This is a genomic window from Pseudomonas sp. SJZ080 (assembly GCF_007828295.1).
Classification (GTDB): Bacteria; Pseudomonadota; Gammaproteobacteria; order Pseudomonadales; family Pseudomonadaceae; genus Aquipseudomonas; species Aquipseudomonas migulae_A.
On sequence record NZ_VIUK01000001.1, the window covers coordinates 285,977 to 343,647 of the forward strand.

Genomic DNA, 57,671 nt, shown 5'->3' on the forward strand with positions numbered 1-57,671 from the left:
AACGTGCCGGCGGCGGTGTGGAGGGTGTAGCGGATCAGGTAATGCGGGCACCTGGTGAGTTGCTGCTGGATGGCGTCATGCAGCTGGTAGCGCGCTTCGGGCTCCATCAGGCTGGCGTAGGGCGAGCCGACCAGGGCGCAGAGCTCCACCGCCGGCAAGCCGAACTGTCGCTCGCAATTGGGATCGAGAAACAGCAGCGCCCAGCTTGGTTCGTTCAGCCGTTCGAAACGCAGCATGCCGAGCCGCGAGGGCACAGGCAACTGTGTCACTACCTCGGCCACCATACGGCTGGCGGCATCGGGTTGGCTCTTCATATGGAGGGAAACTCGCTTCGAATGTGCTGATCGCGCCGGGCTCTCGCCCTCTTTACTGTTGCCTGCGGCAAGGTTGCATCATTGCGACACTGACTGACAAGAGACATGAAGGCCAAGTGCTATAAGAATATGTCGGCAGACGGAAACATTTCTTCAGTTATGACTGAAAACTAACGTGCCTGGCTGGAAAAAGTATTGCGGCTGATCGCCAGCAAGCCGGCTCCTACAGGGGCGTGGCAATTCTCGGTTTACGGAACGACACCGAACCTGTAGGAGCCTGGTTTGCGGGCGATGGCGGCCTGAAGAGCAGCGCAGGATTTGGTGATCAACGCAGCGTAATATTCGTTGCCTGCAAAAATTTGCCTTCCCGGTCGTGATAACTGATGCGAATCCGCTCTGGCTCTACGATCAGATGGGCAAAGTTGTCCTGGCTGATCACCTCGCTGGTCAGTTCATGCCGGTAATCTCCCGCCGCTGTACGGGCGAGCGGTTGATCGAGGACGAAGGTGGAGGCCTTGGCGTAGGGCAGCAGTTTGCTGTTGCACAGCGGCGAGGAGACGATGGTGTGAACCTCGAAATCCGGGTCTTCGCTGTGTGTCAGCCGGCTGGTGAGGGAGCCGTGCACATCGCCAGACACGAAGAAGACGTTCTTGATGCGGTGTGTGCGAACAGTCTCCAGCAACCGCAGGCGTTGTTCCGGAAAGGCTTTCCAGGCGTCATCGCCCAAGCGTTTGCGGTCGGGATAAAACATCACACTGGTGACTACGAATTTGACCCGGGCCGGGCTGTGGATCAGCCAGCTGCACAAGGCTGCTTCCTGCGCTTCGTCGAGGATGCGCCGGTCACCGGCCGACAGATTGCGCCGGGTCCGGCTATCAGTGACAAACCACTCGATATCGCCGTGGGTGAATTGATACCAATAACGTGCCAGGTGCCGATCGATGTTCCCATCTTCAAGCAACTCACAGGCCGGGCTATGACTGGCTTGATATAACTCATAGGCGGCGATGGCATTGTTATAGAGATGGTCGTCGTTTTTATTTTTATTGGCGGGCCAGTTGTCTTCGATTTCATGGTCGTCGAGGATCATGTAAGTCGGTATTCCGGACATTAACTTTGAAATATGAGGCTGGGAAAAAGCGGTGCGGTACTTACTGAGTATTTCTTTGTATTCCCGATCGGGGGCGATGATATTCAAGTCATCGATATAAACCTGGTCGCCGGTCATCAACATAGCGTTGATGGGCGTTTCGGTGCGTTGCGCCAGGTGCGTGATGGCGGCAAAGATCCTGTCGCCCATATGCGGGAGCGAAGGCGCGCCGACCGTCATCCGCAGGTAACGGCATGACCCGACGATGTAAGCCCTTGGCGTCGCGGGATTGCTGGGCTGGGTGCTGAAACAGTAGACGTCCCGGGGCCACTGCAGCGGCAGTTCCTGAATCGTCTCCACGGTGTGCACCGGGCTCATGGGGCTGAACCAGCCCGCCTGGTATTCATACTCGGTATCGGCGGCGAGGTCGTTGAGGGCAAGGACATCGCACATGTCATGCGCGCTTGTCAGTCGTGTGAAAGTGCCTTTGGACCAGGGCGTGTCACCGCTGCGTCGATAACGTATTCCACCAAATACCAAAGCATCTTTCTGTAATTCACCACGCAAAAAAATGCGGGCGTGATGAGGTGTAGTGTGGCCAATGATCGGGCCGACTGTAGGTTTAAACATATTCGAATCCATTCGAAGTTGTACTAACTAAGCAAGTAGGCTGACTAAACTTTACGTCAGTTGTATGTGTCACTAAGCCTAGCGGCGTTCCGGCAAGAAAAATGGTGCCGAAGTGGATTCGAATTGTGGGTGAACTCATCCGCGAACGTAGGAAAGAGACTTTCTTCAAGGCAAAAAAAGCCCCGCCAAATTGGCGGGGTTGAGGTACGAGCGTGGCGCTCGGAAAACGTGGAACGCGACGGGCCCTCCGGTGAAGGAGGGCCGGCCGGTGTTACAGCAGGATAGTGCGGATGTCCGCCAGCAGGCTGCTCAGGCGCTGGGTGAAGCGTGCAGCAGCGGCGCCGTTGATCACACGGTGATCGTAGGACAGCGACAGTGGCAGCATCAGTTTCGGCTGGAAGGCTTTGCCGTCCCAGACTGGCTGAATGGTTGCCTTGGAAACACCGAGGATCGCCACTTCCGGCGCGTTGACGATCGGCGTGAAGCCGGTGCCGCCAATGTGGCCGAGGCTGGAAATGGTGAAGCAGGCGCCTTGCATGTCGTCAGCGGTGAGCTTCTTGTCGCGGGCCTTGGCGGCCAGCGCAGCGGCTTCGGCTGCCAGTTGCAGCAGGCTCTTCTGATCGACGTTTTTGATGACCGGTACCAGCAGGCCTTCAGGGGTGTCGACGGCGAAGCCGATGTTCACGTATTTCTTGCGGATGATCGCCTTGCCGCTTGGTGCCAGCGAACTGTTGAAGTCCGGCAGTTCCTTGAGCAGGTGCGCGCAGGACTTGAGCAGCAGCGGCAGGATGGTCAGCTTGACGCCGGCCTTCTCTGCAACGGCTTTCTGAGCGATACGGAACGCTTCCAGCTCGGTGATATCAGCCGAATCGAACTGAGTCACGTGCGGGATGTTCAGCCAGCTGCGGTGCAGGCTCGACGCACCGATCTGCATCAGGCGCGTCATCGGCACTTCTTCGGTTTCACCGAAGCGGCTGAAGTCCACGACCGGAATCGGCGGGATGCCCGCGCCGCCGGTTGCGCCTGCAGCCGCGGCCGGTGCTTCCTTGGCCTTCTGCATCATGGCTTTGACGTAAACCTGCACGTCTTCTTTCAGGATGCGACCGTGCGGACCGCTGGCGCCAACGGCGCTCAGCTCGACGCCGAACTCGCGAGCCAGTTGGCGTACCGCCGGGCCTGCGTGAACCTTGGCGCCTGGCTTGGCCGGTGCAGCAGCCGGTGCGGCCGGTGCCGGAGCAGCGGGCGCAGCGGCGGCCGGGGCAGGAGCGCTCGGTGCAGCAGCTGCAGGAGCCGGGGCAGCCGCAGGGGCAGCGCCTTTGACTTTCAGTTTCAGGATCAGGTCGCCAGTACCGACTTCGTCATCCAGCTTGATGGAAACGCTTTCCACCACGCCAGCGGCAGGCGATGGAATTTCCATGCTCGCCTTGTCGGACTCCAGAGTGATCAGTGACTGGTCGGCGGTGACGGTGTCGCCTGCCTTGACCAGCACTTCGATGATCTTGGCCTTGCCCGACGAGCCGATGTCCGGGACGTGAATGTCCTGAACGCTGTCGGCAACCGGTGCAGCCGGGGCTGCAGCGGCAGGCGCCGGAGCAGCGGCCGCAGGTGCAGCAGCCTGTGCTGGCGCGGCAGCAGGGGCCGCAGCACCCGCTACTTCCAGATCCAGGATCAGGTCGCCGGTACCGACTTCGTCGTTGAGCTTGACGCTTATGCTCTTGACCACGCCAGCGACAGGCGATGGGATTTCCATGCTGGCCTTGTCCGATTCCAGGGTGATCAGTGACTGATCAGCAGCGACGGTGTCGCCAACCTTGACCTGGATTTCGATGATCTGGGCCTTGCCCGCCGAACCGATGTCCGGCACGTGCACTTGCTGAACCGAAGCGGCAGCAGGCGCAGCAGCTGGAGCAGGAGCGGCGGCAGGTGCAGCGGCCGGTTTCGCTTCAGCCTTGGCGGCAGGCGCAGCGGCAGGGGCCGCAGCAGCCGCACCTTCGACTTCCAGCTCCAGCAGTTCGTCGCCTTCTTTCAGGCGATCGCCCAGCTTCACTTTCAGGCTCTTGATGATACCGGCCTTCGGCGCAGGCACTTCCATGCTCGCCTTGTCCGATTCCAGCGTCAGGATGCTCTGGTCGGCTTCGATACGGTCGCCGACCTTCACAAACAGTTCAATTACTTCACCTTCACCGCTGCCGATGTCAGGTACGCGAATGAGTTCGCTCACAGAATCTCTCCTCAGCAGTCCAGTGGGTTGCGTTTTTCCGGGTTGATACCGAACTTGACGATGGCTTCAGCCACCACCTTGGGTTCGATATCGCCACGGTCAGCCAGTGCTTCCAGGGCTGCCAACACCACGAAATGACGATCGACTTCGAAGAAGTGACGCAGCTTCTTGCGGCTGTCACTGCGGCCGAAACCGTCGGTGCCCAGGACTTTGAATTCCTTGGACGGGACCCACTGACGAATTTGCTCGGCGAACAGCTTCATGTAGTCGGTAGAGGCGATGACCGGACCTTTACGGCCGTTCAGGCACTCTTCGACGTAGCTCAGCTTAGGCTTCTGGCCCGGGTGCAGACGGTTGGTGCGCTCGACGGCCAGGCCATCGCGACGCAGTTCGTTGAAGCTGGTAACGCTCCACACGTCGGCGCCCACGTTGAACTGCTCGCGCAGGATCTTCGCCGCTTCACGGACTTCACGCAGGATGGTGCCGGAGCCCATCAGCTGAACGTGGTGCGCCGCTTCGCGGACGTCTTCCTCGAGCAAGTACATGCCCTTGATGATGCCTTCTTCCACACCGGCCGGCATGGCTGGCTGCTGGTAGGATTCGTTCATCACGGTGATGTAGTAGAAAACGTCCTGCTGCTCTTCGGTCATCTTCTTCATGCCGTCCTGAATGATCACCGCCAGCTCGTAGCCGTAGGTTGGATCAAAGGTGCGGCAGTTCGGGATGGTGGCAGCCAGGATGTGGCTGTGACCGTCTTCGTGTTGCAGGCCTTCGCCGTTCAGCGTCGTCCGGCCGGCGGTGCCGCCGATCAGGAAACCACGGGTACGGCTGTCGCCGGCAGCCCAGGCCAGGTCGCCGATACGCTGGAAGCCGAACATCGAGTAGAAGATGTAGAACGGCAGCATTGGCTGGTTGTGGCTGGAGTACGAAGTACCGGCAGCGATGAAGGAGCTCATGGCGCCCGCTTCGTTGATGCCTTCTTCGAGGATCTGGCCCTTCTTGTCTTCCTTGTAGAACATCACCTGGTCTTTATCGACTGGCTCGTAGAGCTGGCCGACGGAGGAGTAGATGCCCAACTGACGGAACATGCCTTCCATACCGAAGGTACGGGCTTCGTCCGGGATGATCGGAACGATGCGCGGGCCGATTTCCTTGTCCTTGACCAGCTGCGCGAGGATCCGCACGAACGCCATGGTGGTGGAAATTTCACGGTCGCCCGAACCGTCGAGAATCGCCTTGAGCGTATCCAGCGATGGCGTCGGTACGCTGAAGCTCTGCGCGCGGCGCTGTGGCACGAAGCCGCCCAGTGCAGTGCGGCGCTCGCTCAGGTAGCGAGCTTCGGCGCTGTTTGGCTCTGGCTTGAAGAACGGCAGGTTTTCCAGCTCGTCGTCTTTGACCGGGATGTCGAAACGATCACGGAACAACTTCAGGCTGTCGACGTCGACTTTCTTGGTGTTGTGCGCAGTGTTTTTCGCTTCGCCGGCACCGGTGCCATAACCTTTGATGGTCTTGGCCAGGATGACGGTTGGTTGTTCTTTGTGGTTGACCGCTTCGTGGTACGCCGCGTAGACCTTGTATGGGTCGTGGCCGCCACGGTTGAGTTTCCAGATCTCGTCGTCGGACAGATCGGCAACCATCGCCTTGAGTTCTGGCGAGTTGAAGAAGTGTTCACGCACGAACGCGCCGTCTTTGGCTTTGTAGTTCTGGTACTCGCCGTCGATGACTTCGTCCATGCGGCGTTGCAGGATGCCGTCGACGTCCTTGGCCAGCAGTGGGTCCCAGAAACGGCCCCAGATGACTTTGGTCACGTTCCACTGAGCACCGCGGAATACGCCTTCGAGTTCCTGGATGATCTTGCCGTTGCCGCGAACCGGGCCGTCGAGGCGCTGCAGGTTGCAGTTGATGACGAAGATCAGGTTGTCGAGCTTCTCGCGGCCAGCCAGCGAGATCGCGCCCAGGGATTCCGGCTCGTCGCACTCGCCGTCGCCCAGGAAGCACCAGACTTTCTGCTTGCCTTCCGGAATGAAACCACGGGCTTCCAGGTACTTCATGAAGCGTGCCTGGTAGATCGCCTGGATTGGGCCCAGACCCATGGATACGGTCGGGAACTGCCAGAAATCAGGCATCAGCCAAGGGTGCGGGTAGGACGACAGGCCCTGACCGTCCACTTCCTGGCGGAAGTTGTTCATCTGGTCTTCGGTGATGCGGCCTTCCATGAACGCGCGGGCGTAAACGCCTGGTGAAGTGTGACCCTGGAAGTAGATCAGGTCGCCGCCGTGTTCGTCGGTCGGGGCCTGGAAGAAATAGTTGAAGCCGATGTCGTACAGGGTTGCGCTGGAGGCGAAGCTGGAGATGTGACCGCCCAGGTCAGAATCTTTCAGGTTCGTACGCATCACCATGGCCATCGCGTTCCAGCGTACCAGCGAGCGAATGCGGCGTTCCATGAACAGGTCGCCAGGCATGCGTGCTTCGTGGGTAACGGGAATGGTGTTGCGGTATGGCGTGGTGATGGCGTAAGGCAATTGCGAACCGCTGCGGGTTGCGAGTTCGCCCATACGGGTCATCAGATAGTGAGCACGGTCTTCGCCTTCTTTGTCGAGAACCGATTCCAGGGCGTCCAGCCATTCCTGGGTTTCGACGGGATCGAGGTCTTGCATGGCTTGCTCCAGGGCGGAAAGGCTTCCAGAATCGGTTGCCTGAGTTTGCGACTGGCCTTGTGGGCAGACGATATAAATTCTTGGATTGCCGAGAGGTAGGTTCCGGCGGCGTGTAGTTTTACTACAAATCATCGGGCATTTCAGCTATCCGAATGTATATACGAGTAGTAAAACTACAGATGAGCGGCTTGTGGCCTCCAGCTGCGTTGTGAGAATAATCGTTAAGGTTGGTCTTTTGCCAACCGAAAAAGGTGAAAGCTTGATGCTGTCTGCCAAAAATAAAGAAAATTCAGCTATTTCTAACCTTTGTTCGACAGTCGATCACGTAGTGCGATTTGAAAATTCACTACATGCAGCCCTCTACACGCCGATCAAGGATAGACCATGAGCCTCCCTTCGCTTGCCGAACTGCCCGGCATTCTGTTGCCGTTTGTCACCCGTGCCGAACAGTCGTTCCGTGCGGCCGTCGAGGCGCTCGATGATGATCATGGCCTGTCCGGCTGGACGCCTGAACGCTGGGCGCAATTCGCCCGCGTCACCGCCGCCAGCGACTTCGTGATTGAACAGAGCGTTCGTGACCCGTTGATGTTGCTGGCGCTGGTGCAGTCCGGCGAACTGGATCGCGGTTTTGCCCCCGGCGAGTTGTGCGCGCAGATTGCGGCGGCGGTGAATGCCGCGGAGACCGAAGACGAACTCGGTCGCGCCCTGCGTCGCCAGCGCGCCCGCCATCAAGTGCGGATCATCTGGCGTGACCTGACTCGTCAGGCCGACCTCATCCAGACCTGCCGCGACCTCTCGGACATGGCCGATGCCAGCATCGATCAGGCTTATCAGTGGTTGTACTCACGCCATTGCCAGCAGTTCGGCGTGCCGACCGGTCGGCGCAGCGGCGAGCCGCAGCAGATGGTCATCCTCGGCATGGGCAAGCTCGGCGCGGTCGAGCTCAATCTGTCGTCGGACATCGACCTGATCTTCGCCTACCCCGAGGGCGGCGAAACCGTCGGGGTGAAACGCTCGCTGGATAATCAGGAATTCTTCATCCGTCTCGGCCAGCGCCTGATCAAGGCACTGGACCCGATGACCGTCGACGGTTTTGTGTTCCGCGTCGACATGCGCCTGCGACCTTACGGTTCGGCCGGTGCGTTGGTGCTGAGCTTCAACGCGCTGGAGCAGTATTACCAGGATCAGGGCCGTGACTGGGAGCGCTACGCGATGATCAAGTCGCGGGTGGTGGCCGGCGATCAGGTGGCGGGCGCGCAACTGCAAGAGATGCTGCGCCCGTTCGTCTACCGGCGTTACCTGGACTTTTCCGCCATCGAAGCGCTGCGCACGATGAAGCAGTTGATCCAGCAGGAAGTCCGGCGCAAGGGCATGGCCGACAACATCAAGCTCGGCTCCGGCGGCATCCGCGAAGTCGAGTTCATCGCCCAGGCGTTTCAGTTGATCCACGGCGGCCGCGACCTGAGCCTGCAACAACGTCCACTATTAAAAGTACTGAGCACGCTGGAAGGTCAGGGTTACCTGCCGCCGGCGGTGATCAGCGAACTGCGCGAAGGCTACGAATTCCTGCGTTACACGGAGCACGCCATTCAGGCGATTGCCGACCGCCAGACCCAGATGTTGCCGGACGGTGCGCAGGATCAGGCGCGTATTGCCTATATGTTGGGCTTCGCCGATTGGGACGCCTTTCATGAGCAGCTGATGTATTGGCGCGGTCGCGTTGCGTGGCACTTCGGTCAGGTGATCGCCGATCCCGACGAAGAGGACGGGGCTGAAAGCGAAGTGGTGGTCGGCGGTGAATGGCTGCCACTGTGGGAAGAAGCGCAGGACGAAGAGGCCGCTTGTCGGCAGTTGGAGGAGGGCGGTTTCGTCGATGCCACCAAAGCCCTGAAAGCCTTGGCCAGCCTGCGCAGCAGCCCGCAATTGCGCGCGATGCAGCGTTTGGGGCGCGAACGCCTCGATGCCTTTATTCCACGGTTGCTGGCGCAGGCGGTCGAGCACGCCAACCCGGATCTGGTGCTGGAGCGCGTACTGCCGCTGGTTGAAGCGGTGGCCCGGAGGTCCGCGTACCTGGTGCTGCTGACCGAAAACCCCGGTGCGCTGCGACGTTTGCTGACCTTGTGCGCCGCGAGCCCGTGGATAGCCGAACAGATCACCCGCTTCCCGCTGTTGCTCGACGAATTGCTCAACGAGGGCCGGCTGTTCAAGCCGCCCCTGGCGCCGGAACTGGCGGCGGAGTTGCGCGAGCGCCTGACGCGGATTCCCGAAGACGACCTCGAACAGCAAATGGAAGCCCTGCGCCATTTCAAACTGGCGCACCGCCTGCGCGTCGCCGCGTCGGAAATCGCCGGCAGCCTGCCGCTGATGAAAGTCAGCGATTACCTGACCTGGCTCGCCGAAGCGATCCTCGAACAAGTGCTGGCCCTGGCCTGGCGCCAGACCGTGGCCAAATACGGTACGCCGCAACGCACCGACGGCACCTTGTGCGATCCTGGCTTCATCATTGTCGGTTACGGAAAAGTCGGCGGTCTGGAACTGGGGCATGGTTCGGACCTGGACCTGGTGTTCATTCACGATGGCGATCCGCAGGCGGAAACCGACGGGCTGAAGCCTATCGACGGTGCGCAATTTTTCACCCGGCTCGGGCAGCGGATCATTCACTTGCTTACGGCTCAGACCAACTCCGGTCAGCTGTATGAAGTGGACATGCGCCTGCGGCCATCCGGTGCTTCCGGCCTGTTGGTGAGTTCGCTCGGGGCGTTTGCGCGGTATCAGGAAAACGAAGCCTGGACCTGGGAGCATCAGGCGCTGGTACGGGCGCGGGTGCTGGTGGGCAGTCCGGACGTCGGCCAGGCGTTCGAGAAGGTTCGCGCAGCGATTTTGGGCAAGCCCCGTGATTTGCCGACCTTGCGTCAGGAGGTCAGCGAGATGCGCGCCAAGATGCGCGACAACCTCGGCAGCAAGAGCACCGCAGCCGGCACCGGGGCGAATGCCTTCGAGGCCACGGCGCCGTTCGATCTCAAGCAGGACGCCGGAGGTATCGTCGATATTGAATTTATGGTGCAATACGCGGCCTTGGCGTGGTCCGAAACACACCCGCCATTGCTGCGCTGGACCGACAATATCCGGATTCTGGAAGAGCTGGAACACGAAGGGCTGATGCCCGCCGAAGACGCCAGCCTGTTGCGCGAGGCCTATAAAGCCTACCGCTCCGCCGCGCACCGGCAGGCCTTGCAGAAGGACGCCGGGGTGATACCGGGCGACCAGTTCGTGGATGAACGACTGCAGGTGTTGCGGATCTGGAAAGAGTTGGGGCTGAGCTGAAACCCGGTAGTCGAAGCGACAAGATTCAAATGTGGGAGCGGGCTTGCTCGCGAAGGCGGAGTGTCAGTCGACGTTAATGTTGGATGTGACTGCCCCTTCGCGAGCAAGCCCGCTCCCACAGTAGATCTGCATAGTTTCGCAGATCGATGTACACCAAATCCCAATGTAGGAGCGGGCTTGCCCGCGATAGCGGAGTGACAGTCGACAGTCATGTTGGATGTGATGATCCCATCGCGAGCAAACAGGCTCCCGCAGTGATTCTCGAGGCGGGGAGGCGTATGCCTCCCCGGTTCGTTTTTGGAAACCACATGAAAATTCTGATCGTTGGGCCCAGTTGGGTCGGTGACATGGTGATGGCGCAGACACTGTTTCAGTGTCTCAAGCAACGCCACCCGCAGTGCGAAATCGACGTGCTGGCCCCCGAGTGGAGCCGGCCGATTCTTGAGCGCATGCCCGAAGTTCGCCAGGCCTTGAGCTTTCCGCTTGGCCACGGTGCCCTGGAGTTGGCAACGCGTCGGCGCATCGGCAAATCCCTGGCCGGCCAGTACGACCAGGCGATCCTGCTGCCCAATTCCCTGAAGTCGGCGTTGGTTCCGTTCTTCGCCGGCATCCCGAAGCGCACCGGCTGGCGTGGCGAATTCCGCTACGGTCTGCTCAATGACGTGCGCACGCTGGACAAAGAGCGTTACCCGCTGATGATCGAGCGTTTCATGGCCCTGGCTTACGAGCCTGGCGTCGAACTGCCGAAACCGTATCCGCGGCCGACCTTGCAGATCGATCCGGTGTCTCGCGAAGCGGCGCTGGCCAAATTCGGTCTGGCCCTCGACCGTCCGGTGTTGGCGCTGTGCCCCGGTGCCGAGTTTGGCGAGTCCAAGCGCTGGCCGTCCGAGCATTACGCCAAGGTCGCCGAAGCGAAGATTCGCGAAGGCTGGCAAGTCTGGCTGTTTGGTTCGAAGAACGATCACGCCGTGGGCGAAGATATCCGCGCGCGGTTGATTCCCGGCCTGCGCGAAGAGTCGGTGAACCTCAGTGGCGGCACGTCCCTGGCCGAGGCTATCGACCTGATGTCCTGCGCGGATTCGGTGGTGTCCAACGATTCCGGCCTGATGCACGTCGCCGCGGCGCTGAATCGCCCGTTGGTGGCAGTGTACGGCTCGACGTCGCCGGGCTTCACGCCGCCGCTGGCCGAGCACGTCGAGATCGTGCGCCTGGGCATCGAATGCAGCCCGTGCTTCGATCGCACGTGCCGCTTCGGTCATTACAACTGCCTGCGCCAGCTGATGCCGCAAGCAGTGAACGAAGCCTTGCAGCGGTTGCAGGGCACTGTGGTCGAGGTCAAATAGTTTGCGGGTTCTGCTGATCAAGACTTCTTCGCTGGGCGACGTGATTCATGCGTTGCCGGCGTTGACCGACGCGGCCCGGGCGATTCCCGGCATCACGTTCGACTGGGTGGTGGAAGAGGGTTTCGCCGAGATCCCGACCTGGCACCCGGCCGTGGGCAAAGTGATCCCGGTGGCGATCCGTCGCTGGCGCAAGAACATCTGGCAGACCATCAAGAGTGGCGAGTGGAAGCGCTTCAAGCAAAGCCTTCGCGCCACGAAATATGATCTGGTGATTGACGCACAGGGCCTGTTGAAAAGCGCCTTGCTGACCCGCTACGTCAAGGCGCCGGTGGCGGGCCTCGATAAAGGTTCGGCACGGGAGCCGATCGCCGCGCGTTTCTACGATCGACGGCTGGCGGTTGCCCGTGGCCAGCACGCGGTCGAGCGAGTGCGCCAGTTGTTCGCCATCGCGTTGGGCTACGACTTGCCCAAAGGCCTGGGCGACTACGGCCTGAACATCGAGCGCCTGGTGGAGCTGCCGCGCAAGAACCCTTACGTGCTGTTCCTGCACGGCACTACGTGGGACACCAAACACTGGCCCGAAGCCTACTGGCGCGAGCTGGCCGAGCGTGTCGGCTATCTGGGCGTCGGCGTGAAACTGGCGTGGGGCAATCCGGCGGAGAAAGCCCGTGCCGAGCGCATCGCCAAGGACATGCGGCACGTCGAAGTGCTGCCCAAACTGAATCTGGCGGGCATCGGCAAAGTGCTGGCCGGCGCGCAGGCGTGCGTGGCGGTGGACACCGGTCTTGGTCACCTTGCCGCAGCACTCGACGTGCCGACGCTGTCGCTGTTCGGCCCGACCAACCCGGGCCTGACTGGCGCCTACGGTAAGGCGCAGATCCACATGGCCAGCGATTTCCCCTGTGCACCGTGCCTGCAGAAGAAATGCACCTATCAACCAACGGCCGAAGATGCCCGTCGGTTCGACCTGAAACGCGAGTGGCCGCTGTGCTTCACGCGTCTGAATCCCGAGCGTGTCGCGACCCGACTGAGCACGTTGTTACTGGCTGAGGAGCTGCGCTGATGCAATTGGCATTCGTCTTGTACAAGTACTTTCCATTCGGGGGCTTGCAGCGCGATTTCATGCGCATCGCCCTGGAATGTCAGCGGCGCGGCCATCAGATTCGCGTCTACACGCTGATCTGGGAGGGCGATATTCCGCCGGGTTTCGAAGTGTTGGTGGCGCCGGTCAAGGCGTTCTTCAATCATCGCCGCAACGAGAAGCTCAGCGAGTGGATGGAAGCCGATCTGGCCAAGCGCCCGGTGGATCGTCTGATCGGCTTCAACAAGATGCCGGGTCTGGACGTCTACTACGCTGCTGACGGCTGTTTCGAAGACAAGGCGCAAAACCTGCGCAACTCGCTGTACCGCCGCTGGGGCCGCTACCGCCACTTCGCCGAGTACGAGCGCGCGGTGTTCGCCAGGGACGCCAAGACTGAAGTGTTGATGATCTCCGAAGTCCAGCAGCCGCTGTTCATCAAGCATTACGACACGCCGCTGGAGCGCTTCCATTTGCTGCCTCCGGGCATCTCTCAGGACCGTCGCGCGCCGGCCAATGCCGCCGAGATTCGTGCCGAATTCCGACGTGAGTTCAACCTGAAAGACGATGACCTGTTGCTGGTACAGATCGGCTCCGGGTTCAAGACCAAGGGTGTGGATCGCAGTCTCAAGGCGCTGGCCGCGTTGCCCGCCGATCTGAAGAAACGCACCCGGCTGTTTGTAATTGGCCAGGATGACCCCAAATTGTTCCAGATGCAGAGCGCCACGCTGGGGCTCGGCGATAACGTGACGTTCCTCAAGGGGCGTAGCGATATCCCGCGTTTTCTGCTCGGGGCCGATCTGTTGATCCACCCGGCGTACAACGAAAACACCGGGACCGTGTTGCTCGAAGCGCTGGTGGCCGGGTTGCCGGTGCTGGTGAGCGCGGTCTGCGGTTATGCCCATTACATCGCTGAGGCCGACGCTGGCCTGGTGCTGGATGAACCCTTCGATCAGGCGCAACTGACGCAATACCTGACCGGTATGTTGAACGACGCTCAAGCACGGGCGGCCTGGAGCCGCAACGGTCTGGCCTTCGCCGAGACGGCCGACCTCTACAGCATGCCGCAACACGCGGCCGATGTGATTCTGGCGGAGCACGCTTAATGAAGTTGATGCTGGCTGAACCGTTCAAGAGCCTTTGGGCCGGACGCGATCCATTCGCCGAGGTCGAAGGGCTTCAAGGCGAGGTGTACCGCGAGCTGGAAGCTCGTCGCACGTTGCGCACCGAGGTGAACGGCAACGGGTTTTTCGTGAAGATCCACCGTGGCATTGGCTGGGGCGAGATCTTCAAGAACCTGCTGACCGCCAAGCTGCCGGTGCTTGGCGCGGGTCAGGAATGGAAAGCCATTCAACGCCTGCAGGAAGTCGGCGTGCCGACCATGACGGCGGTGGCCTACGGCGAGAAGGGCAGCAACCCGGCGGACCAGCATTCGTTCATCGTCACCGAAGAACTGGCGCCGACCGTCAGCCTCGAAGACTTCAGCATCGACTGGGTCAAGAGCCCGCCCGAGCCAAAACTCAAGCGCGCGCTGATCGCCGAAGTCGCGCGCATGACCGGCATGATGCACCGCGCCGGGGTCAACCACCGCGACTGCTACATCTGCCACTTCCTGCTGCACACCGACAAGCCGGTGACGGCTGATGACTTCAAGCTCTCGGTGATCGACCTGCACCGCGCCCAGACCCGCCCGGTGATCACCCGTCGCTGGCGCAACAAGGATCTGGCGGCGCTGTACTTTTCGGCGCTGGACATCGGCCTGACCCGACGCGACAAGCTGCGTTTCCTCAAGGGTTATTTCCAGCAACCCCTGCGCCAGATCCTCGGCGAAGAAGCCGGGTTGCTCGCCTGGCTCGAGGGCAAGGCCAACAAACTCTACGACCGTAAACAGCGATACGGGGATGCGCTCTGATGTCGGGCTGGAAACTGGAACCTGCTTACAGCGACCTGGCCGACGATTTCGGCAGCCTTGAAGCAGTGTTTTCCCTCGAGGGCGAGCAGTTGACCCGCGACCCGTTGTCCGAGGTCGTCCGCGTCCAGCGCAATGGCGTCAACTACTACGTCAAGCGCTACGTGGGTGCTGGCAAGGGCTTGCGCCGCTACCTGGGCAAGCCGCGGGTGAAGATGGAATGGCAGAACCTCAAGCGCTTTGCCAAGTGGGGCATTCCCACGGCGCAAGTGGTGGCCTGGGGTCTTGAGCGGCGCGGTGCAGCCTACGCTCGCGGGGCGATGATCACCCGTGAACTGCCCAATACCGAAGACCTCAATGCCCTGGCCGAGCGGCGCGACCCGAAATTGAAGGACCGCGCCTGGGTCGATCACATCAGTCGACAGCTGGCCGGTTACACCCGGACCATGCACGACAATCGCTTCACCCATAATGATTTGAAGTGGCGCAACCTGCTGGTCGACGATCAGGCGCGACTGTTCCTGATCGACTGCCCCAACGGTGATTTCTGGAGCGGCTTCTGGCTCAAGTACCGCATCACCAAGGATCTGGCATGTCTGGACAAGGTCGCCAAGTATCACCTGTCGGCCACCCAGCGCCTGCGCTTTTACCTGCAATACCGCCAACGGACACGGCTCAATGCGACCGATAAAAAACGGATCCGGCACGTGGTGAGATTTTTCGAGGGGCGCGAATGACTGATTTTCTGGCCGCTGAAGACCGTGCGCTTTTAGAGCGTCACGGCCTCGGCACCTTCGATGCACTGTGGGCCCGGCAGCTTGAGGCTGTGGATGAGCCCAACACCGCGCGCGGTGGCTGGAGCAGCGTGTTTCGGCTGGATCTTGAAGGTCACGGCTTCTACCTCAAGCGCCAAAGCAACTACCAGATGCGCACCCTGCACGCGCCCTTTGGCGAGCCGAGTTTTGCCCGCGAGTTTCGCAACATTAGCCGTTATGAAAAGCTCGGCATTCCGGCGTTGAAAGCGGCGTTCTTCGGTGAGCGCAAGGTCGACGGCGAAGTCCGGGCGGTTTTGCTGACCCGCGCGCTGGACGGCTGGGATGACCTGGATTCGCTGTTGCAGCGCTGGTCGGATCTGAGCCCGGCGCAGCACTCGGCGATTTTGCAGGCGTGCGGGCAACTGGCTCGGCGCCTGCACGGCGCGCGTCAGGTTCACGGCTGCTTCTACCCCAAGCACATTTTTCTCCAGGCCACCGGCGACGGTTACATGGCCCAGCTGATCGACCTGGAAAAGACCCGGCCCCTGCTGTTCGGTCAGCGTGATCGAATCAAGGATCTGGAGCCGTTGACGCGGCGTTCGCCCCAGTGGAACGACGCGCAATTGCGCGAGTTGTTGGCCACCTACCTGGATCAACCGCAGGACAGTTCGCTGATCGACAGCTGGCTGACGCGATTGACCGCGCGGCGCAGCTACAAGAGGTCGACCTGATGCGTTTGTCCGAACTGAAAGAGGCGGGTCGCCAACCGCGCCTGCCACTGAGCATCTCGCTGGCCGATGCCGCCGGGCCAGCCGAGTTGCAATTGTTGAGCCTGTTGCGAGTGTTGCCAGGACAGCGCTATGTCGGCGCCGGTGTCTGGCGTGGCCGGCCGGTGTTGGCCAAGTTGTTGGTCGGCAGCAAAGCGGCGCGGCATTTTCAGCGTGAACTGGACGGCGTGCGTTTGCTCGCCGCCCAGGGGCTGACCACACCGCAGCTGTTGGCTGATGGCCTGAAGGACGGCGAGGGTGGCTGGCTGCTGTTCGATTTCCTTGAGGGTGCCGAAAGCCTGGGGGATACCTGGAAACAGGTCGAGCATTTGCCGGTGCTCGCGGATGGGCAAGGGGCTGTGTTGGCCGAGGCGCTGGGCGCGATCGGCCAGATGCACCGCAAAGGGCTGTGGCAGGAAGACCTGCACCTGGACAACCTGCTGCGCCAGGGCGGTCGACTGTATTTGATCGACGGCGCTGGAATCTGCTCTGAAACCCCTGGCCAACCGCTGTCGCGACAGAAAGTCCTGGAAAACCTCGGGGTGTTTTTCGCCCAGTTGCCCAAGTCACTGGAGCCCTTCATCGAAGAGTTGCTGGTGTATTACCTTCTGAGCAATGGCGAACATGCCTTGCCGATGGAAGCATTGCAGAAGCAGATCGACAAGGTGCGCAGTTGGCGCCTCAAGGACTTCCTGATCAAGGTCGGTCGTGAATGCACACTGTTCAGCGTGCAGCGCGGGGCGTTCGGTTTGCGGGCGATTCGCCGCGAGGAAGAAGCGGCGATGCTGCCGGTGCTGGAGCAGGCCGATGCCTTGCTCGATCAGGGCCATCTGTACAAGACCGGCGGCGCGGCGAGTGTCGGCAAAGTCGAGGTGGCGGGTCGTACGCTGGTGATCAAGCGCTACAACATCAAAGGGTTCGCCCACTGGCTCAAACGCTTCTGGCGCCCGAGCCGTGCCTGGCATTCCTGGCGCGAAGGCAATCGATTGGCGTTCCTGGGTATCGCCACGCCGAAACCGTTGGCAGTACTGGAAAAACGTTTCCTCTGGTTGCGCAGCAGGGCTTATCTGGTGACCGAGCATTTGCCGGGGCCGGACATCATCGAACGGTTCGCGCCGTACGTTGACAACGGTGAAGCGCCCGAAGCCGAGCTGGTGGCGCTGGATCATCTGTTTGCGGAGCTGATTCGCGAGCGGATCAGTCACGGCGATTTCAAGGGCCACAACCTGTTCTGGCAAGAGGATCGCTGGGCGCTGATCGATCTGGATGCGATGTGCCAGCACCGCTCGCTCGGCAGCTTTGCCCCGGCGTATGCGCGGGATCGGGCGCGGTTCATGCGTAACTGGCCTGAGAGCAGTGCTTTGTATCAGGTTATTGATCAGCGTTTGCCCAAAGATATCTCTGGCGCTGCCTGAATCGGGTCTTCGACCCTATCGCGAGCAAGCCCGCTCCCACACTGATCCGGGGTGTACGCAGATGATGCGCAAAGCCCGGAAACTGTGGGAGCGGGCTTGCTCGCGAAGAGGCCAAAACAGCCTCCCGAGATTAAGGGACAAGTTCTTATGAAATGTCCTACATGATCTCCAGACCCCATGAACTGTGCCCTGAGTAGTCACGATGCTAGTTTGCCTGACGACCTCGGAGGGCAGATTTTGACTATAAAAGCAGCAGTCATGCTGGGCGTGTGCTCATTGGCACTCTCCGGCTGCGGAACCGTTCATACGGTCCTGCAAAATGACGAAGACGCGGCGCGCAGCCTGCGAAAGCAGAAAACCTACTGCCAATCCATTCCACGCATCTACAGTGGCCTGGCCTACGATTTCTGTGTATTGAATGCCCCGCCGGATCCTACGGGCTTTCTCGTACCGCTGGTCCTGCTGGATCTGGCGCTGTCGGGTATTGCCGACACGATGTCCTTGCCGTACACGATTTACCGTCAGGCCAGCGACGGCAATCTCGCTATTTACTGGCGAGTAGGCCGCGGGTAGCAATTTGCCGTCTCAACAGTTCTTTCTTTTTGAAAACGAAAGTGAATCCGAGGCCGGCATTGGTGCGAAAAAACGGTTACCTCCGACCGGGAAGTTCAGTGACTTCGTCATTTACGTTGACCAGAGCGGCGATCATGGGATGCAAACACTAGATCCAAACTATCCAGTGTTTGTGCTCGCGTTTTGTGTTTTTCAGAAAAGACACTACTGCGAGAAGGTTATTCCTGCCCTTCAGAAATTTAAATTCAACCATATGGGACACGATCTGATCGGTCTGCATGAGCTGGAGATTCGAAAAGAGAAAGGAGCGTTATCAAGCCTGTTCACCTCCCGGCAGCACAAGAATGCCTTTCTCGATGAGTTGACGGGCATCATTGAAGCGAGCAATTTCGTGCTGATCAGTTGTGTGATCGACAAAGCCTCTCTTCGCGAAAAACAAGGTCCTGTTCACAATCCTTGTCATGTTGCCCTGGGCTTCTGTCTGGAAACGCTTTATGAATTTTTACAGGAAAAGAATCAGCAAAGTGCGTTGACTCATGTGATTTTCGAGCGTCGAGGGAAACGGGAGGATAACGAGCTTGAATTGGAGTTTCGTCGCATGTGCGATGGCGCGAACAAACTGGGCATTCAGCTGCCGTTCGACATCGTCTTTGCTACCAAACAAGTGAATTCCACGGGGTTACAGCTAGCGGATCTTGTTGCAAGACCCATTGGTATGAGCGTTTTGAGGGCCGGGCAAGAGAATCGTGCCTTTGATGTACTCAAGCGTAAATTCTATTGCAGTGGTGGTCGCTGCCATGTGGGGGAGGGATTCGAAAACTGGGGTTTAAAAATTTTCCCGCCTTCAGAAAGCGAAAAGCCCCGGTGAAACTCACCGAGGCTGCAACGCCGACCGGGATCCCCCAGTCCATTTGCGCAGGAGTCTATGTCGAGAGATCTTCTACTGTCAACGCGCGAGCCGGCTGTATCCGCTAGAGGTTTGCAGCTGCTTTTAAGCTATAATCCCGCCCTTTAGCTGTCTCTCGCCCACTTGCGAGGGCACATTCATTTTGAGGCGCCTTGCGCCTGCATGCAGACTAAAGAGGCTAGACCCCTGTGGCATTGACGATTCTTGGCCTGTCCGGCGCCCTTAGCCATGATCCTTCCGCAGCCTTGTACATCGACGGCAAGCTGGTCGCGGCGGCTGAAGAAGAGCGCTTCGTGCGCGACAAACATGCAAAGAACCGCATGCCTTACGAATCGGCGAAGTTCTGCCTCGAGCAGGCGGGCATCAAGCCGTCCGACGTTGACGTGGTCGCCATTCCGTTCGCGCCGATCAGCCTGTTCGGCAAGGCGCGCTGGCACTACGCCAAGCGTTACTGGTACGCCCCGGACCGCGCACTTGACGCGATCCTGATGGGCAACCGCCGCTACAAGCGCTACCGCAACAAGATCGTCTGGTGCCTCGAGCAACTGGGCTTCGATCCGAAAAAGATCAAGATCGAGCCAGTCGAGCACCATTTGGCTCACGCCTCCAGCGCTTACCACTGCTCCGGTTTCAAAGAGAAAACCGCGATCCTCGGGATCGACGGCAAGGGTGAGTACGCCACGACGTTCTTCGGCTACGGCGAAAACGGCAAGATCCACAAGATCAAGGAATTCTTCGATCCTGACTCCCTCGGCGGCCTGTACGGCGCGATCACCGAGTTCCTCGGTTTCGAGATGCTCGACGGCGAGTTCAAGGTCATGGGCATGGCGCCGTATGGCGATGCCAGCAAGTACGATTTCTCCCGTCTGGCCTCGTTCGAGAACGGCGAGTTGGTGATCAACACCGACTACGCCAACGTCATCGGCCTGCGTCGCTATAAAGAGAAGGGCAAAGGTTTCTACTTCTCGCCGAAGCTGATCGAGTGGCTGGGTCCGAAGCGCGAAGGTGACATCGCCGACGAGCCTTACATCCATTACGCCGCGAGCATGCAAGCGCTGTTCGAGAAGTTGGCGCTTCAGATGATCGACCATTACCTGGGCGACGTGCTCAAGGAAACCGGCAAGCTGGCCTTCGCCGGCGGCTGCGCGTTGAACGTCAAGCTGAACCAGAAAATCATCGCCCGCGACGACGTCAAGGAACTGTTCGTGCAACCTGCGTCCGGCGATGCCGGCACCGCGGTCGGCGCGGCGGCGTATGTGTCTCACGCCCGTGGCGTGCCGGTCGAGAAGATGGAACACGTCTACCTCGGCCCGTCGTACAGCAACGAAGACGTGCTCGCCGCGTGCGCCCGTCACCCGAGCAAACCGGTGTGGCGCAAGCTCGAGAACATGCCGGAAAACATCGCTAAAATAATGGTCGACGGCAACCCGGTGGCCTGGTTCCAGGGCCGCATGGAGTTCGGTCCTCGTGCCTTGGGCGGTCGTTCGATCATCGGTTGCCCGAGCGCGACCGGCGTGGCTGACCGCATCAATCACCAGATCAAGTTCCGCGAGCGCTGGAGGCCTTTCTGCCCGTCGATGCTCGACACCGTCGCACCGCAGATGATCAAGATCGATCACCCTGCGCCGTTCATGACCTTCACTTTCGAAGTGGCAGAAGAGTGGAAGACCCGCGTGCCGGAAGTCGTTCATGAAGACGGTACGTCCCGAGCCCAGGTGCTCAAGCGCGAATACAACCCGCGCTACTACGACATGATGAAGGCGCTGGAAGTACTGACAGGCAACGGTGTATCGCTGAACACCTCGCTCAACCGTCGCGGCGAACCGATGATCTGCTCGCCGACGGATGCCCTGAACATGTTCTTCGGTTCCGACCTACAGTATCTGATCATGGAAGATATCCTGGTGGTCAAAGAGGGCGCGGACGCATATGACACGCTCGGCTGAACGCCATGTGCTGCAGTTCTGTCACGGCTATGACGGTCCGTTTCTGGACTGCGCCCGGCAGTACGCCAGTCTGTTCGCGGGGACCGGTTATCGAGTGACCACGGTGTTTCTGACCGGGGTTGCCGATGCCCGAGTCGCCGAGGCCTGTGCCTCCGATGAAGTGCTGTTCATGGAATACAGCTCCAAGGCTATTCGTGGCCTGAAGCTGGGTGCCATCGGCGATCTGCGCAAGATCGCCGCTTCGCGCAATTTCAGTTTTTGCATCGCTCACCGTTTCAAGCCGATCTACATCGCCTTGCTTGGCACGTCGTTACCGGTGATCGGTGTGCATCACGCGTTTGACGACTACAAACGCGGTACTCGCAAACTCTTTGCGAACTTTTTCCGCAAGCGTTTGAGTCTGCTCGGGGTCTCCGATGCCGTGCGCGACGATATGCGCAGCTGCCTGCCGAAATGGCCGGCTGACCGGATTCAGACGCTCTATAACCGCATCAATGTGCAGGCCTTGCAAGACAGTCACGTGTCGGTTCGCGAAGCTCGGGAAACCCTGGGTTTGTCCATGGATGCGTGGATCATCGGCAACGTCGGCAGGCTGCATCCGGACAAGGACCAGACTACATTGCTGCACGGATTTGCCGCGGCGTTACCGGGTTTGCCGGAGAACAGCCAGTTGGTGATCCTCGGTATTGGTCGGCTGGAGCACGATCTCAAGGCCATGGCCCGTGAGCTGGGAATCGGCGACCGCGTGCTGTTCCTCGGCCAGGTACCCGAAGCCCGTCGTTATTTCCGTGCCTTCGATGTGTTTGCCTTGAGCTCCGATCACGAACCGTTCGGCATGGTGCTGCTGGAGGCCATGGCCGCCGGCGTGCCATTGCTCGCAACGGCATGCGGCGGTGCGAAGGAAGTGGTCGAGGGCGTGGGCATTCTGTTCCCGCTGGGGGACGCCGAGCGCTTGGCTCAAGGGTTGCAACATCTGGCCGCGATGGATGATCAGCAACGCCGTCAGTGCGCCGAACTGATGCTCGACCGCTTGCGTGAGCGCTTCTCCGACCGCGCGGTGCGCGATGCTTTCTGGCATTTGTCCACCGTCACCGAACTGGCGGCGAGGGGTTGATGCTCAACCGATTTCAAGGATGGCGCGAGCGTGGCTGGTCGGTGATCGACGCCTCGACGTACACCGAGGCCTGGCACCGTTATGGTGGCAGCGTTGCCACTCATCCAATGGTGGTCGAGCGCCTGGCGCAGTTGGCCGATATTCCGGTGCGTTACCTGGCCTGGGCGCCGAATGGCGAAGTCCAGGCTGCGATTGCGACCTGGGGGCGCGACCTTGCCTTGTCCAAGGACGTGCTCAAGCGTAACGGTAAAAAGGGCCTGTTCGACCTCGGCAATGCTGAGTTCATCCTGCCTGCCGCCGCTGATACGCAAGCCCCCCTGCGCCATCGTGCACGTTACTTGTCCGCGCTGAATGAAGGCCGCTTCAGCGGCATCAGGCTGCAGGCAGAACAACTGGCCATGGCGCGCACGCCCGAAGAACTGTCGAAGAAGTTTCGCTATAACCAGCGTCGCGAATTGCGTTTGCTGGAAGAGGCGGGCGGCGTGGTGCGTCCGGTCAGCGAGTTTTCCAGCGGCGAGCTGGCGGCGATCTACTGCGACTTGTTCCAGCGTCGCTGGGGTTTCCCCGCGACCGGTGCCGAGCGCATGGCCGAGGTGATCGAGTTGTTGCGTGACTTGCTGATCGGCTCGGTGATTTTCCTGAACGATGCGCCGATTGCGATTCAACTGGTGTACCGCGTCGAAGCGCCGCAATGGATCAGCGTCGAGTACATCAACGGTGGCGTCGATCCCGAAACCCGTGAATTCAGCCCCGGAAGCGTCTTGAGCTTTCTCAATACTCAAAGCGCCTGGGAGCATGCACGTGCGCTGGACAAGCCGCTGCGCTTTTCCTTCGGTCGCGCCGACCGTGAATACAAGGACCGCTGGTGTAATCCTGTGCCGGTCTTCACCGTATGAGCGAACCCATGAGTCGTAAACAGCAACTGCTCAAGCGCCACCGGCGCAACAAACGCATCGGCCTGCTGATTGCCTTGGTGCTGTTGATTGTCATCGGCGTACTGGTGGCCTGGTGGCTGCCGCTGGTGCTGGCGGTGCTGGGCTGGATCGCTCATGAAGCCTGGTTCGCCGACCATTTGTTTTATTCGCCCAAGGACGATTACGCGTACAGCTTCCCGCCTTATACCCCGCAACCCAAGATTCACCTGGACGGTGAGCGTTTACGCCTGGATGACGGCGTCATGCTGGTGGATGACGCTACGCTGATACTGGCCCTGCGGGTCAAAAGCACCTGGCTGGGACGCTTTATCGACCCGGCTGTCGAGTTGTCCGGTGGTGATAATCCCGATCGGCAAACCTTCGAGCGTGGCGTCAACGGGCTGCGCTACCTCAACCTCAGTGGTCAGGCGCAAGTGCTGTCGCGAGGCGAGTTGCGTCTGCGCGGACGTTTTTGCCGAGTGCTGGGCGAACCCGTGCTCTGGGCGTTCGAACAACCGGATTACCGCCGTCAGCGGGTGATGGTCATCGCCCCTCATGCCGACGACGCCGAACTGGCGGCATACAGTCTGTACAGTCAGGCCGACGAAGCCTGGATCGTCACCCTCACTGCGGGCGAAATCGAAGCAGAACATTATCAGCAGATCGGCTTGAACAAGGTCGAAGCAGCGCGCCTGAAGGGGCGGCTGCGGGCCTGGGACAGCATCGCCGTGCCGCGCTGGGCCGGGGTGCCCGAAGCCCATTGCGTGCAGCTGGGCTATTTCTGCCTGCAGCTCGCGGCGATGCAGGCAACACCGTCCCGGCCAGTGGGTTCGCGGGAAGCGGAGATGGACGACACCCGTTTGTTCCGCCAGTTGAACCCCTTTGCACTGCCGGGTGACGCCGATGGTGCACCGACCTGGAACAACCTGTTGGCCGACCTGCGCGAACTGCTGCTGCGGGCCCGCCCTGAAGTCATTGTGTTGCCGCACCCAACGCTCGATCCGCACCCGGATCACCTATGCGCCCAACAAGCGGTCCTTGAAGCACTGCGGGGCCTGGAGTGGCAGCCGACCACGTTGCTTGGTTATGCCAATCATTTGCATGACAACGATCGCTGGCCCATGGGGGATGCCGGCCATGGCATCGCGCTGCCGCCCGCCTTCGATGCGTCGGTGCCGATGCAGCCTTGCTGCCTTCCGGTTTCCCCGGAACTTCAGCGTGATAAAGCCATGGCGCTGGGGATGATGCATGACCTGCAGCCCCGCATGCCATTCAAACGGCGACTGCGTCGGTTGATACAGTGGCTCTTGGCCAGTAGAGTGCCGCCCCTCTATGGCGAGAATGAATTCTTTCGCAAGGCGGTCAGACGCCAGGAACTGTTCTGGCTTCTGAAGCATGGCGAAACACCTGCGAAGCAGAACTGAAGTACAACCCTGCCTAGCATGGCAGCGCTCCCAGCATTGACAGCGAGTAATCCGTGATTAATCCATGCCCGCGTATTTTGTTTCTGATGCCTTATTTCGGCAGCTGGCCTTTCTGGATGCCGTTTTTTCTGGAGAGCTGCCGTCGCAATCCCGACATCGACTGGTTGTTCTTCACGGACTGCGGGGTTCCCGAGAATCTGCCGCCCAACGTGACCATCGAAAGCATGCTGTTCAGCGATTACTGTAGGCTGGTGTCCCAGCGGCTGGGTATCGACTTTGCACCGACCCAGGCTTACAAACTGTGCGACATCAGGCCCGCGTTCGGACTTATTCATGCCGATCGCCTGGAGGGCTATGATTTCTGGGCATTCGGCGATATCGACCTGGTGTATGGCGACCTGCGCAGTTACTTCACTGCGGATCGGCTCGCCTCATACGACCTGTACTCCACCCACGAGCGGCGAGTGGCCGGGCATCTTTGCCTGATCAGAAACACCGCCCGCAAGCGTGAGTTGTTCAGGCAGATCAAGGACTGGGAAGCGCGGTTCACGGATCAGAAGCATCACGCGCTGGATGAGGGCGCATTCAGTCGAATCTTTCTCTGGCGCAAGAATTTCCCCGATCCCTTGTTCAAGCTGGTGGGCAAGTTCAACCCGTGGCGCCGCCGCAGTGAATTCACCGAGGCCTTCAGTACGCCGGGTGGCTGCATCAAGTGGCATGACGGGACCGATAATTTCCCGCACCAATGGTTTTGGCGCGACGGCCAGCTGACCAATGATCGCGATGGCGATCGCCGGTTTCCGTATTTCCATTTCGTTTGCTGGAAGCGCAACGAGTGGCCACGGTTGCCTCAACCCGATCCGGCGGAGATCAAGCGCCTCGCCGCTGAACCCGCCTGGGTCATCGACGCGACTGGTTTTCACCGGGGAGAGTTATGAGTCAACGGTCAAAGGTTCTGCAGTTGCAGCCTGACTACAATGTCAAAGCCCATGACTTTGCCGACCTGGCAGAGCAGATCGTCAAGGCTTTGCCGGATGATCGCTATGAGGTGACCGCTGCGTTTCTGCGCGGCAAGCCAGGGCCGGGCGAGGCCGTGAGCCGTGCCGCGCGTTCCGTTTATTTCGAGTTTTCCGACAAGTCGCTCAAGGGCATGCGCCTGCGTGCCATGTGGCGGTTGTATCAGTTTTGCCGCAAAGAAAAATTCGATGTGGTGATCTGCAACCGCTTCAAGCCGGTCAACATGATGCTGACGCTCAACCGCTGGTTGAAAGTGCCGCTGTGCATCGGTATCTCCCACGGCTTTGGTGAGTACGACCGGTTCTACCGACGTCGCCAGACCCAGCGCCTGATCGATCGTCACTGGCGTTTTGTCGGGGTGTCGCCGGCGGTCAAACAGTACCTGCTGGACTGTGACTGCGGTTTCACCGATCAAAACACTTACGCCATTACCAATGCGATCGATATCGAACAGGCCGAAGGCTTGCAACACAGCCGCGAACGCGCCCGTGAACTGCTTGGCATCGATCCGTCGGTGCGACTGATCGGCGCGTTGGGCCGGTTGGTGCCGGTCAAGGGGCACACCTATCTGTTGCAGGCGTTCGCAGCTCTCAAGGACAAGTACCCGAACACCCAGTTGGCGATCATCGGTGCCGGCCGCGAAGAGTCGCGCCTGGCCGCCGAGATCGAACGTCTGGGCCTGAGCGGGCGTGCACACCTGCTGGGCTTCAAGGAAAACGCCTTGCAGTACGTTCGCGCCTTTGACATCTGGACCATGCCATCGCTGGCCGAAGGTCTCGGGCTGGCATTGCTCGAAGGCATGAGCGGTCATCTTCCGGTGATCGCCTCCAATGTGCCGGCGATGCTGCCGCTGATCGAGGGCGCAGGTGGTCTGGCGATTACGCCGAAGGATGTGTCGAGCCTGGTCGCAGCGCTGGATACCTACCTCGAGCTACCGGATGACGCGCTCAAGGCCAAGGGCGAACAAGCCTACCGTTATCTCCAGGAACAACACGATATCGAGGTGTTCCGCCAGGAGTACCTGAACCTGATCGACTCCGGCTTGAGCAAGGCCCGCAAGGAACATTCATGAGCGACGCACAACCCATCGTCACGGTCATCATCGCGTCGTATAACCACGGTCGCTATATTGAGGAGAGCATTCTCAGCGTCCTCAACCAGACCTATTCGAACATCGAGTTGCTGGTGGTCGATGATGGCTCCAGCGATGACAGCGTCGAGCGGATCAACGCCTTGCAGGCGCAACACGGCTTTGATTTCCGTGTTCAGCAGAATCAGGGGCTGACCAATACCCTCAACGGTGCCATTGCGCGCGCAAAGGGTAGCCTGATCGTGCCCTTCGGTTCCGATGACATCATGCTGCCCGAGCGCATCGCCACGCAGGTGGCTTACCTGGATGGCAAGCCCGAGGTCGGCATCTGCGCTGGCAACATCGAACTGATCGACGCCGACGGCAAGCCGTACCCGGAGTCGCGTCAGCGCCGCGATGTGCCGTTCCGCCGTCTGGATTTCGATGACATGTTCCTGGAGCGCAAACCCTATCCGCCGGCACCGACCCTGATGATCCGTCGCGAAGCGCTGGATAAGGTCGGCGGATTCGATCCGAACATTCGCCTGGAAGATTTGCTGATCGAGCTGAAGGTGACCCATGCCGGTTACTTCATCGATGGCTTGAACGTGCTGATGGCGCGCTATCGCAAACACGCCACCAACTCCTACAAGAATCACCGCTTCATGATCGACAACATTCTGCGTACCTATGCGCTGTTCAGCGATCATCCGCTGTACGAGCACGTGCGCTACAAGTTCCTCAGTTCGATGTTCCTGAAGACCGCCAATCGAGACCGCAAGCTGGCGCGGGAGCTGCTGGCGCAGATACCGTTCAAGGCGTGGAACAAGAAGACCTGGCGTGGCCTGGGACGCTTGTTCTTGCCGTTGGAGAAAGATTGAGCCATGGGCTGGATTCAACGCTATCGGGAAAAACGCGCAAAACGAGCGATCAGAAAGCTACCGAAGTTTGAGCGGGGCATGGCGCGTTTCAAGGCGCAATATCCGGACTACGCCTTTGGCCGTGGCAGCTATGGCTTGCCACAGGTCCATGACTGGAAGGAAGGCTCGACGCTGAGCATTGGTGCGTATTGCTCGATTGCTGAAGGCGTGCAGATTTTTCTCGGTGGCCACCATCGTGCCGATTGGGTCACCACGTTCCCGTTTCCGGTAATGGTTGCACAGGCCGCCCATATCAGCGGTTACAGCGGCACCCACGGCGATGTGAACATCGGCAACGATGTGTGGCTGTGCTCCAACAGCACGATACTTTCAGGTGTGACGGTGGGGGATGGTGCAATCGTTGCCGCGGGTGCGTTGGTGACTCGCGATGTCGAGCCCTACGCGGTCGTCGGTGGCAATCCGGCGCGTTTCCTGCGTTGGCGCTTCCCTGAGGAGCAGCGTCTGCTGCTGCTTCAGAGTGCCTGGTGGAACTGGCCGCAAGCCGAGTTGCACAGTCTGGGTGACAAACTCTGCAGCGATGACATCGAAGGCTTCCTTGCCTACGTGCGTCAGCGTACGCCCGTCTGATCGTTCAAGTTTGACGAGCCGAGCGGGCGAGGGTTTCGGTCATACATGAGCCCGCTCGGGCTGATTGGCTGCCAGTACTTGCCTGTGCAGGTTATCCACCGCGGATTTCGATGCCGTCACGGCGTAACCTTGAAGCAGCGCCTGAAAATGATCTTCGAACAACCAGCGATGATCGACGGTGTAGCGCTGCATATGGCGCAGGTTGCGCTGACGCAGGGACAGGCTCAGTGACGAAGGGTAAAGGCGCAGGTCCGCTACGTCGATAAGGCCGAACTCGCCGTCCTCCAGCACCAGCACGTTACCCAGATGCAGAGACCGGAAATACACCCCCTGCTCGTGCAGTTGCGCCATGAATTTGCCGAATCGCTCGACCAGCGCCTGTCGCACGTCCGGAGCCGTGATCGCTTGCAGGACCTGGCGCAGGGTATTGCCCGGCAGAGGCGTGTAGTGCACGGCGCTGCTGCCGTCCTTGAGGCGGTACAGAGCCAGGATCTGCGGCGTCGGGATGCCCATTCGGCGCAGCCGCTCGCTGTTGATGGCAAAGCGTTCGGAATACGGATCGAAGCTGCCCGAGGTGTACCAGCGGCGACGACGGAACAGCTTGAGGAAACTGCCATCGACCAGGCGCAGGACCTTGGGGCCCAGACCATCTTCCTCGATCACCTGGGCGTTGGCCGTCAGTTTTTCCAGGGCTGCTTGCGCCAGTTGCTTGATCGGCATGGCCAGCAGGCGGCCAGCGCGCTGGTTGATACTCAACGCGGCGATCAGTGCCAGGGGAATCCAAAGCAGGAACCAGTGTTCCTTGGGGCGTGAAATGATCCCGCCGCCTTCGGTCAGGCCCGCACCGATACCGAACACCAGCCAGGTCGAGGCGATGATGAACAGCGGTTGCACTCGATGGCGCCAGCTGCTCAGCAGGCTCCAGGCCTGGAAGAACAGCCACGGGATAAAACCGAAAATACCGACATAGTAGAGAACGCCCAGGGCGAAACTGTGGGGTTCTGCCAGCGTGTAGCCCACGCCAGGATCGACGTTCAGGCTGGCGTCATAGCCATGGCCGATCCAGGGGTGCTCGGCGATTTTTTGCAGGACCATCTTCCAGATTTCGAAACGATAGGAATCGCCTCGTCCGAAAATCATGTTCGAGAAAAGCGCAATCACAGACGCTCCGCCGACGAGCATGATGCCCAGCAAAACGATGGACCGACGGTTCCAGCAGATGAAGCCCAGCCACAGCGCTGCCAGCGTCAGGGCAACCAGCGGTGTCCGGGAGCCGGTGGCGATCACGGCAATGAACATGATCGCCATTGCCGGAATGCTCAACCAGAGTATCTGCGGGCGCTTGCAGGTCATGCTCAGGCTCAGCCAATAGGCGCAGAAGAAACCGAACAAGTGCGAGCTCAACAAGGGATTGTCGAACGCGCCGCCACCAATCAGGCGCCGGCCCGGCTCATAGACGTGGGCAAACGTGTACAGGTTGTAGATCGACGCGATCAGCCCGACTATCGCGGCGCTGAACAGCAGGGGCTGGACGACTTCACTGCGGTAGCGCACCAACAGGTAGCACCCGACAAACAGCATCAGCGTGTGGAGCGGTGGCTTGAACTTGCCGGAAAGTCCTTCATCGCCCGGGCTCCAGCTCAGACTCAAGAGCGCCCACCCGGCAAACAGCAGCACCGCAATGAAGATCGGCTCGCGCAGCAACTCTTTGAGTTCGCGCGGACGCAAGCAAAGCGCTATCAGCGCTGGAATGCTGAACAAACCGTAGTAGAGCTTGTGAAGCAGGCTACGGTCCGGCAGGAAGAACAGCGAGCACAGAAGCAAAAGATAGCCGAGTGGAAGCATCCACAGGCAAATGAAATCGAAGACTCGATTGGACGTACTGTTGAAACCGCTGAGTTGCATGCTGAGAAATTCAATCCTGAAGTTGATCGGCCATTCCGGTGATGGCTATATGATACCGTTTGCGTCGTCTAACAATAACAGCCTTTATGCGATTGCCAGAACCCTGAGGAAGCTGTGCTAAAGTCAGCGTCCTTATTTATCGACATTCGCGTGATATGACCGACTCCAGTCTCTCCGCAAGCCCCTCGAGCTTGAAAATCTACTTCCGCCTGCTCGGTTATGTCCGGCCGTACATCAGCCTGTTCCTGATCAGCATCGTCGGTTTTCTGATTTTCGCTTCGACGCAGCCAATGCTCGGCTACATCCTCAAGTACTTCGTCGATGGCCTGTCCAATCCCGAGGCGGTGCTGTTTCCCAGCGTCCCCTATCTGCGTGACCTGCAACTGCTGCAAGCCGTGCCGTTGCTGATCATCCTGATCGCTGCCTGGCAGGGGTTGGGATCTTATCTGGGCAACTACTTCCTGGCCAAGGTTTCTCTCGGGCTGGTCCACGACCTGCGAGTACAGCTGTTCAATAACCTGCTGGTTCTGCCCAACCGCTATTTCGACAAGCATAACTCCGGTCACCTGATTTCCCGTATCACCTTTAACGTGACCATGGTCACGGGGGCGGCCACAGATGCGATCAAGGTCGTAATCCGTGAAGGCATGACAGTCATCTTCCTGTTCGCCTCGCTGCTGTTCATGAACTGGCGCCTGACCCTGGTCATGGTCGCGATCCTGCCGCTGATCGCCTTGATGGTCCGTACCGCGAGCAAGAAATTCCGCAAGCAGAGCAAGAAAATCCAGGCGGCCATGGGCGACGTGACGCATGTGGCGTCGGAAACCATCCAGGGCTATCGCGTGGTGCGCAGCTTCGGTGGCGAAGTCTACGAAGAGAAGCGCTTCTTCAATGCCAGCCAGGGCAACACCGACAAGCAATTGCGCATGACCCGTACCGGCGCTATCTATACACCGTTGCTGCAGTTGGTGATCTACAGCGCCATGGCCGTGCTGATGTTCCTGGTGCTTTTCCTGCGTGGCGATGCGTCCGCCGGTGACATGGTGGCTTACATCACTCTGGCAGGCCTGTTGCCCAAGCCGATCCGTCAATTGTCCGAAGTCAGCTCGACCATCCAAAAAGGCGTGGCGGGTGCCGAAAGTATTTTCGAGCAACTGGACGTTGAGCCGGAAGTCGATACCGGAACCGTCGAGCGCGATGCCGTGACCGGGCGCCTGGATGTGCGGCATCTGAGTTTCACCTACCCTGGCACCGAGCGCCTGGTACTCGACGACATCAGTTTCTCGGTCGAACCCGGGCAAATGGTGGCGCTGGTGGGGCGTTCGGGCAGTGGCAAGTCGACCCTGGCCAACCTGATTCCGCGCTTCTATCACCACGACAAGGGCGAGATCCTGATCGATGGCGTCGAGGTGGAACAGTACAAACTGCTGAACCTGCGCAAGCACATCGCCCAAGTCACCCAGCACGTGACGTTGTTCAGCGATACCGTGGCCAACAACATTGCGTACGGCGATCTGGCCGGGGCGCCCCGTGAAGACATCGAAAAAGCGGCGAAAGACGCTTATGCGATGGACTTTATCGCACAACTGCCCGAGGGCCTGGACACTCAGGTCGGCGAGAACGGCGTATTGCTGTCCGGTGGCCAGCGTCAGCGTCTGGCGATTGCCCGCGCGCTGTTGAAGAATGCGCCTTTGCTGATTCTCGACGAAGCCACCTCGGCCCTCGACACCGAATCGGAGCGGCACATCCAGGCAGCTCTGGATCAGGTGATGAAAGGCCGGACAACCCTGGTGATTGCTCACCGTCTGTCGACTATCGAGAAGGCCGACCTGATTCTGGTCATGGATCAGGGGCGTATCGTCGAGCGCGGCACGCATGCCGAGCTTCTGGCGCAAAACGGCTATTACGCCCGCCTGAACGCCATGGGCCTTGATGCCCCGGCTGAAGATATCGCCTGATCCCTGTCGACGTTCATTTCACATGAACGACTGAAAAAAGTCGCAGTCTGAAGTTTTCGAACTTGCACAGGCTGCGATTTTTTTGCTTTTGGCACCCTCGTTCATGCCATGCGCAAGCCCTGCGCCAACCCTGTGCTAATATCCCGCCCTTGTTCATTTTGTATGTGGGTTGCTCCATGAAGTTGTCCATGCCGCGATTCGATCAAGCCCCTGTATTGGTGGTCGGCGATGTCATGCTCGACCGCTACTGGCATGGCGGTACCTCACGGATTTCCCCTGAGGCGCCGGTACCGGTGGTCAAGGTCGAACAAATCGAGGACCGCCCGGGCGGTGCCGCTAACGTTGCCCTGAACATTGCCGCCCTCGGTGCGCCGGCCTCGCTGGTCGGTGTGACCGGCGACGACGAAGCTGCCGACAGCCTGGCCAATAGTCTCCAGGGCGCAGGTGTGCGCGCATTGTTTCAGCGCATTGCGCACCAGCCGACCATCGTCAAGTTGCGGGTCATGAGTCGTCACCAGCAGTTGCTGCGTATCGACTTCGAAGAACCCTTTGCCACCGACGCCCTGGCGCTGGGTGAGCAAGTTGACGAGTTGCTTGAAGGCATCAAGGTGCTGGTGCTCTCCGACTACGGCAAAGGCGCGCTGAAAAATCATCAGGTACTGATCCAGGCCGCCCGTGCCCGTGGCATTCCGGTGCTGGCCGATCCCAAGGGCAAGGATTTCTCGATCTACCGGGGAGCGAGCCTGATTACCCCGAACCTCAGCGAATTCGAAACGATCGTCGGCGGTTGTGCCGATGAGCACGAGCTGGTGAGCAAGGGCGCGCAGTTGATGCACGATCTTGACCTCGGCGCGTTGCTGGTGACCCGTGGCGAACACGGTATGACCCTGTTGCGCCCGGATCATCCTGCATTGCACTTGCCCGCCCGTGCGCGGGAAGTGTTCGACGTGACCGGCGCCGGCGACACGGTAATTTCCACCTTGGCGGCTGCGATCGCGGCTGGCGAAGAGTTGCCCCACGCGGTGGCGTTGGCCAACCTGGCGGCGGGTATCGTGGTCGGCAAGCTCGGTACGGCGGCCATCAGCGCTCCGGAGTTGAGGCGTGCCATTCAGCGTGAGGAAGGCTCCGAACGCGGTGTGTTGGGCCTGGAGCAGTTGCTGCTGGCGGTTGACGATGCGCGTGCACACAAAGAGAAGATCGTCTTCACTAACGGTTGTTTCGACATCCTGCATGCTGGTCATGTGACCTACCTTGAGCAGGCACGGGCCCAGGGGGATCGTTTGATCGTCGCGGTCAACGACGATGCATCGGTAAGCCGCCTGAAAGGGCCGGGGCGTCCGATCAACAGCGTCGACCGTCGCATGGCTGTGCTGGCAGGCCTGGGTGCTGTGGATTGGGTGATCAGCTTCCCTGAAGGCACTCCTGAAAACCTGCTGCGCGAGGTCAAGCCGGATGTGCTGGTGAAGGGGGGCGATTACGGGATCGATCAAGTGGTCGGTGCCGATATCGTGACAGCCTACGGCGGTACCGTGAAAGTGCTGGGGCTGGTGGAAAACAGCTCGACAACAGCGATTGTCGAGAAGATCCGCAGCCATTGATGAAATTAGTGATTCCCGTTTCATACTGCGTATGAGCGGGTTTTATCGTGAGGATATAACCGTTCCCGAGGATTTTGGCGGGTATGACCCGATGCGCTTGCCTGCTTTGTCTCGTGGTAAATGATCTATGAAAGTCATGCTCCTGGTGATGGACGAGCAACGTGTGATTCTGGATCGATTGTATGAAATCGTGCAGCAGAACTGCGACGAGTGTGTCGTTTATCGCCTGAGCAAAAAGCAGCAAATGAAGTTGGGTCCATTTCTCGCCTCCGTCAATTACCAGAACTTTGATAGGGTCGTGATTTTCTCCAGGGTCAAACGCCTCGTCCCTCAACTAAGGGTTCTGAAATGTATTCCGGGCCTGGTGTTTCTCGAGCATGACGCTTATCAAAATTACATGCCCGAGAGTAAATACCTGCGGGTTTACTCGCGTCTATACAGTCGTCTTCCAAGCTCGCGCGCGCTGGTTTCCGGGGCTGTCGTTGCGCGTCGGATGCAAGCGGAAAACATTGATGCAGTGTTCGTCTCGAAGGGATATGACGAACAAATGCTGCATAACACCAACAGTGTCCGGGACATCCCGGTGGCTTTTCTGGGCAGTCTGAAAAGTACTGAATACGCGCAGCGCAGGGCGCTACTTGAGTCCCTTTCCCAGCGTACCGGCATGTTGGTGGGCCGCACCAAGTCGGGCGCCGAATATCTCGAAATGCTCAATCGCATCAAGATTTTTGTGAGTGCCGATATCGGCATGAATGAATTCATGATCAAGAACTTTGAAGCGATGGCGTGCGGCTGTGTATTGCTGGCCTGGAGTCAGGGTGAAGAAGACCAATTGCTGGGCTTCCGTGATATGCACAATACGGTTTTCTATCGCTCTGAAGATGAGGCCGTGGAAAAACTCCAGCTGTTGCAGAGTGATCCGTTGCTGACCGCTCGCATTGCCAGTAACGGCCAGGCGTTCGCCGAGAGCCAGTATTCCTTTGCTCGTGTGGGGCGCACACTCGCTGCCGAGATTCAGCGTGAAATGCGTCCCTGGCAGCCGCCTTCAGTATTCACTCGCCTGTGGGTAAAGCTGCGTTACGGTATGCAGGTTCCAGAATAATGGAAAACCAACCGACTCAAGCCCATGAGCCAATGGCGCTGGACACACTGCCCGGTGGTCATCAGTCTGTTTCTGACGGGCTGCCGCAGGCGCTGAAGGAGTGCCTGCGCAGGGCTCCCCGGGTGCTGCTGGTTGCCAATAATCCAGCCATTACCCGGGACGATTTCCAGGCGCTGAATATCGGCACCGATGATGTCGTCGTCAGCTTCAACAACTGTGTGCTGGCGACGCTGCTTTCCCCACAAAGCGTTAATCTTTTCGTACATGGTTTCAATTCGCCGGACGCCTACTTCTTTGGCCTTCCCTACGGGCCTGAAGTGCAGCGACTTTCCAGACAGAGTGGCGCGCGGTGTTTCACGATGCTGGTGGGATGCACCGGGGCCATGTGCCCCTTGCCAGAGGTGGCGCTCTACTGGGAGCGTATTCCGTTGCCGGCATTGTGGAACTATCCGGTCGATCGTCCAGACGGTAAACGCTATGTCGGACCTTCCACCGGTTTCAATGCGCTGGTGTTGTTTGACTGGCTGCGTGGACAGGCAGGATATGACTACCAACTGCTGACACTGGGTTTCTCCAACGAGGCGGGTAAACGCTGGAGCGGACATGCCTGGGATTATGAGCGGGACTGGTTGCATAAATCAGACGTCATCGTGATACCTCTGCGACGTCGCCGCTGGTGGCAGAAGTTGTTTCGACACAAGTGAATGTTGACTTGTCGCCGGTTGCCAACGGGGCACCGCAAGATAAGCCCGATTATTTTTCAAGGGGTGCTGTCGAGTGTTGAATATTGCGGTGGCTTTTTTTGGTATCCCGAGAAATTCGCAGATCTGCTTTCCTTCCATTCAAGAAAACGTCCTGGCGCTGCTTCCGTCCGACAGCAATGTGAAGTGCTTTTACCACCTGTATAAAATCGACGAAGTGCAGAACTCGCGCTCGGGCGAACAAGGTGAGTTGAAGGCTGACAACTACGAGCCCTTCGAAACCATGACCGGTCGACTGACTTCGACCGAGGGTGTACTGGAGCGCTGGAACTTTGAAAAAGTCAAAGCGCTGGGCGATACCTGGGCTGATGATTACGCCTCACTCAGAAACCTGATCTATCAACTCAATTCGCTGCACACCGTCACGACCATGATGGAGTCGTTCAATCCCGATTTCGTCGTCTTCGTGCGGCCGGACATTTGCTTTCACTCACCGCTTCCCGCGTATGTATTCAAGCGTGCCGAAGCCCGACGGCTGATTACCTACATTCCCGACTGGCAGTGGTGGGGCGGGTTGAATGATCGTTTTGCCATTTGTGGTCGTGACACATACGTCGCGTACGGCAAAAGGATCGAGCGCATTTTTGACTTCAGTAAAGCGACGGGAAGGAAGTTGCACTCCGAGCGGCTGCTCAAATTCTCACTGCAACAGGCCGGGGCGAAAATCTGCACTCTGGACACCAAGGCTTCGCGTGTTCGTATCAACGGAGCCTTTGCCGAAGAGTCGTTCTCACCCAAGCGCGGCATGGGCAAGCGCGAGAATCGCTATTTCCATTTTTTTGCGCAGTTGCGCACCTTGATGGACAAGCAACGAGCCGGTTAGGTCGCTCCTGGCTTATTTGCGCAAACTTCCACTGACCAACCGAACCAGGCGCAGGGCCTTGACGCTCAGTTTCTTCAGTCCCCGTCGCGGGGCTTTTGGTGCTTGCAGCCCTTGTTGTGCAACCCAGTCCTTCCAGCGAATGCGTTCCTCGCGGACAGTCCAGCCTTCCTGGATAGCAAAGCTCTCCGCCAGATAAAGTCCACGGGTGCTGGCGGGTAGAAGTTTGTCGCGCTTGAGTGTGTACAACTCGGGGAGCGGGACGCCCTCTTCCAGAGGCATCAAGTACAGGTCCGGCCGCTTGCGGTCCAGGCGGGCCACCAGTTGGTCGCCTTCCAGTCGTTCGTCGACATGAAACAAACTCAGGGACTTGGCTTCCTTGGGCACGTCCAGGCGCAAGTCATAGATCAATTGCAGCGACGCTGTCGGCAAATGCACGTAAGCCCGCGGACGCTCGATCAGTTGCATGTTGGCGCAACGCACCGGCCGCGCCGAGCCGGAAAAAGGGGTGAGGCGAAACGGTAAGGCCTCGCGATAGTGCAGCGCAGACGAGTAGGGTGCTGGCAGCCAAGTGTCGTTGAAACGTCCGCCGAGCCAGCCTTCAGGGGTTTCCAGCAGGCACTCTTCGGCAATTTCCTGAATCGCCGTGTGCAGCGGCAGGTTCAGCTCGTGGGCCGGCACGTATCCGGAAATCAGTTTGAGCACCACGTCGCCACGGTCCTGCCGACGCTGGCGTACCAGCACCCAGTAGTCGCGATTCTGCCAATGCAGGGTCAGGCGCACCGAGACCCCGAGGTTGGCCAGCTCAAGTGCGAACCGCTCGTTGTCAGCCACCATCACCGGACGGCGACGCTGCAGGGTCTGGGAAAAATTGAGCGGCATCCCGACGCTCTGGTAGCTCAAGCCTTCGGGAGTCGCTTCGACGAATAACGGCAGGGTCTTGAAGTTGCTCGGGTTCTTTCTAATGAGCGTACGCGGCATGTCGACTCCTGCTTAAGGCCGCGTGGGCGGCATCAGTTGCTACGTAGGACCTGGGCAACGGTCGCGACGTTGTGGGCGAGGTGCAGCGGATTGATGGTCCCGACAATAGCACTGGCCACGCCCGGATGTTCAAACAACAACTCGAAGCTGGCGCGCACCGGGTCCACGCCCGGGCTCAGGCAGACATGACCGCTGGCCAGGGCTTTTTTGACCAGGATGGCTTTGCCGTGTGCAGCAGCATAGTCAATGACCGGCTTCTCGTTCTGTTCGTTCAGATTGTAGGTGACCATCGCGCAATCACCTTGCTCCAGAGCCTTCAAACCACCTTCGACCGTTTTACCGGAGAAACCATAGCCGCGAATCTTGCCTTCGGCCTTGAGCGCGGCGAGGGTCGCGTAGACCTCGCTGTCGTTAAGGATCGCCAGGTCGTTGCCGTCGGAATGCACCAGCACCAGATCGATGAAATCCGTTTCCAGGCGTTGCAGGCTGCGTTCCACCGACAGGCGAGTATGCGCGGCAGTGAAATCATGGCGGGACTGACCGTCGGCAAACTCTTCGCCGACCTTGCTGACAATCACCCAATCCTGACGTTGGCCCCGCAGCAACGGGCCGAGGCGTTCTTCGCTGCGGCCATAGGCCGGCGCGGTGTCGATCAGGTTGATGCCCAGGTCGCGGGCAAGTTTGAGCAGCATGCGCGCTTCGTCATCGTCGGGAATCTGGAAGCCATTGGGGTACTTCACCCCTTGATCGCGACCGAGTTTGACCGTGCCCAGGCCCAGCGGTGAAACCATCAGGCCGGTGCTGCCCAATGGGCGATGCAGATCGTGCAGGGTGGGTTGGCTCATGGCAGCAGTTGCTCCCAGACCGGGACGCCCATCGACGGTTTTGGCAATTCGGGTAGCGGCGCCGGATGGCCCGGCTGGATGCCGTCACGTTGCAAGGCGTTGATGACGCGATCGGCGAAGTCCGGCGCCAGGGCCAGTTTGGTGGGCCAGCCGACCAGCAGTCGACCTTCTTCGGCGAGGAACGCGTTGTCCGGACGGGTCAGGCCTGACTGCAGCGGCTCGGCGCGGTCCACGCGCAAGGTCGCCCATTGCACAGTGCTCAGGTCGATCCATGGCAGCAACTGGCCGAGTTCTTTCTGCGCGGTGGCGATTTGCTCGGCGGGCTCGCGGGCGACCCCTTCGGCTTCGGCAATGTCGCCACCCATGTACCAGACCCATTGGCCATCGGCGGCCGGATGGGTAGTGACCGTGATGCGCGGTTTGGTGCCGCCGCCCAGGCAGTGGGCGTACAGTGGTTTGAGGCTCGGGCCTTTGGCGATGATCATGTGCAACGGTCGGCGTTGCATGGCAGGCTGGCTCAGGCCCAGTGCTTCTAGCAGCGCCGCGGTGCCGGCACCGGCGCTCAGGACGATGCGCTGGGCGCGGATCTCGCGCCCGTCGATCTTCAGGCCCACCAGAACGCCACCGTCCAGCAGCGGCTCGATGTTCTGACCGGCGAGCAAGCCATCACCCGCCAGATCGGCCAGGCGCTGGATCAGGCTCGGCACGTCGATCACCAGTTCCGCCAGGCGATAGACCTTGCCCTTGAAGCGTTTGTCTTGCAGGGCCGGCGGCAATTGGTCGCCCTTGACCTGGTCGACGCGGCCACGCACGGCTTTGCTGGCGAAGAAACTGGTGAGGTTGCCGGCGATCGTGCCGGGAGACCAGAGGTAGTGGGCCTCGGACAGCAGACGCACACCGGACAGGTCCAGTTCTCCGTCGCCGGCCAAGGCTTCACGCCAGCGACGCGGCATGTCGGCGATGGCTTCCGAAGCGCCGGTCAGGGCACCATGCAGCGCGTATTTGGCGCCGCCATGGATGATGCCCTGGGATTTCACGCTCTGCCCGCCACCGAGCGTGGCGTTTTCCACCAGCACGGTCGAAAAACCCTGGCGACGCAGGCGCGCATTCAGCCAGAGGCCGGCGACACCAGCGCCGACAATCAGAACGTCGGTGGAAATAACGGATGGCATGCAGCGACCTCAGTGTTCAAGACGAGGGCGCAGTATACAGACTCGAAGAAGAGGGGATTTGTTGGATCAATCAGGGTGTACGCAAAACCTGTGGGAGCGGGCTTGCTCGCGAAAGCGGTGTGTCAGGCCACAAAGATGTCGACTGGCACGGCCTCTTCGCGAGCAAGCCCGCTCCCACAATGAATCGTGTTTCGGCTTCAGTGCCCCGCGGTTTTGGAGAAGAGCTGGATCACCACGACGCCCAGCACAATCAACGCCATCCCCAGCATCGCCGGCACATCCAGCTTCTGCCCGTAGATAAACAGCGCCGCAACGCTGACCATCACGATCCCCATGCCGGCCCACACCGCGTAAGCCACACCCACCGGAACGCTGCGCACCACCAGCGTCAGCATCCAGAAGGCGATGCCGTAACCTATGATCACCAGAATGAGTGGCAGCGGCGTACTGATGCCTTTAACCGCTTTCATCGAAACAGTCGCGATCACTTCGGCGCAGATGGCGATGGCCAGGTAGTAGTAAGCGGTCATGGGTGCATCCTCGTGTGAAGTGTTGCTTTCTGAGGTCGGCATTCTAGTGATTCCCCAGATGCGGTAAAGTCATTACCTATCTGTTTGGGAGATGGGATGGTCATGAACGTTCAATGGAATCTGGAGCAGCTGCGTTTGTTCGTCAGCGTCGCCGAGCAGCGATCGTTTTCTGCTGTGGCGCGGGACCAGCGCAAGGCGCAATCGGCGGTCAGCAGTTCGATTGCGCTGTTGGAAGAGGACTTGGGCGTGAGCCTGTTCGACCGCAGCAGCGGCCGTCAGCCAAAACTCACTGAGGCCGGCAATGCCTTGCTGGATGAGGCGCGAGAAGTGCTGCGTCAATGCGAACGGCTCAATGGTCGGGCGCTGGCCATGATGCGCGGCCAGGAGGCCCGTCTGCGCGTGGCTCAGGATGAGGCGATGCCCTATCAACCGATCATCGAAAGCTTCGAAGCACTTGCCAAGCAATTCCCCAGCCTCGAAGTGCAATTGACCAGCGCAGCCCAGGGCGATGTGGCGCGCAAGCTGGTGGAGCGCCGGGCCGATCTCGGTTTGTTGTTCTATCACGATCAGATTCCCGAGGCGCTCGAACGGCGCGTTCTGGGCAGCGTCGAAATGGTCACGGTGTGCGGTGTCGGGCATCCATTGGCGACGCAGGCTCACGTCGATTGCCAGCAACTGGCGCAGCATCGGCAACTGCTGATGTCGACTCAGTCCAGTGTTTATCCCGGCAGCGAACCGGCCAGCCCACAGGTCTGGCGTGCCGACAGTTTCTATGTGATGGCCGAATGGCTGATTCGCGGTCTCGGCTGGGCCTGGCTGCCACGGCACGTGGTGCAGTATCCGGCGTATCAGGGGCAGATGATCGAACTGGTCAGCGAATGGACACCGCCGGCGCTGGTAGTGGAACTGGTCTGGCGCCGCGACGAGCCCCTTGGCCCGGCAGCCCGTTGGCTGGCGGAACGTTTTGCCGTGCACTTGCAGGCGATCGGCGAGAAAAGCCGATAAACTCCGCCGCCATGAATAGAACTCTCTACACCGCGCTGTTTTACCTGGGGCTGCCACTGGTAGCGATTCGGCTGTGGCTGCGCTCGCGCAAGGCGCCGGCGTATGCCAAACGCATCGGCGAGCGTTTCTCCCTCGGGCTGCCGGCGATGAAGCCGGGCGGCATCTGGGTGCACGCGGTGTCCGTGGGCGAAAGCATCGCGGCGGCGCCGATGATTCGCGCGTTGCTGCAACGCTATCCGGCGCTGCCGATCACCGTGACCTGCATGACGCCGACTGGGTCTGAACGCATCCAGGCGTTGTTCGCCAGCGAGCCGCGCATCCAGCACTGTTATTTGCCTTACGACTTGCCGTGCGCAGCGGCTCGATTTCTGGATCGGGTCAAGCCAACACTGGCGGTGATCATGGAAACCGAACTCTGGCCCAACCATATTCATCAATGCGCCAAACGTGGGATTCCCGTGGCGCTGGCCAATGCGCGGCTGTCCGAGCGTTCGGCCAAAGGCTATGGCCGTTTCGGCAAGCTGACCCAGCCGATGCTCGCCGAGATGAGTCTGTTCGCGGTGCAGACCGAAGCCGAGGCCCAGCGCTTCCGTGATTTGGGTGCCCGTGCAGAAACCGTTGAAGTGACCGGTTCGATCAAGTTCGACCTGACCATCGACCCGCAACTGCTCCAGCGTGCCACCGAGCTGCGCGGGCAATGGCAGGCTCAGGAGCGTCCGGTGTGGATCGCCGCCAGTACTCACGACGGTGAAGATGAAGTGGTGCTGGCGGCGCATCGTCAGTTGCTTGCCGGTCATCCCGATGCGTTGCTGATTCTGGTGCCGCGTCATCCGGAGCGATTCAATTCGGTGTTCGAGTTGTGCAAGCAAGAGGGCTTCGCCACAGTGCGACGTTCCACGGGTGAGCCGGTGACCGCAGGGACTTCAGTGTTGCTCGGCGACACCATGGGCGAGTTGCTGTTTCTGTACGCCCTGGCTGATAGCGCGTTTGTCGGCGGTAGTCTGGTGCCGAACGGTGGCCATAATTTGCTGGAGCCCGCCGCTCTGGCGAAACCGGTACTCAGTGGGCCGCACTTGTTCAACTTCCTCGAGATCGCCGCGCAGTTGCGCAGCGCCGGGGCGTTGCAGGAAGTGGAAGATGCCGAGGGGCTGGCGCTGGCGGTGCAGCGATTGTTCGAATTGCCGCGCGATGCGCAGCGAATGGCGGAGGCGGGGTTGAAAGTGATGCGCACCAATCAGGGCGCGTTGCAGCGGTTGCTGGATGGGTTGGGGCGGTTGCTCAACCGCTAATCTGTAGGCGCCCGGCTTGCCGGCGATAGCGTCTTCGGAATCGCCATCGCCGGCAAGCCGGCTCCTACAATGAATCGCGTCGAGCGGTTTAGTGTGCCGATATCCAATCCCTGTAGGCGCCCGGCTTGCTGGCGAAAGCGTCTTTGAAATCGGCATCGCCGGCAAACCGTGCTCCTACAAGTTTTGCGTCAAGGGCGGGCTTTTAGTTGCTCCGCCGCAGCCTTGGCCAGGTCCGGCGGCAAGAAGTCCTTGTCCGGGTTGTAGTCAGCCTTGAGATAGCGCTTCAGATCCTGCAAATCCCCCGGGTTCAACGTGCCGGCGGCCTGCTTCAGGCGCAGGTTGTCGAGGATGTAGTCGTAGCGGGTGTTGTTGTAATTGCGCACCGAGGTGTACAGCTGACGCTGGGCATCGAGTACATCGACGATGTTGCGCGTGCCCACCTGATAACCGATTTCGGTCGCTTCCACCGCGCTCTGGTTGGAGATGATCGACTGCTTGCGCGCCTGCACCTGTTCCACATCGGTGTTCACCGCGCGGTGCAGGTTGCGGGTGTTTTCCACCACTTGCCGGCGCAGGCCTTCACGCTGTTGTTCAGTCTGGTCCAGGCGTGAGTACGACTCGCGAACCTGGGAGCTGGTCAGGCCGCCGCTGTAGATCGGGATGTTCAGCTGCAAGGCCAGGGTGCGCTGCTCGACAGGGCCGCCATAAGACTGGCCGAAGGCATTCGGGTTGCTGAAACCAAAGGCGTCGTTGTCGCCTTTCTCATATTTGGCGACCGCATCCACCGTTGGCGCGTGGCCAGCCTTGCGCTGCTTGAGGGTTTCTTCAGCGGCGCTGACCGCGTAGTTGCTGGCCAGCAGATTCAGGTTCTGTTTGGCGGCGGTGTCGACCCAGGCCTTGGCATCGTTCGGCGCCGGCGGCAGGATCGGCAAGGTGTGGACGATGCCCTGAATCGAGTTGTACTGACGGTTGGTCAGGGTGATCAACGCTTCAAACGCATCATCCACCTGGCGCTGGGCAACGATCCGGTTGGCCCGTGCCGTGTCGTAGCTGGCCTGCGATTGCAGCACGTCGGTCTTGTCCGACAGGCCGACGTCGAAGCGTTCATTGGATTGATCGAGCTGGCGTTTGAACGCCGCTTCCTCTGCCTTGGTCGAGGCCAGGTTGTCCTGGCTGCGCAGCACATTGAAGTAGTTTTCAGCGGTTTGCAGAATCAGGTTTTGCTCGGTCGCGGAGAGTTGCAGCGCGGCCTGCTCGTTGACGTCCTTGGCGGCCTGATACTGGAACCAGCGATCAGCGCGAAACAGCGGCTGGGCCAGCGTTGCCTGGTAAGAGTTGGCGCTGCGGTTGGCAATGGCCGCTGGTTGATCGATGTCGGTGCGTACATTGGCCACCTGGGCGCCACCCGAGATATTCGGCAGCAGGCCGGCGCGGGCCTGGGGCACGACTTCTTTCTGGGCGCCGTATTGGGCGCGGGCAGCGGCCAGGTCGGCGTTGTTGTCCACCGCTTCCTGATAAACGCTGACCAGATCGGTCTTGGTCGATAAGGGCGCTTCTGCTGCCCAGGCCATTCCATTGGACGCACAAGACACGGCAACGGCCAGTGAGAGTTTGCGCAGCATGAGGCGATCCCTAAAATTACACTGATAATTTGAGCGCCAAAGGTACGGCGCAGCCCGCGTAGCGTCAATGCGCGACATGGCCGTGCGAGTGTAGTTGCGCATACGTGCGGCAACAATCGTCTGATTACGCCATTCATCATGGTGTTTACTGCGGTGTTGGCGTTCTTTGCCAGTTGTGTCTAGACTGGCCGGGTTCTTGTCGGGGTGCCTTGCTATGAGGCTGAGATCGAATAATTTCGGATCCCGTTGAACCTGATCAGGTTAGCGCCTGCGTAGGGAACAAGATTTCTCGTCACCCGGCGAGTCCTCTTGTGCTTCGTCCGGGATGTTGTTCGACAATCGAACACCCCTCGAGCACTGAGCACAGCACCAACAGCGTTGTCATGGCTGATTGGTCGCGTCCATTCGTTACAGGTTCGCTCCGACAAAATTCCACTGCCTGGATGCTGTCTGGAGAGCCCGTGATGACGATAAAATTAAAAAACACTACGAACCTGAGTGACTCGGCCCAAGTCGATCAACAGTCGGTTCAGCCGTTTACCCGCTCGCAAAAAATCTATGTCCAGGGCTCTCGTCCGGACATCCTCGTGCCGATGCGCGAAATCAGCCTCGACGTGACCCCGACCGACTTCGGCGGCGAGATCAACGCGCCGGTTGTGGTGTACGACACCTCGGGTCCTTACACCGATCCCAATGTCATCATCGACGTACGCAAAGGCCTGGCCGATGTGCGTTCCCCGTGGATCGAATCTCGTGGCGACACCGAGCGTCTGCCAGGCCTGAGCTCCAACTTCGGCCAGGAACGCTTGGCCGATGCCGAGCTGACCAAGCTGCGTTTCGCTCACGTCAACAACCCGCGCCGCGCCAAGGCCGGGGCCAACGTCAGCCAGATGCACTACGCGCGCAAAGGCATCATCACCGCCGAGATGGAATACGTCGCCATCCGCGAAAACATGAAACTCGAAGTGGCCCGCGCCGCCGGCTTGCTGGATCAGCAACATGCCGGTCACAGCTTCGGCGCCAGCGTACCGAAAATCATAACCCCCGAATTCGTCCGTGACGAGATCGCCCGCGGTCGCGCAATCATTCCGGCCAACATCAACCACACCGAACTGGAACCGATGATCATCGGCCGTAACTTCCTGGTGAAGATCAACGGCAACATCGGCAACAGCGCACTGGGCTCGTCCATCGAAGAAGAAGTGGCGAAACTGACCTGGGGCATTCGCTGGGGTTCGGACACGGTCATGGACCTGTCCACCGGCAAGCACATTCACGAAACCCGCGAGTGGATCATCCGCAACTCGCCGGTGCCGATCGGTACCGTGCCGATTTATCAGGCACTGGAAAAAGTCGGCGGCGCGGCCGAGGACCTGACCTGGGAGCTGTTCCGCGACACGCTGATCGAACAGGCCGAGCAGGGCGTCGACTATTTCACCATCCACGCCGGCGTATTGCTGCGCTACGTGCCGCTGACCGCCAAACGCGTGACGGGCATCGTTTCCCGCGGCGGCTCGATCATGGCCAAGTGGTGTCTGGCGCACCACAAAGAGAACTTCCTCTACACTCATTTCGAAGACATCTGCGAGATCATGAAGGCCTACGACGTCAGCTTCTCGCTGGGCGACGGCCTGCGTCCGGGCTCGATTGCCGACGCCAACGACGCCGCGCAATTCGGTGAGCTGGAAACCCTCGGCGAGCTGACCAAGATTGCCTGGAAGCACGACGTGCAATGCATGATCGAAGGCCCGGGCCACGTGCCGATGCAGTTGATCAAAGAGAACATGGACAAGCAGCTCGAGTGCTGCGACGAGGCGCCGTTCTACACCCTCGGCCCGCTGACCACCGACATCGCGCCGGGCTATGACCACATTACCTCCGGCATCGGTGCGGCGATGATCGGCTGGTTCGGTTGCGCCATGCTTTGCTACGTGACGCCGAAGGAACACTTGGGCCTGCCGAACAAGGATGACGTGAAGACCGGGATCATCACCTACAAGATCGCCGCGCATGCCGCCGATCTGGCGAAGGGACATCCGGGCGCGCAGATTCGCGACAATGCCTTGAGCAAGGCGCGATTCGAATTCCGTTGGGAAGACCAGTTCAACCTCGGCCTCGATCCGGACACCGCCCGTTCGTATCACGATGAAACCCTGCCGAAGGATTCGGCCAAGGTCGCGCATTTCTGCTCCATGTGCGGGCCGAAATTCTGCTCGATGAAAATCACCCAGGAAGTTCGTGAATACGCGGCCAACCAGCGGATCGACACCGTCGACGCCGAAGTCGCCCAGGGATTGGCGGAACAGGCCGAGCGGTTCAAGCAGGAAGGCAGTCAGCTGTACAAGAAGGTTTGATCTGACCTGTGATTGACGGCGCCTGTGCTGCCGTCTTCGCGAGCAAGCCCGCTCCCGCATTGGATCTGTGTCGTTCACAAATCCAATGCGGGAGCGGGCTTGCTCGCGAAGGCGTCAGACCCGGCGCCGAATTTCTCGATGACACACTTATCCCTCTGAGATAACATCTTGAGCATTCAACCCAGCACCTACTCTCCAGACATCGCGGTGCCGACCGAAAAACGTGTCTTCGGCGGCCGCGATCTGTTTTCCCTGTGGTTTTCCCTCGGCATCGGCCTGATGGTTTTGCAGACCGGCGCTCTGCTCGCGCCAGGCCTGGGCCTGTCCGGCTCGCTACTGGCGATTTTCCTCGGCACGCTGGTTGGCGTTCTGCTGCTGGCCGCTGTCGGCGTGATCGGCAGCGACACCGGCCTGTCATCCATGGCCGCGCTCAAACTCAGCCTCGGCAAGCGTGGCGCGAACCTGCCGGCGGTGCTGAACCTGCTGCAACTGATCGGTTGGGGCTCGTTCGAAATCATCGTGATGCGCGACGCTGCCAGCCTGCTCGGCGCCCGCGCGTTCAGCGAAGGCAGTCTGTTCACCAGTCCGCTGCTCTGGACTTTTTTCTTCGGCGCCTTGGCGACCTTGCTGGCCGTCAGCGGTCCGTTGACCTTCGTACGGCAGATCCTGCGCAAGTGGGGCATCTGGCTGTTGCTGGCCGCGTGCATCTGGCTGACCTGGAACCTGTTCGCCAAGGCCGACCTTGCCGCGTTGTGGGCGCAGGCCGGTGACGGTTCGATGCCATTCGCGGTCGGCTTCGACATTGCTATCGCGATGCCGCTGTCGTGGCTGCCGCTGATTGCCGACTACTCGCGTTTCGGCAAGCGTGCGAAGAACGTCTTCGGCGGTACGGCGATTGGCTTCTTTATCGGTAATTTCTGGCTGATGAGCCTGGGCGTGGCCTACACCCTGGCGTTCGCGCCAAGCGGTGAGGTGAATGCCTTGCTGTTGGCATTGGCGGGTGCGGGTCTGGGGATTCCGCTGTTGCTGATTCTGCTCGATGAATCGGAAAATGCGTTTGCCGACATTCACTCGGCGGCCGTTTCCAGCGGGATTCTGTTGCGCTTGAAAGTCGAGCACCTGGCATTGGCCATCGGCGTGGTCTGCACCCTGATCGCCTTGCTGGCGCCACTGGCTCAGTACCAGAACTTCCTGTTGTTGATCGGTTCGGTGTTTGCGCCGCTGTTCGGCGTGGTGCTGGTGGATCACTTCATCTTGCGCAAGCGTTCTGCTCAAGTGGCGTCAGCCGCGTTGCGCTGGCCGGCGTTGCTCGCCTGGTTGGGCGGGGTGAGCACCTATCACTTGCTGGCCAATCTGTATCCGGACATCGGCGCAACCCTGCCGTCGTTGATTCTGGCAGGGCTGCTGCAGCTGGTGCTGGGCCGGGCCTTCAGTTACGGCCGGGAAACAGCTCGGGCTTGAGAATGCCATTGAGGCGTGGGTAAGGGATCTTCAGTTCGACGTGGCCCAGCGCGTAAGGCGCGATGGTGCTCACTTCGTACTTGAGGATCACCCCGCCGTAGGTCAGCGCCACGTTCTGGGTTTTCTGGAACGGCCACTGCTTCACGAACTCCGGTTCCTGATCGAGCTTGGTGCTGATCAGCCAGCTGTTGTGCGCCACCTGCGCCGCTTTCCAGAACGCCTCTTCCTGCCCCGGCACCAACATGTCGGACAAGGTCAGCACTTTATGCTGTTGGCGCGAGTAGTTGATGAAACTGCGGCCTGGCGTGCCATGCGCGCCGCCGGTGTCCAGGTAGCTGGAAAATTCCACGATCACCAAGCCGTCATGCTGCTCACGTACTTTCGCTTGCAGGTAACTGCTGTAGCGTGGGCCGGCGGTGCGCAAAAACTCATCGCGATAGGCCGCCAGCGTTGGTGCTGCCGGGGCGTCGGGCGAGGTGCGGGTCATTTGCAGCAGGCGTTTTTCGACGATGCCGTCCAGCTGGGGTTCGGCGGGGAAACGCAGGGTATCGATGTTCACCAGCGGGCAGTCGGGAGTTGTGCAGCCCGGCTTCAGCGTTTCTGCGGCATCGCGGGTGGTTTCCAGCGGCGCCCGGTAGTTGGGCTGAAACAGACTCTGGCAAGCGCCCAGGGTCAGGGCGATTGCGGCCACGGAGGCGATTTTAAAAAGCGACATGGGCGTCCTTCATAAAACAGGGAAAGGCGAAAAGTTACCCGCTTCGACTCTCAACGAAGCAGTCAGTTCGCCACTAAGCTAATTAGAGTTGGTTTAGCCGTCACCGTCTATCCCGCTGACGGGAAAGGGGCTGCATCAAACAGCGCGGGCGCGTTAGGATGGCGCGAAGTCGAGGCAGGAGCCTCGGAGCAGATACGAGGATTGCCATGACTGATTTTGCCAACGCCATTCCGACCGCCGTTGAGATCGTTCGGCGCGAAAAGTGCTACGAGGGCTTTTACAAGCTCGACCGTGTGCACTTGCGCCACGAGTTGTTCGCCGGGGGCATGAGCCGCGAAATCAATCGTGAACTGTTTGTTCGTCACGATGCGGTCTGCGTACTGCCGTACGATCCGCAGCGCGATGAAGTGGTGCTGATCGAGCAGTTTCGCGTCGGTGCCATGGGCAAGTTCGATAACCCGTGGCTGGTCGAACTGGTCGCCGGTCTGATCGACAAGGATGAAGTGCCGGAAGAAGTTGCTCACCGCGAGGCGCAGGAGGAAGCTGGGCTTGTATTCGGGGCGCTTTGGCCGATCACCAAATATTTTCCATCGCCGGGCGGCAGCAATGAATTCGTGCACTTGTACCTGGGGCGTTGCGAGACAGCCGGGGTCGGCGGCCTGCATGGGCTGGAGGAAGAAGCAGAAGATATCCGCGTTACGGTCTGGGCGTTCGAAGACGCGCTACAAGCCGTACGTGACGGACGAATTGCCAACGCGCCCAGCATCATTGCCTTGCAATGGCTGGCATTGAACCGCGTTGAAGTGAGGGGGTTATGGTCGTAAACAAGTTGCGCGATCGTTATAGGGTGGACCTCGCGGGGCTGCAAGCCTCTTGCGAGGCCAACTACGCGCGCCTGATGCGACTGCTGCCGGACATGCGCAACGAACCGGCGGCGCGGCGCATAGCCGTGACCCACGGCAACCAGATGCTCGGCGTGCTGGCCCTCGAAGTGCTGCAGGTCTGTCCGTACACCACCACCCTGCAAGTGCGTCAGGAACACAGTCTGCCGTGGCTGCCGGTGCCGCAACTGGAAGTTCAGGTCTACCACGACGCCTGCATGGCCGAAGTCGTCAGCGCCGAACATGCTCGACGCTTTCGCGGCATCTATCCTTACCCCAACGCTTCGATGCACCAGCCGGACGAAAAGGCCCAGTTGAATATGTTCCTGGGTGAATGGCTGAGCCACTGTCTGGCGTGTGGACACGAATACGCCGTTGTGCGCTGAGTGTGAACTGCGTCAGGTTCTCGGATTTCCTCTTTTGTTCGTCCCCCAGCATAATCGCGGCATTCCCCTTATCCCGTGTTCAGCCCTGGGAGAACGCCTTGCCGAGCGTATCCACATTGACCACCGCCGATTCGGCGTTGCTGGTGCAACTGTCCGACAGCCATCTGTTTGCCGAGGCCGACGGTACATTGCTGGGCATGAATACGCGCGACAGCCTGCAAAAGGTTATCGAGCTGGTCAGGCTTCAGCACCCCCAGATCGATCTGATCATTGCCAGCGGCGACCTGTCCCAGGATGGGACGCTGGAGTCGTACCAGCAGTTTCGTGACCTGACCCGCCAGCTCGATGCGCCGGCACGCTGGATCCCCGGTAATCACGATGAACCGCGGATCATGGCCGAGGCCGCAGTGCATAGCGCGCTGCTGGAGCCGATGGTGGACATCGGGAACTGGCGCATCACCTTGCTCGACTCGGCGGTACCGGGGTCGGTGCCGGGGTATTTGCAGGATGAGCAGCTGCAACTGCTGGTGCGCTCTCTGAGTGAGGCACCGGAGCGGCATCATCTGGTGTGCTTCCACCATCATCCGGTGTCGATCGGGTGTGCATGGATGGAGCCGATCGGGTTACGTAATCCCGAAGGACTGTTCGCCGTGCTGGATCGATTCCCGCAGGTGCGCGCCGTGCTTTGGGGGCATGTGCATCAGGAAATCGATCAAGCGCGTAATGGTGTGCGCCTGATTGCCTCGCCTTCGACCTGCATTCAGTTCGAGCCGGGCAGTGAGGATTTCAAGGTGGGTGAGCAGGCTCCGGGGTATCGCTGGTTGCGGCTGTTGCCGGATGGGCAGATTGAAACTGGGGTGGAGCGCGTCACCGGGTTCGACTTTCAGGTCGATTACGGTTCCAACGGCTACTGACTTATTTGTCTTTCAGTAAGACCGAGTCGTGGCCTTCGCGAGCAAGCCCGATCCCACATTAGATCTTCTGTGGACACAGGATGAGTGTACGGCCGAGATCAAATGTGGGAGCGGGCTTGCTCGCGAAGGCGTCCGCACAGACACCCCAACTCCCTGTAAACTCCGCCTTCTTTACCCGACGCACAGGGAGTTCAAATGTCCGGTTCGATCCTATATATCCACGGTTTCAACAGCGCGCCTTCGTCGAAAAAGGCGACGCAGTTGATCGAAGTGATGGAGCGCCTGGGCTTGAGCGATCACCTGCGCGTTCCGGCCTTGCATCACCATCCGCGCGAGGCCATCGGTCAGCTGGAGCAGGCGATTGCCGAGCTGGGGCGGCCACTGCTGGTCGGCAGCTCACTCGGCGGCTACTATGCGACTCACCTGGCCGAGCGCCATGGCCTCAAGGCCCTGTTGATCAACCCTGCCGTCAGTCCGCACCGGATGTTCGACGGGCACCTGGGGACGCAGAAAAACCTGTATACCGATGAGGCCTGGGAATTGACCCACGACCACGTGACGGCCCTGGCCGAGCTGGAAGTGCCGGCGCCCCGGGACCCGCAGCGTTATCAGGTGTGGTTGCAGACCGGTGATGAAACACTGGACTATCGCCTCGCCCAGCAGTATTACCGGGCCTGTGCCTTGCGCATCCAGGCCGGCGGCGACCATGGCTTCCAGGGTTTTGCCGGGCAATTGCCGGCAATGCTGAGTTTTGCCGGCATCGGCGCAGATTTGTATCAGGCGATTGATTTCACAGCACTGTGATCCATCACCTCTATTTCATAGAACATTTGACGACGAGACCCCATGGCCACTCCCAGCGCTAGCTCTTATAACGCAGACGCCATCGAAGTCCTCTCGGGCCTCGACCCGGTGCGCAAACGCCCCGGCATGTACACCGACACCAGTCGGCCGAACCACCTCGCCCAGGAAGTCATCGACAACAGCGTCGACGAAGCCTTGGCCGGGCACGCGACCTCGGTGCAGGTCATCCTGCACGCCGACCACTCCCTGGAAGTCAGCGATGACGGCCGTGGCATGCCGGTGGACATTCACCCGGAAGAGGGTGTGTCGGGCGTCGAGCTGATCCTCACCAAACTCCACGCGGGCGGCAAGTTTTCCAACAAGAACTACCAGTTCTCCGGCGGTCTGCACGGGGTGGGTATTTCCGTGGTCAACGCCTTGTCGACCGAAGTCCGGGTGCGCGTGAAGCGCGACGGCAACGAATACCAGATGACTTTCGCTGACGGTTACAAGAAAACCGAACTGGAAGTGGTCGGCACCGTCGGCAAGCGCAACACCGGCACCAGCGTATTCTTCGCACCGGACCCGAAGTACTTCGATTCACCAAAATTCTCCATCAGCCGCCTCAAGCACGTGCTCAAGGCCAAGGCCGTTCTGTGCCCGGGGCTGCTGGTCAGTTTTGAAGACAAGGCCACCGGCGAGAAAGTCGAATGGCATTACGAAGACGGTCTGCGCTCCTATCTGGTCGACGCGGTCAGCGAATTCGAACGCCTGCCGGACGAGCCATTCTGCGGCAGCCTGGCCGGTAACAAGGAAGCGGTCGACTGGGCGCTGCTGTGGTTGCCGGAAGGTGGCGACAGCGTGCAGGAAAGCTATGTCAACCTGATCCCGACGGCCCAGGGCGGTACTCACGTCAATGGCTTGCGCCAGGGCTTGCTCGACGCCATGCGCGAATTCTGCGAGTTCCGCAGCCTGCTGCCACGCGGCGTGAAGCTGGCGCCGGAAGACGTCTGGGAGCGTATCGCCTTCGTTCTGTCGATGAAAATGCAGGAACCGCAATTCTCCGGCCAGACCAAAGAGCGTCTGTCGTCCCGTGAAGCGGCCGCGTTCGTGTCCGGTGTGGTCAAAGATGCCTTCAGCCTGTGGCTCAATGCCAATCCGGAAACCGGCATGCTCCTGGCGGAACTGGCGATCAACAACGCCGGCCGTCGCCTGAAGGCCAGCAAGAAGGTCGAGCGCAAACGCATCACCCAAGGTCCGGCGCTGCCGGGCAAGCTCGCCGACTGCGCCGGGCAGGACCCGATGCGTTCCGAGCTGTTCCTGGTGGAAGGTGACTCCGCCGGCGGTTCCGCCAAACAAGCGCGGGACAAAGAGTTTCAAGCGATCCTGCCGTTGCGCGGGAAAATTCTGAACACCTGGGAAGTCGACGGCAGCGAAGTGCTGGCCAGCCAGGAAGTGCACAACATTGCCGTGGCGATCGGTGTCGATCCGGGCGCGGCGGACATGAGCCAGCTGCGTTACGGCAAGATCTGCATCCTCGCCGACGCCGACTCCGACGGTCTGCACATCGCTACGCTGCTGTGCGCTTTGTTCGTCCAGCATTTCCGTCCGTTGGTGGATGCCGGGCACGTTTACGTCGCCATGCCGCCGCTGTACCGCATCGACCTGGGCAAAGAGATTTACTACGCACTCGACGAAGCCGAGCGCGACGGGATCCTCGATCGTCTGGTAGCCGAGAAGAAACGCGGCAAACCGCAGGTCACCCGATTCAAGGGCCTGGGTGAAATGAACCCGCCACAGTTGCGCGAAACCACCATGGACCCGAACACCCGGCGTCTGGTGCAGCTGACCCTCGACGATTTCGAAGCGACTTCGGAAATGATGGACATGTTGCTGGCGAAGAAACGCGCCGGTGATCGCAAATCCTGGCTCGAATCCAAAGGCAACCTGGCCGAGGTTCTTGGCTGATGCGGGTTGGCTTTGCCCTGGCGTGTGCGTTACTTCTGGCCTCTGTTTCGGCGTTTGCCGAACCGGCACCGGAGTTGCGCCTGTTGTCCGAGCATCCCGTGGTGGGCATGCGCGGTGGCAACCTGTCGGGGCTGGCCCAGTGTGGCAAGGATTTGTGGACCATTTCCGATCGCGACGACGATCAGATCTACCGACTCGAGACCGGTGACACGGTCTGGCAGGCTGAAACCGTGCGCATCGGTGTGCCGCCAGTGCCGGACAGCGGTTTGCCGTGGGGGCTGCGTTCGCGGACCTGGGCCGCATCTTTCATGCGGGGCGGGGATCTGGACTTCGAAGGCATCACCTGTGACAGCGCCGGTAATCGTTACATCGTCAGCGAGTCCCATGCCGCGGTGCTGCAAGTGCCGCCCGTTGGGCCGACGTCCTGGCTGAAGATTTCGCCGATGCTGGTTCGCGAAGCCCGGGCCACCGGCATGTTGTTGCACTTCAACGCATTGTTCGAAGGCCTGGCGATCAATCCGGCCGGCGATCAGTTGTGGTTGGCCGCCGAACGTGAGCGCCGTGGTCTTCTGTTGATCAAACGTCAGCAAACGGTCTGGGATTGCGACGGCGGCTGTGTGCTGCTGAGTGAGGCCGGGATGGAAATGCAGCCGGCGAAATTTCCCAAGGCCAGAGCGGTGTCGCGGGATTTTGCCGATCTGTCATTGTTCAACGGCAAGCTGTTTACCCTTGAGCGCAATGCGTTCGAGATTTGCCGCCGTGATGCGTTGACCGCGAAGGTCGAGCGTTGTTGGTCGTTTGCCGACGAGGCATTGCAGGAGAACCGTCGTTATCCACAGGGTTATGGCCTGACGGAAGCGCTGATCGTCGACGCCGATGGCGCCTGGGTCGGCATCGACAACAACGACGGTGCCCGTTCCGATGGCGAGTACCGCCCGATCGTCTGGCGCTTCGCCGCGCCTGAAGGTGGCTGGAGTGCCAAACCATGACGCCGCAAACGCCGGGAAAACGCGCCGGTCGGGTGTTCATGGTGCTGGCCTGGTGCGCAGCGCTATTTCTGGCGACACGGTTTTTCGGTCAATGGGAGGAGCGTCAGCAAAATCCCAATGTCGTCGTCAGCTCGGAACAGGGCGAAGGTTTTATTGAAGTGAAACTGGCCAGCAACACCCAGGGGCACTTCGTCGCCAGCGGCCAGATCAACGGCCAGCCGGTGGATTTCATGCTGGATACCGGGGCAACCGATGTAGCGATCCCGGCAGAAATGGCCGAACGGCTGAAACTTGAACGAGGCTTCGGGGTGACCCTGAGCACCGCCAACGGTCGTACCGAGGGTTATCGAACCCGCGTCGACCGGCTGCAACTGGGCGACATCGTGCTGCGTGATGTGCGCGCCATCGTCGTACCAGGCCTGGATGGCAAGCAAGTGCTGCTCGGTATGAGCGCGCTGAACAAACTTGAATTTACCCAGCGCGGTGGCACCATGCTGCTGCGCCAGACAACGAACCGATGAGGCCCGCATGAGCGACTCCCTTGATCTCAGCCTGGACGGTGTAGAACGCCGGTCACTGGCTGACTTCACCGAAAATGCCTACCTCAACTACTCCATGTACGTGATCATGGACCGTGCCTTGCCGCATATCGGCGACGGCCTGAAACCGGTACAGCGTCGCATCATTTATGCGATGAGCGAGTTGGGGCTGGACGCCGATTCCAAGCACAAGAAATCGGCGCGTACCGTCGGTGACGTGCTCGGCAAGTTCCACCCGCATGGCGATTCGGCCTGCTACGAAGCCATGGTCCTGATGGCCCAGCCGTTCAGCTACCGCTACACGCTGGTCGACGGCCAGGGTAACTGGGGGGCGCCGGATGATCCCAAGTCCTTCGCCGCCATGCGTTACACCGAAGCGCGGCTGTCGCGTTATTCCGAAGTGCTGCTCAGCGAGCTGGGCCAGGGCACAGCGGACTGGGGCCCGAACTTCGACGGCACCCTCGACGAGCCGCTGGTATTGCCGGCACGTTTGCCGAACATCCTGCTCAACGGCACCACCGGCATCGCCGTGGGCATGGCCACCGACGTACCGCCGCACAATCTGCGCGAAGTCGCGACCGCCTGCGTGCGTTTGCTCGATGAGCCGAAAGCCACGGTCGAACAGCTCTGTGAACATATCCAGGGCCCGGATTATCCGACCGAAGCGGAAATCATCACCCCGCGCGCCGACCTGCTGAAAATCTACGAAACCGGTCGCGGCTCGGTGCGCATGCGCGCCGTTTACCATATCGAAGACGGCGACATCATCGTCACCGCGCTGCCGCATCAGGTATCTGGCGCCAAGGTGCTGGAACAGATCGCGGCCATGATGCAGGCCAAGCCGTCGAAGGCCCCGCAGATCGCGGACCTGCGCGACGAGTCCGACCACGAAAACCCGTGCCGGATCGTAATCATTCCGGGCGCGCGCAAGAATTTTGACCACGACGCGCTGATGCAGCACCTGTTCGCCAGTACCGAGCTGGAGTCGAGCTACCGGGTCAACATCAATATCATCGGCCTGGACGGCAAGCCGCAGCTGAAAAACCTGCGAGCATTGCTGGTCGAATGGTTGGAATTCCGCGTACAGACCGTGCGTCGTCGCCTGCAATTCCGCCTCGACAAGGTCGAGCGTCGCCTGCACCTGTTGGACGGTTTGTTGATTGCCTACCTCAACCTGGATGAAGTGATTCATATCATCCGCACCGAGGAACACCCGAAAGCTGCCCTGATCGCGCGTTACGCTCTGAGCGAAATCCAGGCCGAGTACATTCTCGACACCCGTTTGCGTCAGTTGGCGCGACTGGAAGAAATGAAGCTGCGTGCCGAGCAGGATGAACTGCTCAAGGAACAAGCCAAGCTGCAAGCCCTGCTGGGCAGCGAAGCCAAGTTGAAAAAGCTGGTACGCACCGAGCTGATCAAAGACGCCGAAACCTACGGCGATGACCGTCGTTCGCCAATCGTCGAACGCGCCGAAGCCAAGGCCCTGACCGAACACGATCTGCTGCCGAACGAGAAAGTCAGCGTCGTGTTGTCGGAAAAAGGCTGGGTACGCTCCGCCAAGGGGCACGAAATTGACGCCACCGGGCTTTCCTACAAGGCCGGGGACGGTTTCAAGGCTTTGGCTGCTGGGCGTTCCAACCAGTTTGCGGTGTTTATCGATTCCACCGGCCGCAGCTATTCGGTGGCCGCGCACACGTTGCCATCGGCCCGCGGTCAGGGCGAACCGTTGACCGGTCGTCTGACGCCGCCGCCAGGGGCGAGTTTCGAATGCGTGCTGATGCCGGAAGACGATTCGCTCTACGTGATCGCCTCCGACGCGGGTTACGGTTTCGTGGTCAAGGGTGAGGATTTCCAGGCCAAGAACAAGGCGGGTAAGGCGCTGCTGAGCTTGCCGAACAACTCGAAGGTCATTCTGCCGCGCCCGGTGGCGGATCGTGAGAACAACTGGCTGGCCTCGGTGACCACCGAAGGTCGCCTGCTGATCTTTAAGATCAGCGATCTGCCACAATTAGGTAAAGGTAAAGGTAATAAGATCATCGGTATTTCCGGTGAGCGTGTTGCCAGTCGCGAAGAATATGTCACGGACATCGCTGTACTGCCGGAAGGCGCCACCTTGGTGTTGCAGGCAGGAAAACGTACCTTGTCACTGAAAGCGGACGACCTCGAACACTACAAAGGTGAGCGTGGGCGTCGTGGTAACAAGCTTCCACGAGGCTTCCAGAGGGTAGATGCGCTGCTCGTCGAAAACCTCAATTAGGCGTCCTAGAGCGCTCGATCTGCGATTTAACGCGTAGATCGACGCTTTGCCGCTGGAGTCGGAACGCATATTCACGGATGATATGGCCTTTCCAAGCGCCGGCGTGGCCGAGCGTTCTTCATATTTATTGAGTATCTTCACTGTGGTTAGCCTTGTGGCAACCACCTGGATGGGACGATGACTGCTCTGCGCCTTCCTTTTATTTTGATGCTCGCCGGCGTTCTTGGCCTGGCGGGCTGCAGCACTCACCAACCGGTGTCGCTGTATCAGCTGGACAGCGGAAGTCCGGCTCAGCCTGCGCAAAGCGCGGGCATGGCGGTATTGCTCGGCCCGGTGACGGTCGCCGACTATCTGCAACGTGAAACATTGCTGCAGCGTCAGCCGGATGGCAGCTTGCAGGCTTCGACCGATGGTCGTTGGGCTGGAAGCCTGTCCTCCGACATCGATCAGCTGTTGCTGCGCCAGGTCGCGGGTCATCTGGACAGTCAGCGTGTGGTGCTGGCACCGGCAACGGTCGGCTTCACGCCGGACGTGCAGGTGTTGCTCACCATCACACGCCTGGACTCGGGTGAATCGCAACCGGCGATCCTTGATGCTCAATGGCGTTTGATCGACCGTCGCGGTCAGGTTCGCGATAACCGCATCATTCACTTGCAGGAACAACACACCGGCGGCACTGCCGCGCAGGTTCAGGCTCAGGGGGTGTTGTTGCAGAAACTCGCCGAACAGCTGTCGACCGCGCTCAAGCCACTGGCTAACCAGCCACCGATTGCGGAAGCGCCAAAGAAACCGGCTGCCAAGCCTGCGGCACCGGCGGCCGAACAGGAAAAGCAGCCGAAGATCCCGATGGCTTCGCCGATC

At 60.1% G+C, this 57,671-nt stretch carries 47 protein-coding genes and 1 riboswitch (2 of these 48 running past the window's edge); of the genes, 36 read left to right on the forward strand and 11 right to left on the reverse strand.

The annotated features are described in order from the left end of the window. The 4 genes from FBY04_RS01350 to aceE all read right to left on the reverse strand — a co-directional run. A protein-coding gene (locus tag FBY04_RS01350; RefSeq protein ID WP_145314313.1) for a bifunctional diguanylate cyclase/phosphodiesterase crosses the window boundary here: on the reverse strand, positions 1–314 show its start. It extends 2,380 nt beyond the left edge of the window; only the first 314 of its 2,694 coding nucleotides appear in the window; the start codon lies at positions 312–314; its stop codon lies beyond the left edge, outside the window. A 325-nt stretch (positions 315–639) separates the two neighbouring features. Next, positions 640–2,034, reverse strand: a complete 1,395-nt coding sequence (locus tag FBY04_RS01355) for an alkaline phosphatase D family protein (protein WP_145314403.1) — start codon at positions 2,032–2,034, stop codon at positions 640–642. Between the two features lie 271 nt (positions 2,035–2,305). After that, the gene (gene aceF / locus FBY04_RS01360) at positions 2,306–4,255 is read right to left on the reverse strand and encodes a dihydrolipoyllysine-residue acetyltransferase (protein ID WP_145314314.1); all 1,950 of its coding nucleotides are present in this window, start codon (positions 4,253–4,255) and stop codon (positions 2,306–2,308) included. An 11-nt stretch (positions 4,256–4,266) separates the two neighbouring features. Beyond that, entirely contained in the window at positions 4,267–6,912 is a 2,646-nt protein-coding gene (gene aceE, locus FBY04_RS01365) for a pyruvate dehydrogenase (acetyl-transferring), homodimeric type (RefSeq protein ID WP_084320961.1), read from the reverse strand. A gap of 384 nt (positions 6,913–7,296) precedes the next feature. Here aceE and glnE point away from each other — a divergent pair, with 384 nt between their 5' ends. From glnE to FBY04_RS01455, 18 genes are all read left to right on the forward strand, one after another. Then, positions 7,297–10,236: a bifunctional [glutamate--ammonia ligase]-adenylyl-L-tyrosine phosphorylase/[glutamate--ammonia-ligase] adenylyltransferase gene (glnE, locus tag FBY04_RS01370; RefSeq protein ID WP_145314315.1), complete on the forward strand. Its 2,940-nt coding sequence runs from the start codon at positions 7,297–7,299 to the stop codon at positions 10,234–10,236. A gap of 308 nt (positions 10,237–10,544) precedes the next feature. Further along, positions 10,545–11,579 (forward strand): lipopolysaccharide heptosyltransferase II, encoded by a 1,035-nt coding sequence (gene waaF / locus FBY04_RS01375; protein ID WP_084320959.1) that lies wholly within the window; start codon positions 10,545–10,547, stop codon positions 11,577–11,579. 1 nt (position 11,580) lies between these two features. Further along, complete coding sequence (waaC, locus tag FBY04_RS01380) at positions 11,581–12,642, forward strand: lipopolysaccharide heptosyltransferase I (protein ID WP_084320958.1); 1,062 nt, start codon at positions 11,581–11,583, stop codon at positions 12,640–12,642. Next, the gene (locus FBY04_RS01385) at positions 12,642–13,763 is read left to right on the forward strand and encodes a glycosyltransferase family 4 protein (RefSeq protein ID WP_084320957.1); all 1,122 of its coding nucleotides are present in this window, start codon (positions 12,642–12,644) and stop codon (positions 13,761–13,763) included. The genes waaC and FBY04_RS01385 overlap by 1 nt, the downstream gene beginning before the upstream one ends. After that, a complete protein-coding gene (gene rfaP, locus FBY04_RS01390) occupies positions 13,763–14,569 on the forward strand; it encodes a lipopolysaccharide core heptose(I) kinase RfaP (RefSeq protein ID WP_145314316.1) in 807 nt (268 codons plus the stop codon). The genes FBY04_RS01385 and rfaP overlap by 1 nt, the downstream gene beginning before the upstream one ends. After that, positions 14,569–15,303 carry a lipopolysaccharide kinase InaA family protein gene (locus FBY04_RS01395; protein WP_145314317.1) on the forward strand — a complete coding sequence of 245 codons (735 nt, stop codon included), beginning with the start codon at positions 14,569–14,571 and terminating at the stop codon, positions 15,301–15,303. The genes rfaP and FBY04_RS01395 overlap by 1 nt, the downstream gene beginning before the upstream one ends. Then, positions 15,300–16,052 (forward strand): lipopolysaccharide kinase InaA family protein, encoded by a 753-nt coding sequence (locus FBY04_RS01400; RefSeq protein WP_084320954.1) that lies wholly within the window; start codon positions 15,300–15,302, stop codon positions 16,050–16,052. The genes FBY04_RS01395 and FBY04_RS01400 overlap by 4 nt, the downstream gene beginning before the upstream one ends. Beyond that, positions 16,052–17,503 carry a lipopolysaccharide kinase InaA family protein gene (locus FBY04_RS01405; protein WP_084320953.1) on the forward strand — a complete coding sequence of 484 codons (1,452 nt, stop codon included), beginning with the start codon at positions 16,052–16,054 and terminating at the stop codon, positions 17,501–17,503. The genes FBY04_RS01400 and FBY04_RS01405 overlap by 1 nt, the downstream gene beginning before the upstream one ends. A 237-nt stretch (positions 17,504–17,740) precedes the next feature. Then, a complete protein-coding gene (locus tag FBY04_RS01410) occupies positions 17,741–18,076 on the forward strand; it encodes a YceK/YidQ family lipoprotein (protein WP_145314404.1) in 336 nt (111 codons plus the stop codon). A 4-nt stretch (positions 18,077–18,080) separates the two neighbouring features. Further along, on the forward strand, positions 18,081–18,944 hold the full coding sequence (locus tag FBY04_RS01415) for a DUF3800 domain-containing protein (protein ID WP_145314318.1): 864 nt from the start codon (positions 18,081–18,083) through the stop codon (positions 18,942–18,944). 227 nt (positions 18,945–19,171) lie between these two features. Beyond that, positions 19,172–20,929, forward strand: a complete 1,758-nt coding sequence (locus tag FBY04_RS01420) for a carbamoyltransferase (protein WP_008027860.1) — start codon at positions 19,172–19,174, stop codon at positions 20,927–20,929. Beyond that, positions 20,913–22,043: a glycosyltransferase gene (locus tag FBY04_RS01425; protein WP_145314319.1), complete on the forward strand. Its 1,131-nt coding sequence runs from the start codon at positions 20,913–20,915 to the stop codon at positions 22,041–22,043. Before FBY04_RS01420 ends, FBY04_RS01425 begins: the two co-directional genes overlap by 17 nt. Next, complete coding sequence (locus FBY04_RS01430) at positions 22,043–22,939, forward strand: antimicrobial resistance protein Mig-14 (protein WP_145314320.1); 897 nt, start codon at positions 22,043–22,045, stop codon at positions 22,937–22,939. The genes FBY04_RS01425 and FBY04_RS01430 overlap by 1 nt, the downstream gene beginning before the upstream one ends. Positions 22,940–22,947: 8 nt before the next feature. Next, complete coding sequence (locus FBY04_RS01435; RefSeq protein ID WP_145314321.1) at positions 22,948–24,381, forward strand: PIG-L deacetylase family protein; 1,434 nt, start codon at positions 22,948–22,950, stop codon at positions 24,379–24,381. A 53-nt stretch (positions 24,382–24,434) separates the two neighbouring features. Beyond that, positions 24,435–25,319 (forward strand): DUF6625 family protein, encoded by an 885-nt coding sequence (locus FBY04_RS01440; RefSeq protein WP_145314322.1) that lies wholly within the window; start codon positions 24,435–24,437, stop codon positions 25,317–25,319. Continuing rightward, positions 25,316–26,470, forward strand: a complete 1,155-nt coding sequence (locus FBY04_RS01445) for a glycosyltransferase family 4 protein (protein WP_084320948.1) — start codon at positions 25,316–25,318, stop codon at positions 26,468–26,470. Before FBY04_RS01440 ends, FBY04_RS01445 begins: the two co-directional genes overlap by 4 nt. Beyond that, positions 26,467–27,348, forward strand: coding sequence for a glycosyltransferase (locus tag FBY04_RS01450; protein ID WP_084320947.1), 882 nt, complete (start codon positions 26,467–26,469; stop codon positions 27,346–27,348). The genes FBY04_RS01445 and FBY04_RS01450 overlap by 4 nt, the downstream gene beginning before the upstream one ends. Positions 27,349–27,351: 3 nt before the next feature. Further along, positions 27,352–27,975 carry a CatB-related O-acetyltransferase gene (locus FBY04_RS01455; RefSeq protein WP_084320946.1) on the forward strand — a complete coding sequence of 208 codons (624 nt, stop codon included), beginning with the start codon at positions 27,352–27,354 and terminating at the stop codon, positions 27,973–27,975. Positions 27,976–28,014: 39 nt separating this feature from the next. On the opposite strand, the gene FBY04_RS01460 is transcribed toward FBY04_RS01455, so the two are convergent. Further along, positions 28,015–29,880, reverse strand: coding sequence for a bifunctional O-antigen ligase/aminoglycoside phosphotransferase family protein (locus FBY04_RS01460; protein ID WP_145314323.1), 1,866 nt, complete (start codon positions 29,878–29,880; stop codon positions 28,015–28,017). 155 nt (positions 29,881–30,035) lie between these two features. On the opposite strand from FBY04_RS01460, the gene msbA reads away from it, so the two are divergent. From msbA to FBY04_RS01485, 5 genes are all read left to right on the forward strand, one after another. Further along, positions 30,036–31,838: a lipid A export permease/ATP-binding protein MsbA gene (msbA, locus tag FBY04_RS01465; protein WP_084320944.1), complete on the forward strand. Its 1,803-nt coding sequence runs from the start codon at positions 30,036–30,038 to the stop codon at positions 31,836–31,838. A 176-nt stretch (positions 31,839–32,014) separates the two neighbouring features. Further along, positions 32,015–33,436, forward strand: coding sequence for a bifunctional D-glycero-beta-D-manno-heptose-7-phosphate kinase/D-glycero-beta-D-manno-heptose 1-phosphate adenylyltransferase HldE (hldE, locus tag FBY04_RS01470; protein ID WP_084320943.1), 1,422 nt, complete (start codon positions 32,015–32,017; stop codon positions 33,434–33,436). 127 nt (positions 33,437–33,563) lie between these two features. Beyond that, positions 33,564–34,538 carry a glycosyltransferase gene (locus FBY04_RS01475; RefSeq protein WP_084320942.1) on the forward strand — a complete coding sequence of 325 codons (975 nt, stop codon included), beginning with the start codon at positions 33,564–33,566 and terminating at the stop codon, positions 34,536–34,538. Beyond that, a complete protein-coding gene (locus FBY04_RS01480; protein WP_145314324.1) occupies positions 34,538–35,242 on the forward strand; it encodes a hypothetical protein in 705 nt (234 codons plus the stop codon). Before FBY04_RS01475 ends, FBY04_RS01480 begins: the two co-directional genes overlap by 1 nt. A gap of 73 nt (positions 35,243–35,315) precedes the next feature. After that, positions 35,316–36,122, forward strand: coding sequence for a hypothetical protein (locus tag FBY04_RS01485; RefSeq protein WP_145314325.1), 807 nt, complete (start codon positions 35,316–35,318; stop codon positions 36,120–36,122). A 12-nt stretch (positions 36,123–36,134) separates the two neighbouring features. Here FBY04_RS01485 and FBY04_RS01490 read toward each other — a convergent pair whose 3' ends face one another. The 4 genes from FBY04_RS01490 to FBY04_RS01510 all read right to left on the reverse strand — a co-directional run bounded on the left by FBY04_RS01490 (position 36,135) and on the right by FBY04_RS01510 (position 39,647). Further along, a complete protein-coding gene (locus FBY04_RS01490; RefSeq protein WP_145314326.1) occupies positions 36,135–37,100 on the reverse strand; it encodes a metal ABC transporter ATPase in 966 nt (321 codons plus the stop codon). Positions 37,101–37,132: 32 nt separating this feature from the next. Beyond that, entirely contained in the window at positions 37,133–37,945 is an 813-nt protein-coding gene (locus FBY04_RS01495) for an aldo/keto reductase (RefSeq protein ID WP_084320938.1), read from the reverse strand. Beyond that, on the reverse strand, positions 37,942–39,117 hold the full coding sequence (locus FBY04_RS01500) for an FAD-binding oxidoreductase (protein ID WP_145314327.1): 1,176 nt from the start codon (positions 39,115–39,117) through the stop codon (positions 37,942–37,944). Before FBY04_RS01500 ends, FBY04_RS01495 begins: the two co-directional genes overlap by 4 nt. Before the next feature lie 197 nt (positions 39,118–39,314). After that, complete coding sequence (locus FBY04_RS01510; protein WP_145314328.1) at positions 39,315–39,647, reverse strand: multidrug efflux SMR transporter; 333 nt, start codon at positions 39,645–39,647, stop codon at positions 39,315–39,317. A 102-nt stretch (positions 39,648–39,749) separates the two neighbouring features. Between FBY04_RS01510 and FBY04_RS01515 the strand changes: the two genes are divergently transcribed. Both FBY04_RS01515 and waaA read left to right on the forward strand, forming a co-directional pair. After that, on the forward strand, positions 39,750–40,652 hold the full coding sequence (locus FBY04_RS01515; RefSeq protein WP_084320999.1) for a LysR family transcriptional regulator: 903 nt from the start codon (positions 39,750–39,752) through the stop codon (positions 40,650–40,652). 11 nt (positions 40,653–40,663) lie between these two features. Further along, a complete protein-coding gene (gene waaA / locus FBY04_RS01520) occupies positions 40,664–41,941 on the forward strand; it encodes a lipid IV(A) 3-deoxy-D-manno-octulosonic acid transferase (RefSeq protein ID WP_084320935.1) in 1,278 nt (425 codons plus the stop codon). Positions 41,942–42,129: 188 nt separating this feature from the next. On the opposite strand, the gene FBY04_RS01525 is transcribed toward waaA, so the two are convergent. Beyond that, complete coding sequence (locus tag FBY04_RS01525; RefSeq protein WP_084320934.1) at positions 42,130–43,563, reverse strand: TolC family outer membrane protein; 1,434 nt, start codon at positions 43,561–43,563, stop codon at positions 42,130–42,132. 190 nt (positions 43,564–43,753) lie between these two features. Continuing rightward, positions 43,754–43,859, forward strand: a riboswitch (TPP riboswitch). 168 nt (positions 43,860–44,027) lie between these two features. Between FBY04_RS01525 and thiC the strand changes: the two genes are divergently transcribed. Both thiC and cytX read left to right on the forward strand, forming a co-directional pair. After that, positions 44,028–45,917, forward strand: coding sequence for a phosphomethylpyrimidine synthase ThiC (gene thiC / locus FBY04_RS01530; protein WP_145314329.1), 1,890 nt, complete (start codon positions 44,028–44,030; stop codon positions 45,915–45,917). 168 nt (positions 45,918–46,085) lie between these two features. Next, complete coding sequence (gene cytX / locus FBY04_RS01535; RefSeq protein WP_145314330.1) at positions 46,086–47,378, forward strand: putative hydroxymethylpyrimidine transporter CytX; 1,293 nt, start codon at positions 46,086–46,088, stop codon at positions 47,376–47,378. On the opposite strand, the gene FBY04_RS01540 is transcribed toward cytX, so the two are convergent. Continuing rightward, positions 47,347–48,093 carry an RsiV family protein gene (locus tag FBY04_RS01540; protein ID WP_084320931.1) on the reverse strand — a complete coding sequence of 249 codons (747 nt, stop codon included), beginning with the start codon at positions 48,091–48,093 and terminating at the stop codon, positions 47,347–47,349. The two genes, cytX and FBY04_RS01540, sit on opposite strands and share 32 nt — an antisense overlap. 206 nt (positions 48,094–48,299) lie before the next feature. Here FBY04_RS01540 and FBY04_RS01545 point away from each other — a divergent pair, with 206 nt between their 5' ends. The 9 genes from FBY04_RS01545 to FBY04_RS01590 form a co-directional block, all read left to right on the forward strand. Beyond that, the gene (locus FBY04_RS01545) at positions 48,300–48,917 is read left to right on the forward strand and encodes an NUDIX domain-containing protein (protein ID WP_084320930.1); all 618 of its coding nucleotides are present in this window, start codon (positions 48,300–48,302) and stop codon (positions 48,915–48,917) included. Beyond that, positions 48,908–49,360, forward strand: a complete 453-nt coding sequence (locus tag FBY04_RS01550) for a DUF1249 domain-containing protein (RefSeq protein ID WP_084320929.1) — start codon at positions 48,908–48,910, stop codon at positions 49,358–49,360. The genes FBY04_RS01545 and FBY04_RS01550 overlap by 10 nt, the downstream gene beginning before the upstream one ends. A gap of 98 nt (positions 49,361–49,458) precedes the next feature. Further along, positions 49,459–50,274, forward strand: coding sequence for a 3',5'-cyclic-AMP phosphodiesterase (gene cpdA / locus FBY04_RS01555; protein ID WP_145314331.1), 816 nt, complete (start codon positions 49,459–49,461; stop codon positions 50,272–50,274). 195 nt (positions 50,275–50,469) lie between these two features. Continuing rightward, positions 50,470–51,078, forward strand: a complete 609-nt coding sequence (locus FBY04_RS01565) for a YqiA/YcfP family alpha/beta fold hydrolase (protein ID WP_084320927.1) — start codon at positions 50,470–50,472, stop codon at positions 51,076–51,078. Positions 51,079–51,120: 42 nt separating this feature from the next. After that, positions 51,121–53,025, forward strand: coding sequence for a DNA topoisomerase IV subunit B (parE, locus tag FBY04_RS01570; RefSeq protein WP_084320926.1), 1,905 nt, complete (start codon positions 51,121–51,123; stop codon positions 53,023–53,025). After that, positions 53,025–54,014 (forward strand): esterase-like activity of phytase family protein, encoded by a 990-nt coding sequence (locus tag FBY04_RS01575; RefSeq protein ID WP_145314332.1) that lies wholly within the window; start codon positions 53,025–53,027, stop codon positions 54,012–54,014. Before parE ends, FBY04_RS01575 begins: the two co-directional genes overlap by 1 nt. Further along, entirely contained in the window at positions 54,011–54,535 is a 525-nt protein-coding gene (locus FBY04_RS01580; protein WP_145314333.1) for a TIGR02281 family clan AA aspartic protease, read from the forward strand. The genes FBY04_RS01575 and FBY04_RS01580 overlap by 4 nt, the downstream gene beginning before the upstream one ends. Positions 54,536–54,542: 7 nt before the next feature. Next, entirely contained in the window at positions 54,543–56,810 is a 2,268-nt protein-coding gene (gene parC, locus FBY04_RS01585; RefSeq protein WP_084320923.1) for a DNA topoisomerase IV subunit A, read from the forward strand. 177 nt (positions 56,811–56,987) lie between these two features. Continuing rightward, positions 56,988–57,671 carry the 5' portion of a membrane integrity-associated transporter subunit PqiC gene (locus FBY04_RS01590; protein ID WP_084320922.1) on the forward strand. The gene runs 30 nt beyond the window's last position, so only the first 684 of its 714 coding nucleotides appear in the window; it begins with the start codon at positions 56,988–56,990; its stop codon lies off the right edge, out of view.

Bases quoted from the DNA above. Each gene is read 5' to 3' on its own strand.
- FBY04_RS01355 (WP_145314403.1), bottom strand. From the start codon at position 2,034: ATGTTTAAACCTACAGTCGGCCCGATCATTGGCCACACTACACCTCAT.
- aceE (WP_084320961.1), bottom strand. From the start codon at position 6,912: ATGCAAGACCTCGATCCCGTCGAAACCCAGGAATGGCTGGACGCCCTG.
- glnE (WP_145314315.1), top strand. From the start codon at position 7,297: ATGAGCCTCCCTTCGCTTGCCGAACTGCCCGGCATTCTGTTGCCGTTT.
- waaF (WP_084320959.1), top strand. From the start codon at position 10,545: ATGAAAATTCTGATCGTTGGGCCCAGTTGGGTCGGTGACATGGTGATG.
- FBY04_RS01385 (WP_084320957.1), top strand. From the start codon at position 12,642: ATGCAATTGGCATTCGTCTTGTACAAGTACTTTCCATTCGGGGGCTTG.
- rfaP (WP_145314316.1), top strand. From the start codon at position 13,763: ATGAAGTTGATGCTGGCTGAACCGTTCAAGAGCCTTTGGGCCGGACGC.
- FBY04_RS01395 (WP_145314317.1), top strand. From the start codon at position 14,569: ATGTCGGGCTGGAAACTGGAACCTGCTTACAGCGACCTGGCCGACGAT.
- FBY04_RS01400 (WP_084320954.1), top strand. From the start codon at position 15,300: ATGACTGATTTTCTGGCCGCTGAAGACCGTGCGCTTTTAGAGCGTCAC.
- FBY04_RS01405 (WP_084320953.1), top strand. From the start codon at position 16,052: ATGCGTTTGTCCGAACTGAAAGAGGCGGGTCGCCAACCGCGCCTGCCA.
- FBY04_RS01425 (WP_145314319.1), top strand. From the start codon at position 20,913: ATGACACGCTCGGCTGAACGCCATGTGCTGCAGTTCTGTCACGGCTAT.
- FBY04_RS01430 (WP_145314320.1), top strand. From the start codon at position 22,043: ATGCTCAACCGATTTCAAGGATGGCGCGAGCGTGGCTGGTCGGTGATC.
- FBY04_RS01435 (WP_145314321.1), top strand. From the start codon at position 22,948: ATGAGTCGTAAACAGCAACTGCTCAAGCGCCACCGGCGCAACAAACGC.
- FBY04_RS01445 (WP_084320948.1), top strand. From the start codon at position 25,316: ATGAGTCAACGGTCAAAGGTTCTGCAGTTGCAGCCTGACTACAATGTC.
- FBY04_RS01450 (WP_084320947.1), top strand. From the start codon at position 26,467: ATGAGCGACGCACAACCCATCGTCACGGTCATCATCGCGTCGTATAAC.
- FBY04_RS01455 (WP_084320946.1), top strand. From the start codon at position 27,352: ATGGGCTGGATTCAACGCTATCGGGAAAAACGCGCAAAACGAGCGATC.
- FBY04_RS01460 (WP_145314323.1), bottom strand. From the start codon at position 29,880: ATGCAACTCAGCGGTTTCAACAGTACGTCCAATCGAGTCTTCGATTTC.
- msbA (WP_084320944.1), top strand. From the start codon at position 30,036: ATGACCGACTCCAGTCTCTCCGCAAGCCCCTCGAGCTTGAAAATCTAC.
- hldE (WP_084320943.1), top strand. From the start codon at position 32,015: ATGAAGTTGTCCATGCCGCGATTCGATCAAGCCCCTGTATTGGTGGTC.
- FBY04_RS01475 (WP_084320942.1), top strand. From the start codon at position 33,564: ATGAAAGTCATGCTCCTGGTGATGGACGAGCAACGTGTGATTCTGGAT.
- FBY04_RS01480 (WP_145314324.1), top strand. From the start codon at position 34,538: ATGGAAAACCAACCGACTCAAGCCCATGAGCCAATGGCGCTGGACACA.
- FBY04_RS01490 (WP_145314326.1), bottom strand. From the start codon at position 37,100: ATGCCGCGTACGCTCATTAGAAAGAACCCGAGCAACTTCAAGACCCTG.
- FBY04_RS01495 (WP_084320938.1), bottom strand. From the start codon at position 37,945: ATGAGCCAACCCACCCTGCACGATCTGCATCGCCCATTGGGCAGCACC.
- FBY04_RS01500 (WP_145314327.1), bottom strand. From the start codon at position 39,117: ATGCCATCCGTTATTTCCACCGACGTTCTGATTGTCGGCGCTGGTGTC.
- FBY04_RS01510 (WP_145314328.1), bottom strand. From the start codon at position 39,647: ATGACCGCTTACTACTACCTGGCCATCGCCATCTGCGCCGAAGTGATC.
- FBY04_RS01515 (WP_084320999.1), top strand. From the start codon at position 39,750: ATGAACGTTCAATGGAATCTGGAGCAGCTGCGTTTGTTCGTCAGCGTC.
- waaA (WP_084320935.1), top strand. From the start codon at position 40,664: ATGAATAGAACTCTCTACACCGCGCTGTTTTACCTGGGGCTGCCACTG.
- FBY04_RS01525 (WP_084320934.1), bottom strand. From the start codon at position 43,563: ATGCTGCGCAAACTCTCACTGGCCGTTGCCGTGTCTTGTGCGTCCAAT.
- thiC (WP_145314329.1), top strand. From the start codon at position 44,028: ATGACGATAAAATTAAAAAACACTACGAACCTGAGTGACTCGGCCCAA.
- FBY04_RS01540 (WP_084320931.1), bottom strand. From the start codon at position 48,093: ATGTCGCTTTTTAAAATCGCCTCCGTGGCCGCAATCGCCCTGACCCTG.
- FBY04_RS01545 (WP_084320930.1), top strand. From the start codon at position 48,300: ATGACTGATTTTGCCAACGCCATTCCGACCGCCGTTGAGATCGTTCGG.
- FBY04_RS01550 (WP_084320929.1), top strand. From the start codon at position 48,908: ATGGTCGTAAACAAGTTGCGCGATCGTTATAGGGTGGACCTCGCGGGG.
- FBY04_RS01565 (WP_084320927.1), top strand. From the start codon at position 50,470: ATGTCCGGTTCGATCCTATATATCCACGGTTTCAACAGCGCGCCTTCG.
- parE (WP_084320926.1), top strand. From the start codon at position 51,121: ATGGCCACTCCCAGCGCTAGCTCTTATAACGCAGACGCCATCGAAGTC.
- FBY04_RS01575 (WP_145314332.1), top strand. From the start codon at position 53,025: ATGCGGGTTGGCTTTGCCCTGGCGTGTGCGTTACTTCTGGCCTCTGTT.
- FBY04_RS01580 (WP_145314333.1), top strand. From the start codon at position 54,011: ATGACGCCGCAAACGCCGGGAAAACGCGCCGGTCGGGTGTTCATGGTG.
- parC (WP_084320923.1), top strand. From the start codon at position 54,543: ATGAGCGACTCCCTTGATCTCAGCCTGGACGGTGTAGAACGCCGGTCA.